General features: G+C 39.3%; 55 protein-coding genes and 1 pseudogene (2 of these 56 cut by a window edge). 18 read left to right on the top strand and 38 right to left on the bottom strand.

Features of this window, described 5'->3' with window-relative positions:
• The 8 genes from RGB74_RS02770 to RGB74_RS02735 form a co-directional block, all read right to left on the bottom strand.
• Positions 1-7, bottom strand: the 5' portion of a protein-coding gene (locus RGB74_RS02770; RefSeq protein WP_310761467.1) for a glycoside hydrolase family 38 N-terminal domain-containing protein. It extends 2,633 nt beyond the left edge of the window; the window shows 7 of its 2,640 coding nt (coding positions 1-7); the start codon lies at positions 5-7; its stop codon lies beyond the left edge, outside the window.
• A gap of 77 nt (positions 8-84) precedes the next feature.
• The gene (locus tag RGB74_RS02765; protein ID WP_310761466.1) at positions 85-1,104 is read right to left on the bottom strand and encodes a PTS fructose transporter subunit IIC; all 1,020 of its coding nucleotides are present in this window, start codon (positions 1,102-1,104) and stop codon (positions 85-87) included.
• A gap of 28 nt (positions 1,105-1,132) precedes the next feature.
• Complete coding sequence (locus RGB74_RS02760) at positions 1,133-1,444, bottom strand: PTS fructose transporter subunit IIB (RefSeq protein ID WP_310761465.1); 312 nt, start codon at positions 1,442-1,444, stop codon at positions 1,133-1,135.
• 30 nt (positions 1,445-1,474) lie between these two features.
• On the bottom strand, positions 1,475-1,936 hold the full coding sequence (locus RGB74_RS02755) for a PTS sugar transporter subunit IIA (RefSeq protein WP_310761464.1): 462 nt from the start codon (positions 1,934-1,936) through the stop codon (positions 1,475-1,477).
• Between the two features lie 548 nt (positions 1,937-2,484).
• Positions 2,485-3,624 (bottom strand): glycerate kinase, encoded by a 1,140-nt coding sequence (locus RGB74_RS02750; RefSeq protein ID WP_310761463.1) that lies wholly within the window; start codon positions 3,622-3,624, stop codon positions 2,485-2,487.
• A gap of 226 nt (positions 3,625-3,850) precedes the next feature.
• Positions 3,851-5,524, bottom strand: coding sequence for a sugar phosphorylase (locus RGB74_RS02745; RefSeq protein WP_310761462.1), 1,674 nt, complete (start codon positions 5,522-5,524; stop codon positions 3,851-3,853).
• Positions 5,525-8,188: a glycoside hydrolase family 38 N-terminal domain-containing protein gene (locus RGB74_RS02740; RefSeq protein ID WP_310761461.1), complete on the bottom strand. Its 2,664-nt coding sequence runs from the start codon at positions 8,186-8,188 to the stop codon at positions 5,525-5,527.
• A gap of 82 nt (positions 8,189-8,270) precedes the next feature.
• On the bottom strand, positions 8,271-10,229 hold the full coding sequence (locus RGB74_RS02735) for a fructose-specific PTS transporter subunit EIIC (protein ID WP_310761460.1): 1,959 nt from the start codon (positions 10,227-10,229) through the stop codon (positions 8,271-8,273).
• Positions 10,230-10,399: 170 nt separating this feature from the next.
• Between RGB74_RS02735 and RGB74_RS02730 the strand changes: the two genes are divergently transcribed.
• The 6 genes from RGB74_RS02730 to RGB74_RS02705 all read left to right on the top strand — a co-directional run bounded on the left by RGB74_RS02730 (position 10,400) and on the right by RGB74_RS02705 (position 17,366).
• Positions 10,400-11,143: a MurR/RpiR family transcriptional regulator gene (locus RGB74_RS02730; RefSeq protein WP_310761459.1), complete on the top strand. Its 744-nt coding sequence runs from the start codon at positions 10,400-10,402 to the stop codon at positions 11,141-11,143.
• A gap of 909 nt (positions 11,144-12,052) precedes the next feature.
• Positions 12,053-12,778 carry a CDP-diacylglycerol--serine O-phosphatidyltransferase gene (pssA, locus tag RGB74_RS02725; protein WP_310761458.1) on the top strand — a complete coding sequence of 242 codons (726 nt, stop codon included), beginning with the start codon at positions 12,053-12,055 and terminating at the stop codon, positions 12,776-12,778.
• A 280-nt stretch (positions 12,779-13,058) separates the two neighbouring features.
• Positions 13,059-13,388, top strand: a complete 330-nt coding sequence (locus RGB74_RS02720) for a hypothetical protein (RefSeq protein WP_310761457.1) — start codon at positions 13,059-13,061, stop codon at positions 13,386-13,388.
• A 408-nt stretch (positions 13,389-13,796) separates the two neighbouring features.
• Positions 13,797-15,179 carry a spore germination protein gene (locus RGB74_RS02715; RefSeq protein WP_310761456.1) on the top strand — a complete coding sequence of 461 codons (1,383 nt, stop codon included), beginning with the start codon at positions 13,797-13,799 and terminating at the stop codon, positions 15,177-15,179.
• 7 nt (positions 15,180-15,186) lie between these two features.
• On the top strand, positions 15,187-16,251 hold the full coding sequence (locus RGB74_RS02710; RefSeq protein WP_310761455.1) for a GerAB/ArcD/ProY family transporter: 1,065 nt from the start codon (positions 15,187-15,189) through the stop codon (positions 16,249-16,251).
• Positions 16,248-17,366, top strand: coding sequence for a Ger(x)C family spore germination protein (locus RGB74_RS02705; RefSeq protein ID WP_310761454.1), 1,119 nt, complete (start codon positions 16,248-16,250; stop codon positions 17,364-17,366). Before RGB74_RS02710 ends, RGB74_RS02705 begins: the two co-directional genes overlap by 4 nt.
• Positions 17,367-17,975: 609 nt before the next feature.
• Here the strand turns inward: RGB74_RS02705 and RGB74_RS02700 are convergent.
• The gene (locus RGB74_RS02700; RefSeq protein WP_310761453.1) at positions 17,976-18,479 is read right to left on the bottom strand and encodes a DinB family protein; all 504 of its coding nucleotides are present in this window, start codon (positions 18,477-18,479) and stop codon (positions 17,976-17,978) included.
• Positions 18,480-18,532: 53 nt separating this feature from the next.
• Positions 18,533-19,615, bottom strand: coding sequence for a glycerophosphodiester phosphodiesterase (locus RGB74_RS02695; protein ID WP_310761452.1), 1,083 nt, complete (start codon positions 19,613-19,615; stop codon positions 18,533-18,535).
• A gap of 522 nt (positions 19,616-20,137) precedes the next feature.
• Here RGB74_RS02695 and RGB74_RS02690 point away from each other — a divergent pair.
• The 3 genes from RGB74_RS02690 to RGB74_RS02680 all read left to right on the top strand — a co-directional run bounded on the left by RGB74_RS02690 (position 20,138) and on the right by RGB74_RS02680 (position 22,010).
• Positions 20,138-21,211 (top strand): response regulator aspartate phosphatase, encoded by a 1,074-nt coding sequence (locus RGB74_RS02690; RefSeq protein ID WP_310761451.1) that lies wholly within the window; start codon positions 20,138-20,140, stop codon positions 21,209-21,211.
• Positions 21,208-21,336, top strand: a complete 129-nt coding sequence (locus RGB74_RS02685) for a hypothetical protein (protein WP_310761450.1) — start codon at positions 21,208-21,210, stop codon at positions 21,334-21,336. Before RGB74_RS02690 ends, RGB74_RS02685 begins: the two co-directional genes overlap by 4 nt.
• Positions 21,337-21,557: 221 nt before the next feature.
• On the top strand, positions 21,558-22,010 hold the full coding sequence (locus RGB74_RS02680) for a GNAT family N-acetyltransferase (protein ID WP_310761449.1): 453 nt from the start codon (positions 21,558-21,560) through the stop codon (positions 22,008-22,010).
• Positions 22,011-22,124: 114 nt separating this feature from the next.
• On the opposite strand, the gene RGB74_RS02675 is transcribed toward RGB74_RS02680, so the two are convergent.
• The 12 genes and pseudogenes from RGB74_RS02675 to RGB74_RS02620 all read right to left on the bottom strand — a co-directional run bounded on the left by RGB74_RS02675 (position 22,125) and on the right by RGB74_RS02620 (position 34,432).
• Complete coding sequence (locus RGB74_RS02675; protein ID WP_310761448.1) at positions 22,125-22,496, bottom strand: iron chaperone; 372 nt, start codon at positions 22,494-22,496, stop codon at positions 22,125-22,127.
• Between the two features lie 203 nt (positions 22,497-22,699).
• Positions 22,700-22,951 carry a hypothetical protein gene (locus RGB74_RS02670; protein ID WP_310761447.1) on the bottom strand — a complete coding sequence of 84 codons (252 nt, stop codon included), beginning with the start codon at positions 22,949-22,951 and terminating at the stop codon, positions 22,700-22,702.
• Between the two features lie 477 nt (positions 22,952-23,428).
• On the bottom strand, positions 23,429-24,898 hold the full coding sequence (locus tag RGB74_RS02665; RefSeq protein WP_310761446.1) for a zf-HC2 domain-containing protein: 1,470 nt from the start codon (positions 24,896-24,898) through the stop codon (positions 23,429-23,431).
• Positions 24,895-25,380 (bottom strand): RNA polymerase sigma factor, encoded by a 486-nt coding sequence (locus tag RGB74_RS02660; protein WP_310761445.1) that lies wholly within the window; start codon positions 25,378-25,380, stop codon positions 24,895-24,897. Before RGB74_RS02660 ends, RGB74_RS02665 begins: the two co-directional genes overlap by 4 nt.
• A gap of 541 nt (positions 25,381-25,921) precedes the next feature.
• Positions 25,922-27,966 (bottom strand): annotated as a pseudogene (locus RGB74_RS02655) (molybdopterin-dependent oxidoreductase).
• A 280-nt stretch (positions 27,967-28,246) separates the two neighbouring features.
• On the bottom strand, positions 28,247-28,954 hold the full coding sequence (locus RGB74_RS02650; RefSeq protein WP_310761444.1) for a DNA alkylation repair protein: 708 nt from the start codon (positions 28,952-28,954) through the stop codon (positions 28,247-28,249).
• A gap of 173 nt (positions 28,955-29,127) precedes the next feature.
• Entirely contained in the window at positions 29,128-29,694 is a 567-nt protein-coding gene (locus RGB74_RS02645; protein WP_310761443.1) for a GNAT family N-acetyltransferase, read from the bottom strand.
• Positions 29,695-29,861: 167 nt separating this feature from the next.
• Positions 29,862-30,248: a VOC family protein gene (locus tag RGB74_RS02640; RefSeq protein WP_310761442.1), complete on the bottom strand. Its 387-nt coding sequence runs from the start codon at positions 30,246-30,248 to the stop codon at positions 29,862-29,864.
• A gap of 592 nt (positions 30,249-30,840) precedes the next feature.
• Entirely contained in the window at positions 30,841-31,278 is a 438-nt protein-coding gene (locus RGB74_RS02635) for a VOC family protein (RefSeq protein WP_310761441.1), read from the bottom strand.
• Positions 31,279-31,822: 544 nt separating this feature from the next.
• A complete protein-coding gene (locus tag RGB74_RS02630; RefSeq protein ID WP_310761440.1) occupies positions 31,823-33,088 on the bottom strand; it encodes an MFS transporter in 1,266 nt (421 codons plus the stop codon).
• Positions 33,089-33,320: 232 nt separating this feature from the next.
• Positions 33,321-33,788 carry a hypothetical protein gene (locus RGB74_RS02625; RefSeq protein WP_310761439.1) on the bottom strand — a complete coding sequence of 156 codons (468 nt, stop codon included), beginning with the start codon at positions 33,786-33,788 and terminating at the stop codon, positions 33,321-33,323.
• A gap of 80 nt (positions 33,789-33,868) precedes the next feature.
• Positions 33,869-34,432 carry a GNAT family N-acetyltransferase gene (locus RGB74_RS02620; RefSeq protein WP_310761438.1) on the bottom strand — a complete coding sequence of 188 codons (564 nt, stop codon included), beginning with the start codon at positions 34,430-34,432 and terminating at the stop codon, positions 33,869-33,871.
• Positions 34,433-34,710: 278 nt separating this feature from the next.
• On the opposite strand from RGB74_RS02620, the gene RGB74_RS02615 reads away from it, so the two are divergent.
• Positions 34,711-35,337 carry a CGNR zinc finger domain-containing protein gene (locus RGB74_RS02615; RefSeq protein ID WP_310761437.1) on the top strand — a complete coding sequence of 209 codons (627 nt, stop codon included), beginning with the start codon at positions 34,711-34,713 and terminating at the stop codon, positions 35,335-35,337.
• A 273-nt stretch (positions 35,338-35,610) separates the two neighbouring features.
• On the opposite strand, the gene RGB74_RS02610 is transcribed toward RGB74_RS02615, so the two are convergent.
• The 9 genes from RGB74_RS02610 to RGB74_RS02570 all read right to left on the bottom strand — a co-directional run bounded on the left by RGB74_RS02610 (position 35,611) and on the right by RGB74_RS02570 (position 41,527).
• Positions 35,611-35,940, bottom strand: coding sequence for a DUF4406 domain-containing protein (locus RGB74_RS02610; RefSeq protein ID WP_310761436.1), 330 nt, complete (start codon positions 35,938-35,940; stop codon positions 35,611-35,613).
• Positions 35,941-36,135: 195 nt separating this feature from the next.
• Positions 36,136-36,987, bottom strand: coding sequence for a DUF2785 domain-containing protein (locus RGB74_RS02605; protein WP_310761435.1), 852 nt, complete (start codon positions 36,985-36,987; stop codon positions 36,136-36,138).
• Between the two features lie 466 nt (positions 36,988-37,453).
• Positions 37,454-37,939, bottom strand: a complete 486-nt coding sequence (locus tag RGB74_RS02600; protein WP_310761434.1) for a DinB family protein — start codon at positions 37,937-37,939, stop codon at positions 37,454-37,456.
• Between the two features lie 255 nt (positions 37,940-38,194).
• The gene (locus RGB74_RS02595; RefSeq protein ID WP_310761433.1) at positions 38,195-38,344 is read right to left on the bottom strand and encodes a hypothetical protein; all 150 of its coding nucleotides are present in this window, start codon (positions 38,342-38,344) and stop codon (positions 38,195-38,197) included.
• A gap of 210 nt (positions 38,345-38,554) precedes the next feature.
• Positions 38,555-38,695, bottom strand: coding sequence for a DUF3953 domain-containing protein (locus RGB74_RS02590; RefSeq protein ID WP_310762777.1), 141 nt, complete (start codon positions 38,693-38,695; stop codon positions 38,555-38,557).
• A gap of 334 nt (positions 38,696-39,029) precedes the next feature.
• Positions 39,030-39,476, bottom strand: a complete 447-nt coding sequence (locus tag RGB74_RS02585) for a DUF2269 family protein (RefSeq protein ID WP_310761432.1) — start codon at positions 39,474-39,476, stop codon at positions 39,030-39,032.
• Between the two features lie 298 nt (positions 39,477-39,774).
• Positions 39,775-40,494 carry an NAD(P)-dependent oxidoreductase gene (locus RGB74_RS02580; protein WP_310761431.1) on the bottom strand — a complete coding sequence of 240 codons (720 nt, stop codon included), beginning with the start codon at positions 40,492-40,494 and terminating at the stop codon, positions 39,775-39,777.
• 300 nt (positions 40,495-40,794) lie between these two features.
• On the bottom strand, positions 40,795-41,127 hold the full coding sequence (locus RGB74_RS02575; protein ID WP_310761430.1) for a winged helix-turn-helix transcriptional regulator: 333 nt from the start codon (positions 41,125-41,127) through the stop codon (positions 40,795-40,797).
• Positions 41,128-41,368: 241 nt separating this feature from the next.
• Entirely contained in the window at positions 41,369-41,527 is a 159-nt protein-coding gene (locus tag RGB74_RS02570; RefSeq protein WP_310761429.1) for a hypothetical protein, read from the bottom strand.
• Between the two features lie 226 nt (positions 41,528-41,753).
• Here RGB74_RS02570 and RGB74_RS02565 point away from each other — a divergent pair, with 226 nt between their 5' ends.
• The 5 genes from RGB74_RS02565 (at position 41,754) to RGB74_RS02545 (ending at position 47,684) form a co-directional block, all read left to right on the top strand.
• Entirely contained in the window at positions 41,754-43,025 is a 1,272-nt protein-coding gene (locus RGB74_RS02565) for a helix-turn-helix domain-containing protein (RefSeq protein ID WP_310761428.1), read from the top strand.
• 6 nt (positions 43,026-43,031) lie between these two features.
• A complete protein-coding gene (locus tag RGB74_RS02560; RefSeq protein WP_310761427.1) occupies positions 43,032-44,309 on the top strand; it encodes a helix-turn-helix domain-containing protein in 1,278 nt (425 codons plus the stop codon).
• A 91-nt stretch (positions 44,310-44,400) separates the two neighbouring features.
• Entirely contained in the window at positions 44,401-45,681 is a 1,281-nt protein-coding gene (locus RGB74_RS02555; protein WP_310761426.1) for a helix-turn-helix domain-containing protein, read from the top strand.
• A gap of 78 nt (positions 45,682-45,759) precedes the next feature.
• Positions 45,760-47,037, top strand: coding sequence for a helix-turn-helix domain-containing protein (locus RGB74_RS02550; protein WP_310761425.1), 1,278 nt, complete (start codon positions 45,760-45,762; stop codon positions 47,035-47,037).
• A gap of 338 nt (positions 47,038-47,375) precedes the next feature.
• A complete protein-coding gene (locus RGB74_RS02545; RefSeq protein WP_310761424.1) occupies positions 47,376-47,684 on the top strand; it encodes a hypothetical protein in 309 nt (102 codons plus the stop codon).
• 51 nt (positions 47,685-47,735) lie between these two features.
• Here the strand turns inward: RGB74_RS02545 and RGB74_RS02540 are convergent, their stop codons facing one another.
• From RGB74_RS02540 to RGB74_RS02525, 4 genes are read right to left on the bottom strand one after another with little or no spacing between them, the layout of a single operon-like run.
• Positions 47,736-48,029 carry a ferredoxin family protein gene (locus tag RGB74_RS02540; RefSeq protein ID WP_066293375.1) on the bottom strand — a complete coding sequence of 98 codons (294 nt, stop codon included), beginning with the start codon at positions 48,027-48,029 and terminating at the stop codon, positions 47,736-47,738.
• Positions 48,030-49,325 (bottom strand): FAD-dependent oxidoreductase, encoded by a 1,296-nt coding sequence (locus RGB74_RS02535; RefSeq protein WP_310761423.1) that lies wholly within the window; start codon positions 49,323-49,325, stop codon positions 48,030-48,032.
• Positions 49,318-50,343, bottom strand: coding sequence for an electron transfer flavoprotein subunit alpha/FixB family protein (locus RGB74_RS02530; protein ID WP_310761422.1), 1,026 nt, complete (start codon positions 50,341-50,343; stop codon positions 49,318-49,320). Before RGB74_RS02530 ends, RGB74_RS02535 begins: the two co-directional genes overlap by 8 nt.
• A complete protein-coding gene (locus RGB74_RS02525; protein ID WP_310761421.1) occupies positions 50,340-51,173 on the bottom strand; it encodes an electron transfer flavoprotein subunit beta/FixA family protein in 834 nt (277 codons plus the stop codon). Before RGB74_RS02525 ends, RGB74_RS02530 begins: the two co-directional genes overlap by 4 nt.
• Positions 51,174-51,390: 217 nt before the next feature.
• On the opposite strand from RGB74_RS02525, the gene RGB74_RS02520 reads away from it, so the two are divergent.
• Both RGB74_RS02520 and deoD read left to right on the top strand, forming a co-directional pair.
• Entirely contained in the window at positions 51,391-52,560 is a 1,170-nt protein-coding gene (locus RGB74_RS02520; protein ID WP_310761420.1) for an MFS transporter, read from the top strand.
• A gap of 92 nt (positions 52,561-52,652) precedes the next feature.
• Positions 52,653-53,366: a purine-nucleoside phosphorylase gene (gene deoD / locus RGB74_RS02515; protein ID WP_310762776.1), complete on the top strand. Its 714-nt coding sequence runs from the start codon at positions 52,653-52,655 to the stop codon at positions 53,364-53,366.
• A gap of 235 nt (positions 53,367-53,601) precedes the next feature.
• Here the strand turns inward: deoD and RGB74_RS02510 are convergent, their stop codons facing one another.
• Both RGB74_RS02510 and RGB74_RS02505 read right to left on the bottom strand, forming a co-directional pair.
• Positions 53,602-54,360 (bottom strand): TrmB family transcriptional regulator, encoded by a 759-nt coding sequence (locus RGB74_RS02510; RefSeq protein ID WP_310761419.1) that lies wholly within the window; start codon positions 54,358-54,360, stop codon positions 53,602-53,604.
• A 391-nt stretch (positions 54,361-54,751) separates the two neighbouring features.
• Entirely contained in the window at positions 54,752-55,672 is a 921-nt protein-coding gene (locus RGB74_RS02505; protein WP_310761418.1) for an aldo/keto reductase, read from the bottom strand.
• 186 nt (positions 55,673-55,858) lie between these two features.
• Here RGB74_RS02505 and RGB74_RS02500 point away from each other — a divergent pair, with 186 nt between their 5' ends.
• Positions 55,859-56,791, top strand: a complete 933-nt coding sequence (locus RGB74_RS02500) for an acetamidase/formamidase family protein (protein WP_310761417.1) — start codon at positions 55,859-55,861, stop codon at positions 56,789-56,791.
• 440 nt (positions 56,792-57,231) lie between these two features.
• On the opposite strand, the gene RGB74_RS02495 is transcribed toward RGB74_RS02500, so the two are convergent.
• Positions 57,232-57,671, bottom strand: the 3' portion of a protein-coding gene (locus RGB74_RS02495; RefSeq protein WP_310761416.1) for a Gfo/Idh/MocA family protein. The gene runs 640 nt beyond the window's last position; 440 of the gene's 1,080 nt are visible here — the last part of the coding sequence; its start codon lies beyond the right edge, outside the window — the gene reads right to left on this strand; the stop codon is at positions 57,232-57,234.

Here is a 57,671-nt window from a genome sequence, read left to right as displayed (position 1 = left end):
ATTTCATTTAAAAAACCTCCATTACTACTTTGGCTGATATGGAATAGGAGGGAACTATAATTAGATCCCTCCACACTGATTTATTTATGCATCTTCAGAAATTGGCATTTCCTCTTCAACCTTTTTCTTTAAAGCCGCCGTTGTAACAGCGGTAACAATAATACCTGCTGCAAATGCGATCACAAACATCATTGGTTTAATGAAGAAAGGAACAACAAACACTCCGCCACTCGGTACAGGGGCTTGAGCACCTAGTCCTAATGCTAATGCGCCACCTACGGCTGATCCGATGACAATGGACGGAATAACCCGAAGTGGATCCGTTACGGCAAATGGTATAGCTCCCTCAGTAATCCCAGTTGCACCCATAAACGTTGTTGGCAGGGCACTCTGTCTTTCTGCAGCTGTAAATTTCTTAGGCGCAATTCTTGTAGCTAATGCTAATCCAATTGGCGGTGTCATGATTCCAATCCAACAAGCTGCCATCGGGGCATAAACTTCTTGATTCAACATTCCCACACAAAAGGCAAAGGCTACTTTATTAACAGGGCCACCCATATCAAATGCCATCATTGCACCAATAATCAGCCCAAGGACAATGAGGTTGCCTCCGCTTAACGATTTTAGCCAACCTTCTAACCCATGTGATAAGGCAGCTATAGGTTGTCCAATAATGTACATCAATAACGCAACAATTCCTGCTCCAAGCAATGGAATAACGATAATCGGTTTTAATTGAACCAAATATCTGTGCATCGGAATGGCCTTGATACCGTTTACAATATAACCTGCTAGAAAACCAGCAACAATTCCGCCTAAAAATCCTGCTCCAATCTCATTGGCAATGACACCGCCGATCATACCTGGTGCAATACCCGGCCTGTCTGCTATTGAGTAGGCCATATATCCAGCCATTACTGGAACCATTAATTTTAAAACAAGAACACCAGTGTCTACCGTCTTTTTCGCAAATCCTGCATGTTCTTCTCCGCCGCCTAGTAATAAACCAATTGTAAGCAGCAGACCTCCTGCTACTACGAATGGCAGCATATAAGAAACACCTGTCATCAGATGTGTTTTTACTTCTTCAAAAACTTTCTTCATAAGAGATCATCTCCTTGTTTTACGTTCTTTATTTCTTTGCAAGTTCAATCGCTTGATTGATTAACCCTTGAGAATTTTTAACGGCTTCTGCAACCGCAACTTTTACAGTTGGTATAACTTCGAAACGTTCCGCTTTTGCAATCGCTGTGTCAACTGCAAGAATTAGAGCATCTGCTTCAGCTACTTCTTTTTCCTTAATCTTGTTTTCAATCCCCATCGCACCTTGCTTTTCTACTTTAATCGTTACACCAAGTTTTTTAGCTGACGCTTCCAAAGCTGCCGCCGCCATATGCGTATGTGCAACACCTGCTGGACATGCTGTGATTGCTATAATTTTCATAACTTTATCTCTCCCTTTTCTTATCGTGTTTTATTCTGTAACACATTCCTCTAACAAATGAAGCACATCTTCTTTTTTCGTCGAATTTAGCAACGTTTCCCGAAAATCTTCATCCATTAATTTACCTGATAACTTGGCAAGAATTTGGAGATGTGTGGTTCCGGCTTCGGATTCCGGAATCGCGAGCATGATGACAAAATAGACATCATTTTCATCCATCGCCTTCCAATCCACACCGTTTTTCAATTTCCCTATAACCACACTAGCTTGCTTTACCGTTTCACTCTTACAGTGCGGAATAGCAATACCATTGCCAAAACCTGTTGTAAAATGTGCTTCTCTTTCTAGGACACCCTGAACAAAAACTTCTTTCGATTCGATTCGATCCTGTTTTATAAGTAAAGAAGCAAGTTCGTCAATGACTTTCTTTTGATCCACGGATACGACTTCAAGATCTATAAGATCTCTATTTATCAACGATGTTATTTCCAAAATGTCACCTTCTATCTTTTTTTAGTCTTACACGTTATCATCCGGATTATTTTTTCGAGCGAAGAAGTCTATCCGCTCTGTAGTTTTATTATAAAAGTGACTAGGATAGATTAAAAATTAACTCTTTTCCTAAAGCCTTAGGAAACGCTTACAAAGATAGTTTTTAAATTAAGCTTTTTTCGTAATCAATGATGCTTTTAGAAGGCGGTGATTTACGCTTCAGGTTACTCGCTTTCCGCGGGGCGTGTGGTGAGCCACTTTGGCGCTTTGCACCTATCGTGTCTCACCTAGCCCGCTGATCCCGCAGAACAAGGAAAGCAACGGCCGCGTTACATCGCACGAAGAAAATGTGATTTTCATTTTCGAGGAGTCTCGCACCTTCCACTCCAATCAACTTTTACAAAGAAGCACTTTCGCAAAACCTATTTTTAAAAACAACAATCTTTTAGACCTTCCAAGGATTATCAACACCAACACTATCAATTAACAGAACTTAAACAAAAAAAGCGACCTGTCTACTGACAGAACGCTTTTCTTTGGATTTAGATTTAGAACTTCATTTTCAACACCCGCGCGATATTTTGAGCGGTTTGTTCTACATTAACAGCCCCGTCCGCCAGTGCTTTTTCCAATGTGACAACACCATTAACGACACTAAACACAGCATCGATGCCATGTTCATAGACAGCTTCGTATCCTTCTCCGATACTTCCGGCAATCGCTATGACTGGAACACTCCTAACTACTGACTTCGCTCGTTTTGCAACGCCAACAGGAGCTTTCCCTTGAACGGTCTGTGAATCAATGCGCCCTTCACCTGTTATGACAAGATCAGCATCACGAACTGTTTTTTCAAAACCTACAACATCGAGTACTAAATCAATTCCGCTCTGCAGTTCTCCTTCTAAAAACGCGACAACACCCGCTCCAAGCCCGCCGGCAGCTCCTGCACCAGGTAACTGGTCAACATCTATTGCAAGATTTCGCTCGATCACTTCTGCGTATCTTGTTAAACAGTTGTTTAAAAGCACGACCATCTCAGGAGTTGCGCCTTTTTGCGGTCCGAACACGGCTGATGCGCCAAGTGGCCCTGTAAGCGGATTCGTCACATCACAGGCGACATCCACTTTTACCGATTTCAAACGAGGATCTAGACCCGAAACATCGATTGAAAGCAGTTCACCCAAAGCTTCACCACCGTAAGAAAGCTCTTTTCCGTTCACATCACTGAATTTTGCGCCAAGCGCCTGAGCCATGCCAGCTCCACCATCGTTTGTTGCTGACCCGCCTAATCCGAGAACAATTCGCTCTACCTTTTTATCAAGCGCATCCAAAATGAGCTCACCTGTTCCAAACGTAGTGGTGATCAATGGATTTCGGAGCTCCCAAGGCACAAGGTGCAAACCGGAAGCAGCAGCCATTTCGATCACCGCCGTCTTCCCGTCACCTGTTATTCCGTAAAATGCTTCAACTTTATTACCAAGCGGTCCTGTCGCTTCTACTGCAACAATTCGACCACCTGTTGCATCAACCACCGACTGCACCGTTCCTTCTCCACCGTCACCGATCGGCACATGGACGTATTCTGCGTCAGGCAGCACTTTTTGAAAACCAGATTCTATAGCAGAACATACTTCTGCCGCTGTCAGGCTTTCTTTAAACGAATCGGGTGCGATTACAATCTTCATCGCTTCCACATCCTTTATTTTTGGCTGTTTTCGCAATCTTTTGTTGCTCTTGGAAGTGGTTGATCTCCGTTACAGGATGCTCGCTTTCCGCGGGGCGTGCGGTGAGCCAACATGGCGCTTTGCACCAACAATGTCTCACCTGTCCCGCTCCTCCCGCAGGAGTCTCGCACCTTGCACTCCAATCAACTTTTCATGAGCTAAAAGCAACAATCTTTAAAAAAGAGCCTTATTTTTTTATCCACATAAATTGATACGGCGCAAGCTCCACATTTCCTTCAACAGATTTCTCACTCCAAAGGTCGAACCCGCTAACAGGAAGTTTTACATTCACAGCAGCATTTGCCGCATTTACAACAAACAATACAGACTCATCTGTTTTTTCGTTTTTTCTCTCGACTGCAAAAACCTGCTCGCCAAGCTCCAAAATCTTTTGATCTGCAAAAGGAGAAAATGCAGATTCCTTCTGGCGCGTACGGATTAGCTTCTTGATTCCGGCAAAAACGTTCTGTCTTCTCGTTGAAGTTTCGAGCCCGCTAACTAACTCATCAAACTTAAATTTCTCCCGGTTGATTCGGCGGTTAATCCCAGAAGATTCAAGCCCATCGTAATCATTCCCTGATCCGAGGAGTGAGTGATAATACACAGCTGGGACACCCATAACGGAAAATAGAACCGAATGAGCCGCAAGCATTTTCTGAACCTGAACATCTTCACCAAAGTCTTCATTTTTGTTAATGAGCGCATCCATGTAATTAATGTTCAGCTCATAAGGTGATTCGGTACCATCCGGATTGCTTTTATATGAAACGCGGCCGCCGTTCTCCAGCACTTTTTCCGCCAATGCGAAACGCTCTTCTTCTGTTAAAATACCTTCTGTCGGACGCATGCCGATTCCATCATGGCTCGCTAAAAAGTTGAAATACGTCGCTTTGTCAGACACTTTTTCGATCGTTTTCGCCCAATTTGTTAGTTTTACAGCATTATGAGTAGTCAACGTATGCAGCACGAGTGGCGGTAATGAGAATTGATACACCATGTGTGCTTCGTTTTCACCATCGCCAAAATAGCTGATATTCTCTTTATGCGGAACGTTCGTCTCAGTGATAAGCAGAGTATTCAGTTCCAACTCCTCTAAAATCTCGCGCCACAGCTGAATGATCGCGTGTGTTTTAGGCAAGTGAATGCACGTTGTTCCTGATTCCTTCCACATAAAACCAATCGCATCTAACCGGATGCTTGTCCCGCCGCGATACGCATATTCCAGCAAAATATCCGTCATCTCAAGCAAAGCAGGAAAATGCTTAAAGTTTACGTCAACTTGATCTTCACTGAACGTGGTCCAAGCCGTCTTTCCGCCTTCGTACTCATGAAAAAGCGAAGACGTACGGGGGCGAACCACTTGTGATGCATCAAAATCGTCTTCTTTCGGAATAAAAAATTCTTTGAATTCCGGTTCATCCTTTAAATAGCCTTGAAACCATTTACTCGATTTTGACATATGATTCGCCACAAAATCGAACATAAGGCGGTAATCTTTTGAAAAGTGCTCGATGTCAGTCCAGTCACCAAGCTCTGGGTGAATCTCGCGGTAATCAACAACGGAAAAACCATCATCAGACGTGTAAGGAAACATCGGTAGAAGATGGACATCCGTAATCTCATTCTTAGCGTACTCGTCTATAAACTTGTTCAGCGTTTTTAAAGCTGGCTGGCCTTCTTCTTTAATGATGTCGCCATACGTGATGAGGTACACGTTTTTTTCTGTTACCGGTTCCGTCATCTTCCACTTCTTTTGCTTCCATTCATCTACCGATTCTAAAATCTGTTCGTTATAAACCGTATCGAAATCTTCACCATAAATCGTCTTTAACAGCTGTTCTATTTTTTCCGGAAAACTCATTTACATATTCTCCTTTACTGAAAGCTTCAATGTGACATATCCTTTTGCGCGAATTGTCACATCCTCTTTCACGTCGATCACGCTTTTTTCGTTCAGTTTTGTTTGAGCGATTGACTGGATAAAATCGCTTGTTAAAGTAACACGCTGCTCTTCACTGCTCGGATTGAACAATCGTAAAATGACTGAACGATCATCATGCGCTTTTTTCATCGAACTATAAAATACGTCAGCATCTGAAATCTCAAGCAAACCAAAACGTGATGGCAGTTTTTCTACCGGATAAGGAATCTCGAAACGGTCGAGTCGTTCTTCAAATGTGTTCAGCGATTGCTTTTGATAACTCACATTGTGACCGCGATATAAATCAACCAATTTAAACAGTTGTTTAACATCATGACCTGATCCTACATGAATCACGTACTCAAAAGTCATCTTCCCTTGCATTTGAGCGTCTGGCGTGTAAACGACTTTGTTATTGATTCCGGAAGCCCTGCCCGGACGCCAAGCCAGATTATCACGGCCAAGCAAGCCGACACTGCGGAACAATGTTAATGCAAGTTCACCGGTTTCTTTAATCAGCTGATATTCTTTTATTCCTTTTGTTACTACAGCCATCGTCAACTCGCCGTTTGTTGCGCCGGCTAAATTTTCAAGCGGATAGATCGGAACGGGTGCTTCAGCATACTTTTCTTTTTTCCAGTTCTCCATGAACGGATTTACCGTCGGACGCTGAATGAAGCTGAATCCTTGATCACCAAAGGAATGTTCAGGTGCTTCAACGGATGTTTGCAGCAACACACGAACGCGGTGGTCTTTTACATCATTGTCGATGTCATGTGTGACCCGGATAAAATTTTCACCTTCACGAAGTTCAAAACGAGTTGTGATCACAAGCTCTTTAGAGACTGAACCCGCTTTTCTTTCTTCCAGATCAGCAGGCACTTCTAACACATGTTTCACTTCCATCAACTGAACGCCGCTGCTTGCTTCCACGCCAACTGACTGCACTTTTTTCACGATTAACGGTGCATCTCCTTCTAATGGAGAAAAATCATAAGAGTCACCGGCGTCAGCGACATTTTCAAATCGGATAAAATCAGATATCGTATTTCCAGATGATTTCACTTTCAAATGCATGACTTCATTTTCTTCAAAAATACGGAAATTTTCGTTTTCAATTAAACGTTTGTTTAATTTTCGGAGTGATTCAACCCCAGTTACATCACCATCAATGACCTCAAATGTTTCATAACCCATCGCTGGAAGCTTAATATCACGAAGCAGCACTTCATGGCGGTAATAGCCTGGTGCGTCTACTTCCTTCTCCCCTTCTGCCGTTACAACGATTGTCTTTCCGCCGCTGATATAGTCTTGCTGCAGCACATCGGTTACAACAACCTTTCCATCCAAATCGCATACTGAAAATTCTTTTTCACGAGTAAAAAGAACGACTTTTTGTGAGCCGATAAATGGTTTTGGAAGCAGATGGAACAAAGTGAAAATAGAGTTCTTGCCAAGCTTTCGGCTCACCGCTTCTGTCATTTGCTTTTTCAAGAGATTCAAACAGCCGTCCGCGATTCGGATCACTTTCGTCAAGCGGTTTACAATCTCCTGATTCGTATCATCCGAATTGCACCCTCCGATACTGTCATGTGCGTGAACATCGAAAAGCATCTTCCACATATCATCAAGCCATGCTTGCGGATATTTAAAACCGAGTGTGCTCGCTATACTAGCTAATGGCTCCAGCTCATTAATCACTTTATCTTCTGCGATGTCGTTCATTTTTTTGATGTCATACCGCTGTGAACGAATCGTATTATGGATACGGGACTTTTGTGTGGCGATCAATTCGCCTTCGATCACATTTTCGAATCGGCCGTGTTCCCATGTATCTTTCATAAATGTTTCATAATCTGAAAGCACATACTCATGCTTTTCGTCTTTTTCGTTTAACTTTTTTACGGTTTCAGGAAAATGCTCACGGATAAGCACTTGGTCACCGCCAGCAGGCAGCAGCAAATGATCTGTACTGGCATTCATGTCTGCTATTTTTTCTAAAATCGGCAGCAAACGTTCTTCCATATAATCTGGATCTGCTGATAAAAACTTCCCTGGTCCATACCCAAAATAAATATTGTTCGCTTTAACACTCTCACCGTCTGGAGATTTCCACGTGAAATTCAAATCGCCATTCAACTGATCAGTGTAAATGCCGCGCTGCAGCACACTATAGTCGATATCAAACTCTTTGAACATCGAAGGGAGATATGTGTTTTGCCCAAAAATATCAGGCAAGTAGCCAACATTCATGGAATGACCCATCTTTTCAGCGATCCGTGTGCCGTATAGCAAATTGCGAATCAAAGACTCCTTGTTTACGAGAAGTGAATCAGCCTGTGTGTACCATGGTCCAATAAAGATTCGTTTTTCGCCGATTAATTTAGCTAACCGCTCTTTTTCCTCTGGACGGATTTTCAAATATTCATCGATGATCGAGCTTTGTGCATCGAATACATACCCGGTATATTCCGGATTGTTTTCCATCACATCCATCAAACGGTCCATGTTCTCTACGAGTAAAAGGTTCGAATCTTCAATTGTAAAATACCACTCACGATCCCAATGGGAATGCGGTACGACGTATACTTTTTTCTGTTTCATGCTGATTTCCCTCCCAAGGTGTCTATCTATCTAATAGAAAGAGGGGTCATCTTCTTCAAGATGCGCCCCTTTTTTCTTTTATTTATGCCTGACGTTCTTTTTTCTTTAAAATCGCAAATCGGATAAAGATGTTCGCAAATGCGATGAATGCTGCACCAACAACAAGGCCAAGAAGATAAGCCCATAAGTTTTCAACTAAAGGCCAGCCCCAGATTGCCGGAAGCGGCAGCCATTGAACAGCACCTAACAAGACTGCTGTACTTGCACCAAGAATCGCACCGATAATATTGATTGGAATCGTGATTATCGGATTGCGGAGCATGAACGGAATCGCACCCTCACTGATCGCAAGAAATCCTAATAATAGTGAAGTGTTACCCGCTATGCGAAGATCTGCCGGGAAAACACGGCGTCCTACTACATATTTATCAATGATTACAGCTAGTCCAAGTCCGATCGGCGGAATTACGATTGCAAGTACACGAGCCGTTAACGGATATACTTGGTCAGCCGCAAGTCCGATCGCAATCGCTCCTGCCGCTTTGTTGATTGGTCCGCCTAAGTCAAAAGCAGTCGCCGCAGCGATAATGGACGCTAACACAACATCTCCAGTCCCTTGTGCTGATTCAATCCAGTTGCGAAGAACAACATTCAATCCGCCAAACACAGGGTCTACAATGTAAAAGTTTAAAAAGAAAATCGATAGTACAGAGATTGCTGGAATAATAAACATCGGCTTCATTGCCGCAAAATTTCTGCTCAATTGAATTTTTCGGTTTAAGAAACGAGCGATGTAACCTGCCGAAAGACCGAGAATCAATGCACCTAAAAATCCAGAGGGAATACCGTCTGTGATGCCCCAGAATGTGTAATGAAGTCCGCCTGCAAAAGCGCCTCCGATAAATCCGGCTACAAGACCTACTCTGTCAGCCAGTGAATATGCGACAAACGCTGCAAATATCGGATACATGAATTTAAAGATCAGTCCGCCAAATGCGTCTAAGAAATGGAGAATCACAAACAGTTCGTTTGGGTGAGTCGCATATTTCGGATCACCAAGTTCGTTCACAAGACCAAACGGCATCGCACCAAGCTTCGCGATCCCCATCATCAATCCACCTGCAACGATTACGGGAATCATGTACGAGATTCCGGTCATTACCGCTTGTACCATGTCTTTGAAGAATCCACCGCCATTTGTTGACGTTGTAGATGATTCGTCTGCTTCGCCATGTTCAACAACACCATCAGGATGGTTAAGCGCTTTTTGGATCATTTCTTTTCCTTTTCGAAGAGGTTCAGCCACACGTGTCTGAACGAAAGCTTTCCCTGCAAAACGTTCTTTTTGTTTCGGTGCGATGTCTGTTGCGAAAATAACCGCGTCCGCTTTTTCGATCACTTCTGCTGATAACTCGTCCTCGATGCCGTTCGCGCCTTGTTTTTCAACAAGTACGTTCACACCAAGCTCACGTCCCGCTTTTTCTAAAGCTTCAGCGGCCATGTACGTATGCGCGATTCCTGTCGCACATGCTGTAATCGCTACAACTGTTTTTGAGAACATTTTTTGCGTTTCCAATTCTTCTTTTTCAGTATCTAAGCGATTTAAAAATTGTTCCTTTGTTTCAGCAGCCATCAAACCTTCTAAGTAGCCGTCCTTCATTAAGTTTGTGCTCAATGTAGACAATACTTTGAGGTGTGTTGTGCCTGCTTCGCTTTCTGGAATGGCGATCAGGAATACGAGCTGCACCTTGTTGTTAGGATCGATGCTTTCCCAATCAGTAAGTGGCGTTTTAAGACGTGCCACAGCGAAAACTGCTTTTTTCACAGTTTCTGATTTTCCGTGCGGTATTGCGAGACCTTTTTCCATACCCGTCGGAGAAACTTCCTCACGTTTTAAAACCGCTTCCAAAAATGTTTGTTCAGAATCGATATAACCTTCTTGTTTTATGTTAGAAATTAGCTGCCTGATGACTTGCTCTTTATTTTGAGCATCGACATCGAACACGACTAAATTCGGATGTGTCATGTTTCGTAGTTGCATGACATTCACTCCAATCTGCACTTAGTATGAAAGCACTTTCACTTTTCTATACTTTAGTTGTAACACAAAAGAAACCGCTGTCTTTGTACAGAGTCTGTATATTTGTACAGAATGAAAAATGGACATGCTATACTTAATGAAAGAATTGTGCGGAAATGAGGAAGCAGCAGATGGGGAAATTCCTGGATCAGTTCGGCAATAGCTTGTCCAACTGTACACCGACCGAAAAACAAGTGCTATATTACATCGATCAGCATTTAGACAAGGCTAAAAAGCTTTCGCTGACCGAGATCGCAAAGGTAAACAACGTGAGCACCACAACGATTGTGCGTATGTCACATAAGCTCGGATTAGAAGGCTTTTCGGAGCTAAAATACATTTTGAAAACGATCGAGAACCAGACGTTAATGAACGATAATCCCGTTGACCGGTATAAAGATGAGTTCATATCAGCGTTCGAGACGATTAACTTAAATGATCTGGAAAAACTGAGTGAAAAAATCAAAAATGCAAAGCGTGTCATGGTTGTAGGAGTCGGTCTGTCCAAAATGATGGCGGAATACTTTTCGAAGCTGCTCATGCAGACGAATAAACAAACCCATTATACATACGAGTCCCACATGATCGACCTGCTCCCAAACATGGTTGAGCCTGACGACCTCATCTTCTTCATCTCATCCAGCGGGGAAACGAAAACACTCGTACAAGCCGCAGAAAAGCTGACTTATAAGGTTGTCGACACAGCCGCAATCACGAATTCCTCCGACTCCACGTTAGGAAAAATGGTAAAAACGAACTTGAGCATGACCGTCGACCGCGTTAAATTTGCAGGATACGATATCACGGCGAGATCAACACTAATGCTGCTGATCGACCTGCTGTTTGAAAGGTATTTGAAGAAAAGCGTGAAGTAAAATCTATTTAGGATGCCAAAACAAGTTTTTGGCTCCTTTTGTTATTTTGGAAAGGTCAAGATAGTATGAAAGAGGCATTTATGTGGTTTCACGTGGTATTTATGAGAATTCAATGAATCTTAATGTGGACTCACCGTACTTTTATGTGGTTTCATTAGAGGTTTATGTGCCTTCATCGGGCTTTTATGAGGATTCAGCGTAACCACTTTTTTAGAGACTCTTTTCTAAAAGATTTTTGTTTTTAGATTTGAGTTTTTTAGCGAAGACTCTTAATTGATAAGTTGATTGTAGCAGAAGGTGCGAGACTCCTCGAAAATGAAAATCACATTTTCTTCGTGCGATTTAACGCGGCCGTTGCTTTCCTTGTCCTGCGGGATCAGCGGGACAGGTGAGACCATTCAATGTCGCAAGGCGACGAGTGGGCTCACCGCACGCCCTGCGGAAAGCGAGCAACCTGGAACGGAAATCAACCACTTCCAATAGCAACAAAGTTTACTAAAACAGCATTTTTAAAAAAGCTCTTTTCTAAAAGATTGTTGCTTCTAAGGCATTTTGTCATTTGACCCCAATGACAGGTTGATTGGAATGTAAGGTGTGAGACTCCTGCGGGACAGGTGGGCAGGTGAGACACTTATACTTGAAATGTACGAATGTGGCTCACCGCCTGCCCCGCGGAAAGCGAGCATCCTGGAGTGGAAATCACCCACTTCCAATAGCAACAAAGTTTACGAAACTCACTTCACGCAGTTCAGCATGATTTTAGCGCTATAGGTTAAAGTAAGAGTTATGTGCACAGCCTTTATAGCATTCAACATTTCTGTTAAGCTTGTCGATAACTAAAAAAGTATAACCTTTTGACCTTTGAATCATTTATTATAAAAGGAAGAGTATTTTTTAAGGACGTGAACAATGAAAAAACATATACCAAATTTATTAACATTAGGTAACTTGTTCTCTGGTTTTCTTTCTATCGGATATGCCGCTCATGGCGATTTCCGAAATGCAGCCATACTCATTTTTATCGCGATGATGCTGGATGCTGTTGATGGAAGAGCAGCAAGAATTCTAGGTGTTTCAGGCACACTTGGCAAGGAATTGGATTCCCTCGCAGACGTCGTTTCATTTGGGGTAGCACCTGCCTTTATTACTGCCCATTCCTATTTTGCTAATTTAGGCATGTGGGGTTTTGTTCTTGCAGGACTGTTTCCGCTTTTCGGCGCATACCGCCTAGCTCGTTTTAATATTACAGACTCTGAAGAATCCATGAAATACTTTAAAGGTATTCCGATCCCTCCCGCTGGCGGTATCGTGGTCTTTTTAGTCTTTTTTGTAAAAATGATTCCGTTATGGGTGTTCGTTTTGATCTTTTACGGATTGGCGCTCTTAATGGTCAGTACTATTAGAATTCCAAGCTTAAAAGACATCCCGCTCCCAAGGTACGGGACGATAATTACGCTGTTTTTATTCTATATGTTTTATTTGGTTGCCAAAAATCAGTTCGAAAGTGTACCGGTTTTCTTTTATGTCGCACTCTTAACCTACTTCTTATTCATTGGCGTGAGGTTCATTAAAGTCAAAGAGATTAAAATCATAAGAAGAAGACGAAAGCCCCGCAACAAGAGACGACGGTTTTAAAAATTTTCTATGCCAGATGCTGACTTATTCAGTGTCTGGTTTTTTAGTGAGTTAAACACTTGTTTAAAATTACGTAAAAACCCTCCCAGCGTTCTTGTTTCGGAACGCTTTTTCCAATCACACGATACGGCTCCATACGATTGACACACAGTCTCTACAGAGGAACAGGTCTGTCATCTTTTTAAAGTTCGTACATATAATGATGTAATAAACAAAACATGATTTTCATTGATAATGAAAAGAATCGGACAAATCATGTTGTTTTGAAAGGAGAGATCGTATGAGCGATTATCCGAATCTTAGGGAGTTTTATCAAAAGGGGCTAATTCTTATCGGAGAGAATGATCGAGCATCCCTTCTAGAAAGAACAAAGGAAAATGCATCGTTTGAAGGTTCCACCCACTGGCTGATCGCGATGGAAGGAACCGAGAAACAGCCGGATGTTTTCCATTGGAAGGTTCGCATCTACCCTTCCGAAAACAACTGCGTCATCTGCTACAAAACACCTTATTATTCATCACAGCATTTTTCATCCATCCATGACGCCATGAACTTCTCCAACGAGCTGAGTCAAAAAGCACGTGCTGATCAGCTAAATACCCTCGAATAAAAATACAAATAGAGAGATTACCAGATTCACCCTCGCGTTTCTTTTTACCCTTGTATGTGAAATAGTGTACAATCGCCTTCAGAATACATAGAACACCCCGGACAATGAAGTGGTTTAGCCAGTTCATTTTTATTATGCGTTTTTGGGATTAGTGAGGTAGGTGTGCTGGCGACTTTTGTTTGTCGATTGATGTCGTCTCGTGTTTATAAATTTATATTTGTGAGATTCATAAGAAAAAGTGTGAGATTCACCAGAAAAAGTGTGGGAATTCGATTCGTTTCTCTGCAATTATCTACTCTATGTTTGTTTTTCAAATCTCAATATTTCTACCTGCTAAAAGAATATCCATCGAAGCAGAGGTACATAATGCATACTATCAACTTTTTAAAGAAAGTAGATTGATGCGATATGGCAAAATCACAAAATGAACTTCTTACAAAAGATTTAAACCAAAACTTATTTAATATAGAAGAAAAAATGTTTCATACAGAAGATTTAAAACGAAGACAGGTGATTTTTCACAATAAAACCATCATCCTTCTGTATCTTGATACGATCATTGATAAGGAATCCATTGAAATCCATATTATCAATCCGTTAAACAAGCAGGAAACTGAAAGAATTGAAGAATCAATTAGCGCCACACAATTTACAACCCTGACAACATATAAGGATATAAGTTATTCATTGGCACAGGGTAATACCATTTTATTTCTGGAAGATTGTAATTTTGTCTATTCGATTGCGACCTTAACCGATGAGAAGCGCGCAATCAATGAATCCTTAAACGAAAAAGTAACGCTCGGCGCCCATGATAGTTTTGTTGAAAATGCGAGTACAAACATTTCTATGCTTAGAAAAAGGCTACGGACTCCAGAATTCAAAGTGGAGTATAAACAATATGGGACTTTAACAAATGCAGAAATCGCTATCTGTTATATCGAATCTAAAGTCGAATCAGACATCATCAATTCAATCAAAAATAGATTAGATCAAATAAAAGAACCGGAACTTATACAATCCAGGCAGCTGCAGGAAGTTCTAGAAGATTATCCATTTTCGCCCTTTCCGCAAACGTTAAGAACGGAAAGGCCAGACAGGACGGCAAATAATCTCTTGAAAGGCAGTGTCGTGATTTTTCTTGAGCATGAACCTTCTGCTTTAGTGACTCCTGTTACCTTTTACGCCTTTTTAAGAAGCCCAGAAGATGTTAATTCACGATGGTTTGTTAATCTTTTTTATTTCACGTTACGAATGCTCGCATTTATCTTGTCAGTTACTCTTCCGGCTTTTTATATTGCCGTGAATGCCTTTCATTCTGCAATTTTACCGGTAAGCACCTTTTATACGCTAAAACTCTCGGTGATGAATGTTCCCTTTCATCCTTTAATCGAAGCGGTCATTATGCAGATTGTATTGGAATTATTGAAAGAAGCATCTGTAAGACTACCTTCTGCTGTTGCCCAAACAATCGGTACGGTTGGGGCTATTGTGATTGGTTCAGCCATCGTTCAAACCAATTTTATATCGAATACGATGGTTGTTGTTATCGCTATTACTGCCGTTTCATCATTCGTTATCCCAATTGGTGAGATGAGTACTTCGATCCGGTTAATGAGTTTTCCTTTAATTTTCCTGGCAGCTATATTTGGTTTTATTGGAATTGCCTTCGGATTAATGGTGTATTTGACTCACCTTGTCAAGCTGACCTCTTCAGGAAAAGCGTATGTGGATTCACCTAAAATTCTTCAATCAATCGTGAAATCTAAACCAAAAAAGCGAGAGGGTTAAGATAAATATGCTTACAAATAAGAATTTATTTTTCTTGATTATACAAGCCCAGATCGGTATTGGAATCCTTGGTTTGCCCTATATCCTCTACAATGATGTACACCAGGACAGCTGGATTTCTTTGTTGATCGCTGGAGTCCTCGCGCAAGGTGTGATTATTGTTCTTGTTGCTTTAAGTAAGGTCTCTCCTAAAAATACTTTGTATGAACTAAATCTTAAACTGTTGGGAAATTTTTTCGGGAAAACCTTAAATTTTATGTATATTTTGTATTTCATAGCGGTTTCGATGTTATTGATCCTATTAGTTACGGATGTTATCAATACTTGGATTTTGCATCAAACACCTCGCTGGGCAATCATCTTGTTGTTACTTCTGGCTTCATCCTATATTGCCAAAGAACATCTGCTGACCATTTCGAAAACATTTCTCTTTTTTTCTATTTTGTTTATCGTTTTGATCTTTTTGCTCATTCTCGTTTACTCAAAAGCTGATATTAACGTTGGAAGACTGTTGCCTATCGGTGCAAGTGGATTTATACCGATCTTGAAAGCAAGTCCTGATGCTTTCGTCTCCCTCATCGGATTCGAGTTCATTCTTTTCATCATGCCGTTTTTGAAGGAGCCTAATAAAAGCTTGAAAGTGATCTCATTGTCAAATTTATTCACGGTATCTCTCTATTTGTTTTTAATTATCACGTGTATTATTTACTTCAGTGGCGCACAATTCAGTCTCGTGCAGCAGCCGTTATTATATCTTTTCCGAGGGCTTTCATTTGAATTTGTCGAAAGAATTGATATTATCTTTCTTTCCTTTTGGCTTGTCCCGATCTCTACGACTCTTGTTATCCAGCTTTTTAATGCAAGCCTTGGCGTTCAAAACCTTTTTTCCATCCAAAGAAAGACTTCCGTGTACTTGATAGCGTTTTTATTATTCGGTATAGGTTTATTTCCTGTCAGCCCTTCCTTGAAAGAATCACTATCAAGTTTAATGACCTATTTAAATATTATCTTTGTATTTTTCATTCCGATTTTGTTATTAATCATTTCAAAAATAAGGGTGAAAAGAACATGATGAAAATGTACATAAAATTGATTGCCATCTTATTCGTTTTTCCTTTGCTAACAGGCTGTTGGGACCAGAAATTAATTATAGATTCTGAAGTCATTAATGGAATCAGTTTCGATTTAAAAGATAACAAGATCAAATCAACGATTGTTGTCCTTCAAATCATACCAAAAGGTTCTGGATATTTTGATTTTAACAACCAGCAATCATCAGCAACCGGTGATTCCATAGATGACACTTTTACTGAGTTACGAATGTATCATAGAGGTCCATTATCCGCTTCAAAATCACGAATCATATTATTGGGGGAAAGCTTTGCAAAGAAAAATTTAAATTCCTATCTTGATCTGTTTTATCGAAATCCAGACCCCTATTTAGGGAGTAAGGTAGCCATTGTGAAAGGTTTGAAAGCGAGCGAGCTTTTTTCTTTCAAAGAGATCGGCACGGACCCGATTGCATTTGGATTGTATGAGATCATCGATGCAGCTGAAGAGAATTCTACGATTCCTGAAGGGAACCTAAACACATTGTTTTCTTTATTTAATGAAGCAGGAAAAGATTTCATTCTCCCTGTTTTAGAACAAAGGGGGGACGGTATATTAGTCTCTGGTGCAGGATTGATAAGCCAAAACGCTTTTTCTGGGAAAATGATTCAACTAAGAGATTGTTCTCTTCTACTGCTGCTAATGAATAATTACGAAAAAAAGGTTGATTTACTGACTTATATGAGTGAAGAGAAAAAATTAAATAATCAAGTCTCCTATCGGATTACAAAGGCAAAACGTAAAATAAATATTCAAAAGGATGCCTCTCATAAACCGGTTGTTAACCTTAAGTTAGATCTTTCGGTAGGACTTAAACAGTATCCTAAGACGTCAAATATAACTCCTAAGCAGTTGAAAAAATTACAAACTACTATATCAAATGATTTGACTAAACGGGCAAATCATATTATGAAAACGACTCAGAAAGCGAATAGTGATGTATTAGGAATTGGCCAGAGAATAAAAGAAACAGATCCAGGGACTTGGCAATCTCTTGATTGGAAAGAAACGTATCCTTCCATCAAAATTAACACGCATGTTAAAGTGGAGATCGTAAAAACAGGAATTATAAAGTAGCTGATGAAATAAAATAAAAATCCAGCAGTAATGCATATTTTTAAGACCATACGTTTTCATCTGGTCATCCACTCCGACATATAGATGAGGAATATCGGATTGTTGTCGAATGATGTCGGTTCGTGGTTATTCAGAAATTAACGTGGGTATATCACCGTTTAACGTGGAATTATGGCTGTTGACCGTGGAATTATGGCTGTTGACCGTGAATATATGGTTGGTAGAGCCTTATTAAGGCAGAAAAAGTTCTTATTTATTAGGTTTTGAAGACGGAATGGTCCACCTTCTGCAGTATTGGTCTTATTTTTGATCGTTTTTTCACCTTTTTGACCGAAATCTTGCTTTTAATTCCTAAATTAGTACGGTAAATACCGTATGGCCATATCGTTCTAAACAAACTATCCACAGATCTAGTTTTTATCATTTCCTAAACAACGAAAAATGAGGCTGACCAAAAAGTATTAATTACTTTTCATCCAGCCTCTTCCCTATTTATTTAAACACCTGTCATATTTCTATAAGAGACCTCGTGTTACCATCAAAAACGTCTAATTTTAAAGAACGGTAAAATCCTAGAACATCTTGTTACAGAAAAAAATAAATAACAATCTATTTTGATTTGGGCATTAAAGGTTCCTGTGTCTCTCCTTTCAAGGCATTTAATAGACTTTTAATCACACCGATATGTTCACTTTCGTGGAATGCTGCAAACGATAGCAGGTCGCCAATCGTTTCTAATGTTAATGGTCCCGCGATTAGAGGCTCTGTAAGTTTTTCATCCAGTCTGCCATAGAATGTTTCTTTTACTCGTTTCAACTGTTCAGACAGTAAACGTACAATTTCTTCAATCGCCGGAGGATTTGTTTTCCATTCAGATGGCCGTGTTCCTTGATTAAACAGTTCTCCATATTTTTCAGGCGAATTTATCGTTTCGTTGCTGCTCTTAAAAACGATTTCCTCAACTGAAGTAAAAATGTGGCCAAACTGCCAGCGGAGAGAATTTGGAAACCCTTTAAAAATCACATCCGCATTTTCTTCGGTCGTTTCTTTGGCTACGAGCAGCGTAAGGTTTCGTGCAAATTCAAACTGCTCAAAGATGATTCTTTCCTTCACAAGAACACGCTCCTTACTCAGAAAAAAAGCTTGTTCAATCCTATCTAAATCTCTCATTCTACTGGTGCAGGATAACGCTTCGGCAATTCGAGATTACGCTGTTCCATAACCTCACGCAAACGGTCAGGATAATCCGTGATAAGACCATCAACTCCATCGTCCATAAGCTTGTTCATCGTTGGCTTGTCGTCCACTGTCCAAGGAATAATCTTCATTCCTTTTTTATGTGCTTCCTGTACCATTTTTTTTGTCACGTATGGCTCATAGTTATCATCAGTAATTTTTCCGTTTTGCGGAAATCCATGAACTGGAGAAAGAGCATCTGCACCGAACGAGTGAGCAGCAGCTACTGGATCACCGTTAAAATCATCGATGTCAATTCCGCCCAACCATGGCGAACCTCCTGGCTGGCCTGGTTCCAAAAATTGTGGTCCATTTGTCAGCGCGACTAATGGTAAGCTCGGTTCCACCTCTTGCATACGCATTAATGAACCCCAGTCAAAGCTTTGGATGGAAACACGTTTGAGCATTCCAGCTTCTCGAACTTGGCGAGCGACAATTTGCACGAATTCTTCACGGGGAGCCGTCTCTTCTGGTGCACCAGCTTCTACTTTCGTCTCTATATTCATCCATACATTGTTCGCTTGATAACGTTTGACCAGATCGAACACCTCAGTAAGCAATGGCATTCTAGCACCGGGACTTAAGCGCTGATCTGGAAACTGCGCCAATCTTTTCGAACCGCAGTCCAATGTACGAACCTGTGCAAGAGTAAGATCTTTGATGTATTTCCCCACATAAGGATATGCAGGGTCTCCTTCATACACTGGCTTTGTATCCTGACATTTGTCACCCGAAATTTTTCTGTCATGTGTGACAACAGCTTCATGATCCTTCGTAATTTGCACATCAAGCTCCAGCGTATTCACTCCAAGTTCAAGTGCACGGGAGAAAGACGCAATTGTAGACTCCACGGTAAGTCCGATTCCTCCGCGGTGAGCTTGAAGATCGAACGTTTCAGGCCCGTATCCATCTGATCCCTCAGCAGCCGAGACACGATTTGCTGAATCAAAACCGGTTGTCGAAAAAATCATAAGAGCAGTAATTGTGGTTAATAAAACCTTTTTCTTTTTCATTAGTCCATCTCCTTCTAAAATCGATTACGTATATAAGTGTAGAGAGCTAATGTGAAGCTACTTTTACGTAAATGATAAGAATCAATGAAGGATAGTTAAAAGATTTGCTTTTTCGGAAAATAGTTTAGTAGAAAAACAAAAAAGCACAGTTTCGTGGAATTATCGAGGATTACCGTGGAATTAAGTAAAAATGAGAGCTTCAAAAGAGTAGATACAACAAGAATTTTTGGATAAGAGAGCCTGTCTAACGTTCTTGTACAAGTTTTTCAATAAAATAGTGAACAAAAGTAGAAAAACAGGTTTAAAAAAAACGACTCAAAGAGGTTATCTTCTCTTATTAGTCGTTTATGACACTTACTTTTATCCCATTTTATATAGGTGGTCAGTCCTTAAGACATACATGTTGGGAAAATGAAGGAAAATATGTTGGTTTATTACATCAAAAATGTATGAATTTTCCCAATTTTTTAATTTTCCATTTTATGCTAGATTTATAGTAAGAGTTTTTTGGAGAGGAGTTTCATGATGAACATAACAAGCGAGCCTATTCTACAAACCCTTGAACGTTGGCACACAGCTCTTCGTACAAACCGCTTGCAAGAATCAGAGCAAATACATAAAGAGATTAAAACAGAATTAAAAGAGATCCAGAATTCCACAACCCAACTCTACTACCAGTTGTTAAACAGCCGTTATCTTATCTTACAAAGAGATTTTACTGCAGCACATGCGATTTTGGATAACCTTTCTGACATCCATCTTAACAGAGCAGATATTTATGGGTACTACATAAACTTGATCTCTGGGATACTATTGACCTTGGAAGAAGATTATGAACTAGCAGAGACGAGGTTCATCCGTGCGTATCAACTGTTGAATAACGTTACAGATGAAACGATCAGAGCCGATTTTTATTATAGAGCCTCTCTGATGTATTATCATATCCGTCAGCCATTAACAGTATTAAACTATGCTAACGAAGCACTGAGATTACTATCTGAAACGGAAGGATATGAGCTGTTTCGGTCTGGGTGTGAGAACATTCAAGGTCTCGCTTCCCTTTCACTCAAACAATACGGAAAAGCAGAAGAACATTTCCTAAGTGCGCTCGATTTGGCAAAAAAAGTCGGTGAAGATAAATACAATATATTAATCAAATATAATATCGGGTTTCTCTACGCCGAACAGAACATGTCGGAACTTGCAATCCGTTACCTATTAGAAGTGTACAATGAAGAAGATCCTTATTTTAGGACACATTTCCTTCTAACACGTGAATATTATCGAATCAACGATAGAGAAAACGCGGAGTTCTTCTACAATAAAGGAATTGAGATTGGAAGTGAAGAATATAAACATCACTTCGAAATCCTAAGAGTACTAAACAACCACGTATCAGAAGAAGAATTCGAAAAGATTTTTAAGGATGGAGTCCACTACTTCACACAACATGAACTCCATGGGTTCATTGAAGATTATTCTGGAGAATTTGCACAATACTTCCATAACAAGGAAGACCATCAAAAAGCAAGTCAGTACTTTAACATGGCATACGAAGCTAAAAAAGCTTTACAAAAAAAGGAGGCACTACGATGAAAAAAATCACTGCAGGCATTATCCTCTCATTGGTACTAACCGCATTACTTATTGGATCATTATCCACAGGATCAGTAGAGAATGCTGAACACGGCAGAGTATTTACAGCAGTTCAAAATTTATAAAATCAAAAAGGACCTCTAAACGAGGTTCTTTTTTCATAAGAAGGATTTTTCTCTTTAGTGATGCGCCTGATTTACGGATAAAGATGCTATATGTATGACAACTATCATCCAACCATTATAATAAAAACTGGGAAATTCGTTGTACGAGTTAGAAATTTCTTTAATTACCCATTAACAAAAAGCAAAATAATTCAAATAGCTAACGAGGAAGTGAACAACTTATGGGACAGCAGTATTCTTCAGTAGTAGGAGAAGCAGATCAGGAGTTGGACCAGCGTCTCTCTGATGAATTAGATAAGGTGAACGCTGCAGCCACGACTGGGATTACAGCAGCTCGGGAATTAACCGTAAAAATACTAAACGACTCAGGTCAGCTTTGTGCAGGCATGAGCGGATGGAGCTGGGGTGTGGCAGCTGGGATTGGAATGACCTGGGTGCATAACGATCTGCGGGGCGATGGGCTCGGTGCCAAATTGCTGGAGGAGTTTGAAGCGGAGGCGTTCGCTCGAGGCTGTACCCACGTGTTTACAACCTCCTTCACATTCCAAGCACCAGGCTTTTACGAACGGCACGGGTACAAAGAAATTTTCCGTTGGAAAGGCGTTCCTACTCCGAACAGTGACGACGTACATTTCCGTAAAGAGTTGGCGCCGCCCCGTATTTTGGAGCGATGATGGACTAGAATACATAACAAAAGGAGCTTCTCGTTGAAGGGAAAGAAGCTCCTCTGCCCGTAAAGGTGAGTTCAGTTTTGTTTCGTGTCATTCATTTTTGATTAGCGCAATGTTTTATTTCCGCCAAAAACTCGTATATTCTGCTTTATCCTGGATATTAAATTCAATCATTTTCTCAAGCAATTCGTAATTTACCTGCTCATTCCAAGGAATTCGAAATAAGCCTTTGGTAGCGCTATAGCCAGCTTGTGCAATGTCATCGGCAAAATGTGCAATGCCTACTTCTTCGGGTGCAACGCTCAAATGATGCTTCGCTGTGGAAAAGCCGATGATAAATGTGCCGTGATCGGAAAACATTGGCGTATTCCACTTGATTTGCGGTTCCAAACTTGGAAATTTATTTGCAACCCACGCTAAAATTTCTTCTGTTCGGTCGCGGTTATCGGGGTTATCGATACCTGCTAAATATTTTTCAAAAACTTCCATGTTTTCCTCCTTAGGAAATATGCTTTTGTTACCAAAAATCAGAATTCCTAGCTTTATTTTTAATAGTAAATTTAGTTATATGCTCTAGCAATTTTCGCATTATGGATGATTTTTAAGATAATCAATCAACTTATTGTAATCACTTGTTTTATACAATACCTGTGAATGATCAAAGACAACATAGGTAGGTGATCTCTTTAATTTTAGAAATCCATACTTTTTTGAGCACTTTTTAAAGAGGTTCCAGACTGTATTTTGTGTACATTTATAATTCCTTGATTTCTTAAACTTTCAGATGTAATTGTATCTAGTTTCTTATCTAATACAAAAAGGGAGAACTCCCCCTCCATTTCTGACATTAATGGGTGTTGAGATAAATCGGTATCTTTCTTCCCTAAACATCCCGCTAAAAAAATAACTAAGAGAACAACAGTAATACCATTTTTTATTTTCATAGATTCTCCTCAATAATCATACCAACACTATTAATATTCTTTTTCTTATTCCAAATAACCTTTTCCACAATCCTGTTACTATGGTTCAAATAAAAGCGCACTTCTCCTTCTTGAAGAAATGCAACCATTGAGTAATAAAACATTAAAGAAATGCCGCCTTTAGTTTTTATAAATTTTCTAAAAGATTGTTTGTTTTAGGTCATTTTCGAAAAGTCTTCATTGGCAATGTGATTGAAGTGCAAGGTGCGAGACTCCTCGAAAATGAAAATCACATTTTCTTCGTGCGATGTAACGCGGCCGTTGCTTTCCTTGTCCTGCGGGAGCAGTGTGACAGGTGAGACCCGCAGGTGCAAAGCGCCGAGGAGGCTCACCGCACACCCCGAGGAAAGCGAGCAACCTGGAACGGAAATCAACCACTTCTAAGAGCAACAATGTTCCCGATAGAGTCTTATAAAATAATCGGTTGTTGAATTTGGTTTAAAGGGCAGGGATATAAGGTTTTTCAACTACTCCAGTCTCTGCATTAATATAAATCCAATTATCCTTCCCTTCAAAAATATAAACAAGAACATAATCGGAAGACACTGTGGAGTAAATAATACCTTTTTCGACGGCTTTACCTTTTTTACCTGATATCTTGGCTGCCTTCGCTTCCATTACTTCTTGAGAAAGTTCATCATTATAATTTTTTGAGAAGAATTCATTTGAAAGTGTCGGTATCTTTGCCCACAGCGTGTTAAATTCCCCTGTTTCACCGTCAAATTCAATGAAATACGGTTCAGAGCCTTGAAAAAGCATTTTATGTTCTCCTGCAATAGGTGTGTACCTCAATCTGTATATGTTGGTTTTATCAGCAATATCACTATTTGTATCATAATAAATCTCAAACTTTGCGTTATTGCCATAAATTTTCTTAAGTATCTTTTTTGCCTTTTCCATGACTTCTTTTTTGCTCTTTATTTTTTTATCAGTTAATTGCTGTGAATTATTCACTGCCCAAAAAATAATCCCCGTATATCCGTTTATTTTACCGCTGATTTCTGGTTTAGCACCGTGTGTATCAAATTGATAAACACCCGGATCTTCATTTAATGATCTGTCTAAGCTAACCTTGCCGTCCTTAACATTAAATGCACTTCGTATTTTTTCCTTCAAGCCATTCTCATTCATTAACTTCATCTCAGACGGCAGTTTGTGATATCGGTTATAAAAATAGGCCAGTTCTTCTATTTTACTAATGGGTTTGCTAATTCCTTCAACATTTAAAATCTCAAAATAGGAACTATAGCCATGATGAAAGTTATTGTATTCCTTTTGAACGTGCATAAAAAGTGAATTTGTTTGTTTTTGTAAAAGTTCAATCGTCTGTAAGTCTACTTCATCTTCCAGTCCCTGTTTCTTTCGTTCGCTCAGACCTTTAACCATTTCATCAAGCTCTTGGGTGTTTACAAAAAAATGATAGGAAGTATTTTTTAATGGATTACGCTCCAACCAATTTAATTCGTTATCTAGTTCGATAATATCATCCACCGAGTAAGATAGCAGTTGACTGTTCGAATCCATCTCATAAGGATTTTTGGCTAGTATACTTAGTGATTCACTATATAGATACATCCCATCCATCAGGGTAGCTACTTTCTCCCGATTAGCTGCATAACGGTTAATACTAGTAACAATAAGAACTACTAAAAGAAAGGCAGTAATTACTTTCATTCGTCTCAATCGAAATCTTAGCCGGATACGATCATCCAATTCCTTCGACAATTTTTCTTCCTTATTTTCAACGAAGAAAGGCAATTCGGAAAATCCGTTCCCCTTTTTGTACAACTCACTGCATTTACTACAGAATTTCAGATGTTCCTCTACTGCAAGCCGGTTATTTTCCTTTAATTCATTTTCCTCATACAATGGATACAAATCCTCTACTAGACTGCAATCAAGCTTCATAATTCCCCCTCCTCCCCTTCGAGATAATATTTCTTGAATCTCTTTTTAGCACGATGAATTCCAACCTTTATGTTACCTTCAGTCTGTTGAAGGATATCTGCAATCTCGCTTAACGAAAATCCCTGTTCCCTAAAAATCAATAAAGATCTTTCTTTTTCTGTAAGCTTTTGAAGGGTTTGCCTTACCATCATTTCTGTATCGATATTTCGAGTTTCACCTGCTTGAATTTCCAGCTCTGCAATGGGAAGTTCATTCCTCTGTGAAACTTTCACTGTTTCATTCAGGTAGGTATTCCTCGCAATTTTAAATAGCCACGTTTTAAGGGAAGAATCACCACGAAAACGTCCATATCCCTTGAAAGCCTTAATGAATGTATCATGAGTTAGTTCCTCAGCAATTGTACGACTTCGGCACATATTACGAAGATAACGGAATATCGGATCTTTATAAATCTGATACATCTCTTCAAGCGGATCATCCATGTTTCTCCCCTCCTCCCTAATATTGACAAGTAAAAAAAGAAAAGGTTACAAAAATAACTACAACCTTTCTCTTTTATTTCGGATTCCAAACAGGATAGGTTAAATGATTCTATTGAATACGCAGTACCAAAATATAAATGCAATAAAAAAGGACCACACATTGTGTGGCCCTCATTGGTTTATTGAACAATAAAACAGTTTCTGGAGATGGAGGTTATTTTAAAACTTTATTTGACTGAATTATTTGAAAATTAATGAAATTCATGGTATAATAAACAGATAAATTTTCACTTACTAATAATAAAAAGGAGGAATTATTGTGAATATCAAAAGAATATTTCGAATATTTGTTGGCTCAAATGCCCTTATCTTATTAACCATAGTACTTCTTCCTGCTTTATTAATCGATTCGGATATTAGCTTGATACAATCAGTCATTGACTATATAAATTTTGATTAATTTTTCTGTCTGAAACAAGAAAAGAAGACGTCGACCATAATGTATGTTATGTTGTCGAGGTCTTCTACTATTTTAACGGAATCAAGCACCGGTTAATTTTTCAACGCTAACTCTACCTGAAAAAAAGGTAGCACCGCCACCCATGTCTGCGATACGGTCAGGGGTTAGCGAGTTGACCAGATGTTTCGTTCCTTCCACTGCTGCCCAAAGGCCTTGAGTCACGGCTACACCTGGAAGAACGCTGTCACCGACACTTGCTTTAAGGATACATTCCCCTTGTTCGTTCCAAACCCGGACCTGTTCTCCACTTTTCACGCCCAATTTTTCGGCATCGTCACGATTTAAAACCACTTCAGGCTCTTTTTCCAACCCAACATGTTTTGACTGATTCGCAAATGTTGAATTTAAAAAGTTATGGTTAGGCGCTGCTATAAATTGAAAGTGGTGATCAGATTCATTTTTTAAAGGTATATAGGTTGGTAATGGAGGATATCCGTCTTGTTCATCTTTTCAGAATAGAGTTCGATTTTTCCGCTCGGTGTTGGAAGACTGTCAGGAAATTTCGCCTTTGCCTTAAGATACTGATATTTGGTTAAGTCTTCGTATGTTATTTCTTGTATATGTGGATTCTCGGGATTAGCTAGTGATTGGCTAATCAATTCTGCCTCTGTCTCATCAAAAGCCGTTTCAGTAAATCCCATTCCTTTAGCCAATAACCGGAACACTTCAACATTTGACTTTGCTTCCTCGAATGGTTCGATGACAGGCTGTTGAAGCTGAATATAGTGATGCCAATACGACGTATAAAAATCCGTGTTTTCAAAGGAAGATGTAGCTGGTAAAACAATATCTGCGTATTTTGCCGTTTCTGTTAAAAATAAATCATGGACGACTGTAAATAGATCTTCTCGTTTCAATCCACTTTGAACCTTATTGCTAGCTGGTGCAACAACGGCTGGGTTACTACCATATACAAAGAGCGATTTTACTGGGGGAACAAAAGTGAGCAACGCTTCTCCGAGCAGATTCATATTGATGACCCGCGTTTTTTTATTTTTTAACAAATCCGGGCGCTGCAAATTAGCAGTATTATGTGCCAGGTAAGCAGAGTTTCCTTTGATCGCCCCTCCTCCTTTTACTAACCACTGACCTGTTAAGGCAGGGAGACAGGAAACCGTTCTGACGAACATCCCGCCATTGTCATGGTGCTGCGGACCATTTCCAATCCGAATAAAGGCAGGGGAAGTCTGTCCATACATTCTTGCAAGTTGAACAATATCCTCCACTGGTATTCCTGTAATGTCCGATACGGTAGCAGGGTCATACTGCTCAACATGTTCACGCAGTTCTTCATGACCGACTGTAAATTGCTCCATAAATGAAGAATTCACCATGTTCTCGGCAAATAAAACATGCATCAGCCCTAAAGCCAGAGCAGTGTCAGTCCCTGGTAAAATAGGAATAAACCAGTCTGCTAATCTAGCCGTTTTGTTTTGATGGACATCAATCACAATGATTTTAGCGCCATTTTGTTTCCGGGCTTGCTGGGCAAGGGTTGCTTGGTGCATGTTGGTGCTTACAGCATTAATCCCCCAAAAAATAAACAGCTTAGTGTGTATGGTATCCTCAGGATCGGTTCCATAACTGCCACCCATTGTATATTTATAACCAACTGAACCAGCCGAGTTGCAGATACTCCTGTCGAGCTGAGAGGCTCCCAAACGATTGAAGAAGCGGCGGTCCATGCCTTCCGCACTAAGGTTTCCCATATTTCCATAAAAGCTGTAGGGAAGAATACTTTCCGCACCATCGCTTTGCAACAGTTCCTTCCAGCGTGTGGTAATCGTTTCAATCGCTTCATCCCAGCTTATACGGACAAATTTCCCTTCTCCTTTTTCACCAACGCGCTTCATAGGATATTTCAGCCGTTTTTCATCATAGATTCGCTCGTTCATATTTCGAACCTTGTTGCAAATAAAACCTTTAGTGACTGGATGATCGGGGTCACCCTCGACCTTGATAATTTTTCCGTTCTTTTTATGAAGAAGCAACCCGCATTGATCAGGGCAGTCTAGTGAACAAACTGAAGGGAAAATACCATTTGGGCTATCCACATAAGAGGGCATAGACGGTCTCCTTTCCATTGGTGTCAGGCACCATCTGGTTTTTAATTAATTCTAATAGCATAACATAAGATAGAATTAATGGTCTCGCAAGTGGTGCTGGTATTTACCTCATAAAAAATGTTGTTTCCATTTTCTTACAGCTTTACTTTTGGCATACAAAATTTAATAAATTTCATCATGAATCGCACCAAAATTAGCAAGAAAAATAGCACTTCTCCTTCTTGAAGAAATGCACATAATTTGTGGAATATCCCACTACTCGGTAAGGTGAGGATCTTGTTTAACACCTTACATATTTGCGTTTGAAGCCAAGCTGACCTCTATCCATTGCTTTTTGAATAGTTTCGGAAGCGTGTAGGAACTTGCTTTTTTTCTTATCCTGATTGAATTCAACTGGACCAACTGCCTTTGCGGTATCAACAGCCTTATCATGGAGGGGCAAATAGGACACCCCCACTGTGTAAATAAAACTATTCATAGCGTATTTCGTTCTTTCGGGAGATTCGCGAATCGTTTTTTCCACATTTTCAAGCATATTGGCGATCTTGCTTTCGGAAAATTCGCTATCTGGCCGATTGCCTAAAAGCCAGCAGTAACAACTCCAGCCCGCAGACATTCTCAACTCTTCACCGCTTGCGATCCATTTATCGGCAACTTCTTGTGCAATATCTGTTTCAGCTAAAGTTACTGCTACCACATAATCGGAAATCATATAAAAATACGCCGTATCTATCCAACGCTCAAAATCCGCCTCAGTCATTGCTTTTGGTTCTGCTATTATGCCGGCAAAGTACATGGCGTCGTAGTTCCCTGTACTGTAGAGCTCCTCAGCTAAAGATTGATTTTTTTTAATCTTTTTGACGATGGGCTTCATAGCGCCAGTAGCCACGCCAAAAAGCGGTTCGTGCGCACCGTTGGATATATATATTTTCTTAGTCCGTTCCTTGCCCAGGGCTTCAAGTTCTTCCATAACCATTTCTAAATTCATTGTTTATCCCTTCCTTCTTTTCTTAGATTTTGTAAAAATTGCACCCGATTGCGGTATAAGAAAAATTAAACTTTATCATCTCTGTGCCACTTCCCTTTAGCAACAATAGCACCTTTTTCTTGAAGACTTGAATTTGAGATCATTCTTTTTAGCTTCCTTTAATTTAAGCCATGTTAATTTATTTTAGAATAAATACAAGTGTCCGTCAGCTTGCTGCCATCTGCGTTTAGATCCTCATTCCTTAAAATACCTTCAAGTATAAAACCTAGCTTTTCCGGTATAAAGCGACTTTTAAAGTTTCTTGAGTCACATCTTATTTCAATTCTCTTAAATGCGAAATGATTTAATCCGAAGTTAGCTAACTCCTTTACCGCTTCCGTCATATATCCATTACCGCTATATTTTGTATTAATCCAGTATCCCATTTCACATTTTGGAATGTCCCAGTTAATCCTATGGAGGCTTGTAGTTCCAATAAAGTCCTTGCCGCCACATTTATCAAAGATAAGAAAACGCAAACTTTCTCTTTTTAAAAAATTGATATGCGCATTCCTTAATAGGATTTCTGTTTCTTCAACAGTAGGAAGTTCTTGGAAAAGCGACAACCACGCTTTTAATTCATCAAAGGAATCTTTAATTGCTTCGTATACAATTTCTCCGTCTCCAGATTGAAGTGGTGCTCGAAGAATTAGCCTTTCAGTTTCTAATTGTAAAGGAATATCTAATAACAAAGGGTTCATTTGATTTTCCCTCTCCTTGATAATTTTAGATTAATAATGAAAAGCAGTATGAGCATCTCTCCTACTTGAAGAAATGCACTCGATTCCTGAGATTATAAATTCACTTGAAGAGGTATCCTCGCATGGAGTACCTCCTTCATTTTGTTATCAGAAACGAAAGTGCATCGTCAGAGATTTTGCACAATCTGAATTGGATTCCCGTCCGGATCTGTAACCCGAGCAATGAGTAGTCGGCCGAGCCATTCGTAAGGTGAGACCAGGTCTTTGGCACCCTTCGAGATGATGGCTTTAAAAGCTGCGGCAGTGTCATCGGTCCACAAAATTACTGCAGCACGCTGCCCATGTGACAAGGGGTCGAGGCCGTGATCATCCCGCGTAGAGGAAACAGATGCAATGCCGATTCTGTAGTCATCGAGAACCAAATCAATATGAATCGGTTCGCCATCTTTTGGTACTCGAAAGGTCTCGGTAAAACCCAGACCCTGATAGAACGCAGCCGCTCTAACTACATCCGAACTGAACAGAACAACTTGAGGATTACGAAAAATCGACACTTTGATACACCTCCTTTACAAGTTGAACGTGAGCCATTAATCATTGGTTCAATGTTTCGTGAAAAATCCTTTTTCATTTAATTAGTTGGCCATTTTATGGATTAAATATAGGAACCTCTTATTACACAGTTCAATAGATTCAATAAAAAAGCGCAGATCTCCTTCTTGAAGAAATGCACCCGATTGTTGAAGAGAGCCTCACACCTCTACATTTTGTTCATGTCCTTACGCTGCATACATGTTTCTCCTGGTATTCTATCAGGGATTTTCCGCTTACCATTTTTTCTATCAATTATAAGACCAATGATTAATGAAATAAGAATTATTCCAAAAAACACGACCAATAATGTCAAACGAACACCTCCAAAGCATTATTAAACAATCCTGCCCGATTGCTTAATACCAATTTTTTCAAAATGATGATATTCACCTCATACTTTATTCAATAATAAAAGACGCATTCCTTGTCTTGGATAGCGCCCTTACCTTACTCAAGAATTACATAGACATGAGATTTTTTAATCTGATGTTCAGGAATGGCACAGGATCTTTAAAGGTGGAGTTCTAAATCATTTAAAGTCCCATTCAATATTTAACTGATTTTCTCCGCCAGTTCTAAAATAATTCCCTCTGGACCACGAACGTAGCATAACTTATAACTTTCTTCATATTGCTGTATCTCACTAAAGATTTCCGTGCCCTTCTTTTTCAATTTTGCAACAATAGCTTCAATATCTTCAACCGCAAAGCAAATATGTCGGATACCCAGTGTATTTGCAAAAGGTTGCTGAATATCGATTTCATCTGATGGCGTATAAAATTTGACTAGTTCTATCCATGCTTGACCATCTGGCATCCCTAATCCTACACATGACGTTTTAACATCATTAAGACCAACAATTCTGTCCAACTGTTCTCCATCCAACTCCCATTCCGCTTGCACTTCAAGTCCTAAATCAAGAAAAAACGCTTTAGCGCGTGAAAGATCGTTTACGTTTATACTCACATGATCTATTCTATTAATCTTCATAGCTCATACCTCCTATGTTCCTGTTATTTTCAATCCTCTATTCGTGTAAGGTTTGTTTGAAATTCAAATATGCTTGAAAACAAAAAATATCCTTATTCAATAAATCTGACGCACCCAAGGTTTTTTTGTTTCTTTTAAAGAAAAACCCTAGGATTTGTATGTGATTTCTCCTTTTTCTCTTTGCCTCTTTTTAATTCAATTGTCCATTATCTCTGATTGAATACACCAACCAATAAAAGAATCCCATAAATATAACGAAACGGATAACTCTATACTCAAGAAAACTGGCAATAATATGGTCGAACCACCATGCAAAAATAAAACCAATGGTTATAATAATATTTATTATGATGTCAGAATTATTGCGGTTTTTTTGTATCTTAAATGTTCTCCCTAATCATAGATTTGTTCCATATTGAGTGATTCAATATCTGAATACACTTTACCTTCTCAAACAATTCTTCCTTTTTGTTAATAAAAAGTGCAGAGAATCTTAAGTGCTTCATCACCTTTAAATTTATTATGTCAGATTGCCCGTTCTTAATTAGTTAGCAGCTTCTAGCTTTTCCGCTCCCTCTTTCCTTACTAATCTCTCATCGAGAGACTTGGCAATCCTGATAAAAATAATAACTCCGCAAAGTCCACTGACTGTTATAAAAAATGTTGTTGCTAAATTGGACATGAAAGCACTGACCGTAACCGTTATAGAACATATAAGCTGAGTTAAATTATTTTTCATACCGCTAACCGCAAAATAGGAGCTTCGGGCGTTTTCAGGAGGAAGGCTTGCAAGATAGTTTTGTTCCACTGGAACACGAACGACCTCTGCAATCGTAGCAATAAACATGGCGCTTAATAAGAGCCATAAATTATTAGAATAGGAGATGATAGAGTACCCAGCGATAAAAATGAGCCAACTGTATATAAGTATTTGACGGTCTTTCAGTGTAGAAAGCATTCTTGTTCCAAACAGAGCTAAGACAACAACGAGAATTGTATTCTCTGTTCGAAGCATTCCTGTTAATTCGATTCCTCCAAATGTCCAACCCATAAAATGCTGTTCTGTAAATTCACTTGCCAGCCTTATTCCAATGTAATTTCCTAAATGGAACTCCATTGATAAGACCAAAACACCCGCTAACACAAACCAAATAAATACCTTATCTTTAAAGACTGCATGATAGTTATTTAATATCTGTTGAATGTGACTAGTTGAAAGCTTTCTTTTCTTATTTGGAATATAACTCTCTTGAATAAAAAAAGTGATTAAGAGAAAAGTGATCAAAGATGTTATTACCAAGGCAACAAATAATTCAAATAAATGGTGTTTGAACATAATCCCACCAACGATGCTTCCGATAGCGATTGACAGATTAGTTATCCAAAACATGATTGAAAAGATCGACTTTCTTTCTTCCGGTTTACTCACATCGATAAGCATCGCCTGGTTAGTCGGTCCTGAGAGTGCTGTGCAAATCGTATTTACTATCATCATCAAAAAAGTGATAATAGCAGAATGAAACCATGGTGAATTACAAAGCATCATGATAAAAAAAGCTAAAAATCGGAACATTTCAGAATACATGAGCAATTTTTTTCTCCCGTAACTGTCTGAAAGATAACCACTCAAAAGATTGATTATCATCCCAATGAACACATTTAGCAGCAAAAGTAACCCGACCCTTTCAATCCCAAATGATGCTGTAAGATAGATTGCCATGAATGGGAAAATCATCTCTCCAATAGTAATACTTAAAAATGATTCAATCATCCGGACTTTAATATTACGATGAAACTGAAAAAAACCCATTCTGCTTCCCTCCATACTTAAGTTAAGTCAAAAGCTGCTCCAATACCGGCCTTTACGAATTCGATAGACTCGTTCATTCCCTCAATACAAATACTTGTAAAGGGTTCCTTTATTCCTGCAAATCTGTAGAGGGAAAGCAATCGCTCCACATCATACCATCACTATGGCGTCAACGGATGGATGTCAAATTTCATTTCCGATACTCGGTTAATGATTAAACTTTATGTCAAAGCTACACCTTTACTACTTTTAAGATTTGTCGAATTGCTCCAAGATGATATGCTGAATGAGCCAAAGAAGATAACACTTCATTGGCTAGTTGTTCATTCCATTCAATAGCGTCAATCGATTTCAAAAACTTTAAGTATTCATTTCGCAGTCCTTCCTGAATTCGGTTCCATTGCTGTTGATCTACAGAATGAATATCCCAACTCTTTCTCCAATCCATTTCCGGCTGTTTCCCTTTTTTAATGATTTCATTTGTTCCCCACATGTGATAGCAGACGTGATCAGTATGTGCAGCCAATGTTGTTCCATGCACTGACATTGAGGCTTTGTCGCAAGATAATTCCTCTAGTACTCCGAAAATTCCAGAATTCGGTTTAGAATTTGTGAACCAACTTCCTTTTACAGGAACTGGGGGTCCTTCGAATGTTTCCTTTACCATCGTTTTAACCGAGTTTCTTAATGTTTCACTCATGTTTATACCCTCCAATAAATTTTTATTTTGAATTAAATTTTCAATTTGATGATGATTTATGAAAAAACCTCCTCAAGAATTTAGGTGATTTCATATCTCATGATGGGTCGTTTTGGGTGATGGCGATGAACTTCAACAAAATTAAATTCTTGATATAAATCGATTGTTCCCATGTAAACTGCTGCATCAGAAGTTCTGTCAGCATTGTCCTTTGGGAAGGCTTCCAATGTTTTGGCACCCTGTGTCTTTGCGAATTCAATGGCATGCCTCAACAATTGCCTTGCAATCCCTCGATTTCGGAAATCTTTGTGTACGAAAAAGCAAAGAATGGACCAAACCGGTTTATTATCTACCGATTTAAAGACATGAGAATGATTGATTCGTTCACTGAATTCCTCACGGGGTGCAATCGAACACCAACCGACTGGCTGATCCTCTACATATGCTAATAACCCCGGTTTCCGTCCTTCTTCAACAATGTCCTTAAAATCAGCTTGATTTATTGCGTTACTTCTTTTTTTAAAATCCTTATTTCTTACTCGCCAGTACATACACCAACACCCTTCACAAGCTCCATTTTTACCAAACAATCGCTCCACATCATGCCATCGCTCTGGCGTCAACGGATGGATATCAAATTTCATTTTCAACCGCTCCCTTAAAAAATTCATAATAATTGATTTGCCCGTAGTGGTCGACATCCTTTGCGAACCGATTTCAAAGATACCTTTGCAAAACGTTTTCTTAGTGCAATCAGTACCTTGTTCCCAGATGTATATAACCTTCTATAATTATTTTGATGGTTATATTATGAAGTGGTTGATTCTAACTGTCAATACCTTTTATAATGGTTATAAGAAAAGATTGAAAGTTATATTGCCTGGACTGTCAAAGTAATTACGGTGAGATAAGGAGGAGTCACATGTCTGATATAAATAAAGATGTACACAAGCATGACTTGCTCGGCGGACGTTTGTGTTTGGATTTTGCCAATACAGTAAGTTGGCACGATAGTAGTGAGGAATCACAGGAATTGCTGACGAGTTACGAGAAGCTGGTAAACTGGAGTTTGCATGCCAATATTCTTAAGAAACAACAATCGCTTTCATTACTAAAAAAAGCAGAAAATCAACCTTCTAAAGCAAAAAAGGTTCTCCAACAAGCTATTGAACTACGGGAATCGATTTACCAAATTTTTAGTTTAGTATTAAACAATGGAACACCAGCCTATAATGATCTTTATATTTTGAATAAAGCCTTAGGCAATGCTTACGGGATGATGCGAATAGTGCCTGGTGAACATAAATTTTCATTGGAATTTTTGAATTGTGAAGAAACATTAGACGGAATGCTTCCACCGATTGTTCAATCTACTATTGACATTCTTATTTCTGAAAAAGAACTAAGTAGGGTAAAAAAGTGTGAAGGGGATCCATGTGGTTGGCTGTTTTTGGATACAAGCCGCAATCGTAGTAGACGTTGGTGTTCGATGGCAGACTGCGGGAATCGTGCAAAAGCAAAGAGATTTTATCATAATAAAAAATACTAGCTCGGGAATTGACATTTGGCTCCAGAATGACTTAGGCTGAACTCGTCTTTCCTAGTTTTCCCTGCGATTTCCGCAATAATTTTTCCATTATAGTAAACCACTTTGCGGGTTAACCGACATTCGCTGGTTCGGCCCCAAAATAAACTTTTCCTGATATTCATATTTCAGCTAGTAAAAACTTCGATTTATATACGATTAAATACTTTTGTTCTTCAACAAAAATCGCCCTTTTCATAAAGAAAGGTGCATTTCTTATAACAGAAATGCACCCGATTATGGAGTAACAATTTGTCTATTTATATCAATTCCTTTTGAATAATAACGAACAGGTTTGTTTGTTTTTTTAGCATATTGAATTTCCTTACTGGTACTACTTCCTATATAACCATCAACATCGATAACAAATATTTCATCAGCCATATCAATTTTTTTAAAATGCAATTCTTTAAATATGAGTTCTTGCTCTTCTGTAATTTTTATTCCTTCACTTTGTTCAAAAAAACCAAGACTCATTACAATGTGTCCTTGTAGAGTTAAAGATGCCTCTGCTTCTCTAAACTGTTTCTTAAACTTCGTTGAGCCACATAAGGTTATTACTCTCATAGAATCACCTTTCACTTACTTAGAATGTTATTTTAATCCTTAAAACTGCACGTTTGCTCAATAAGTTCAATAAAAAAGTGCAGATCTCCTTCTTGAAGAAATGCACCCGATCGTAATATAAGGTTAGCCAGAATTTCTGGTTGACCTTTTGTTGAATTAATAATACTTGTTTAACTCAGCTTCCAATAAGTTACCTTAAATTTTTAAAAGACATTGATCGATACTATTCTGAAGGGATTCTAACTTAGAGTCCTTATTTAATTTCATATAAAAACTTTTTAAAAATGTTTTCATGTTAAATACTAAGAACCAATACTTTTCAGGTTCAAGTTGTTCCTTTTGAGTTTTTAATTTATGAGGTAGATTATCTAACAAATTTTCAATTTCCTTTGCTTCTAATCCGCTATTTAACATTACAATTACAGGAGTTACTACCCTCTCCTCTTCTTGATGTACATAGACACTATTAGAAACAAACATCTTATTCCATAGTGCTGCTAAAATTTCTGGATAATCCGATTGACTTATCTTCGGACTTTTTACAAGTTCATCGAATGTATCAGCTACATGCGCAATACTATGTGCCCATCCTCTGTTAGGAACATATCCCCTTAAATCTTCCTCGTCGTTTATGTACTGAATTAATCTTTCTTTTATTTGATACACCTTGCTCTGTGATAAAAAATTATCCTTATTATCTCTGTATAAAATAAGTGCTACTAAAAGTGAAGTAAAAGCCCTAGTAAAAACAGTGTCAGTTCCATTTTCACCAATTCCTTTAAACAACAGATCCTTTAAACTAGTCTCTAACAGTTCTTTCAAAACTTCTTGTTCAAGTTGGTTACTTTCAATTATTAATCGATAAAAACAGGTGTAAATTAACTGATCTCGGAGCTCACTATCTGTTGATCCAATATGATTAATCATTGATTTCACTATTAGTACCTTATTGACCTCAGCCCAGTGCTTATTTCCATTTTTTATTTCAGTTAATATTTTTTTAAGGTCACATTCTTTCATAGTGACGATATCTACTGGTAAATTCATATATTTTCTCCTTTATACATCTTAAAATTATTTAATTACCCCTTTACTTCAATATAAAAATGCACTTCTCCTTCTTTAAGTAACGCACCCTAATGCTGAAGATGCTTATTAAAGAAAGGCTCTTTTCTAAAAGATTGTTGCTACAGAGAGATTTTTAAAAGTTCTTCATTGAATAGTTAATTGGAGTGGAAGGGTGAGACTCCTGCGGGACGAGTGGGACAGGTGAGACACTTAAAAGTGAAACGTACGAATGTGGCTCACCGCCCGCCCCGCGGAAAGCGAGCCACTGCAACGGAAATTAACCTCTTTCAAAAGCAACAAAGTTTACGAAAACAGTCTAAAGAAAAGCACCTGTTACTACTTTAAGTACAAATCTTGAACATGCAGCAGAACCTGGAAAAGGTGATTGGTTATTAAAGTATCACACACATTAAACAGAAACCGAGTAAATTAATATCTCTTTAAATTATTTATTTAAATGAGAGGAAAGACCCCGACCTATAAGGTTTGCAGAAACTGGCTTTTTTCCTAATTCCCTTGCCCAGATTGATAATTGTCCTATATGGTGAATTTCGTGAGCAATGGTATGTCGCATGATTTCACCCCAAGTATCTGTCACAATTCTTCCATCCGGTAAAGTATCGTAAAATAATAGATTTTCCATGCTAGCATCCCAATTGTTTACAAAGTTTTCTACCTCAAAATGAAATTCAGCGTCCAATTTCCGAACCTTGTTCAAGCTTTTATAACTATTGAAACTCTCCTTAAATTCAGTTTTACCTTGTAAGACACGTATCCAGCTCCATTCGACATCAACAATATGGAAAAGTGTATGCAATATACTTCCCATTCCACCCGTTCGTTCCTGCAGAAGTTCTTCATCACTTAACTCTTCACACCAACGATACCAGTCTTCTCTTACCATCCAGTTATACCTAAAAAAAATTTGCAAAAGTGCCCCTCCCCATTTAGAAAAAAATTAACTGTTAAAATACTAAATTATAATATAAGAGCAATACCAAACATTGTTAATATTACTATTTCTATAAAAATTGGTTGATTTCCTTGTTCAACTATCTGCTCGTTTATTCAATAAAAAAGTGCAGATCTCCTTCTTAGAGAAATGCACCCTATTGCAGAAGATAATGAAAAAACTTCAAATAAAAAAACATAGTGAGAATTTAATCTTCCTATGTTTTCATTCATATTATTTATCTGTTTGTTTTAGCTTCTTTTTCAAATACTCCGCACGTATTTTTTCAAGTTGCTTCTTTTTATCAAATTTGGCAGGCGTGTTTTTTTCATGAAACTTTGTCACAGCTACCTGACCTTTGTAATCCAATTGATATTTCCCCACTTTTATTCACCTACTTTTCTTATCTTTAAAGAGAATCTATTCAACAAATATAATATACCTTATTTTACTGAAGTAAACCCTATTACTTTATTAGTGTACTGCTAACTTTTCATATATCAGTAAGGTTATTATTCCTCCTAATATAAGAGATTTTACTACGCCTCATATTCAAAAAAAAGTACACTTCTCCTTCTAGAAGAAATGCACCCTTTACTTCAATAAGAAACCTTTGATTGATACAAATAAGAGAAATATAGATACAACTATACTTAGCCAGACGTAACCTTTTTGTCCCTTTTGAAATTCCCTTAATCCCATTACCAACATCGTAAAACTTAAAAACAATATCATATATGGTTGAAATTTAAAGTCCTCAGTAACCAATCCATACCCTCCAAGTGAAATGACTGTTATTGATAAAATCATCTGCAAATTCTTTAACAATTTATCCCCCCCTTTTTAACCAAGTTACTACATACTCCTAATTGATTGTTCAACTATCCTGCTACTTTTGTTGAATAAGATCAATAAAAAAGTGCATTTCTCCTTCTTCAAGAAATACACCCGTTCGTAATATAAGGTTAGCCAGATTTTCTGATTAACCTTATTTTATTTGGTCTTATTATGGAAACACTTGAACCTTCCCTTTCATTTTAAATTCTCCCCAGATTTCCCTAGCCAGACATTAAAAAGGCTTGAACACCATCAACAGAATAGAGGTCACAACACAGAAATTCGCAGTTATCTCTAGTCGTAAGGAACGTCTGCGGCTTCGAAGGTATACTTCCGGCAAGTTTTCGCCTTGAGTATGCTGAAGAAATGCCAGTTGTTGCTTCATGCCGGATGGGAGTAATACAGCCAGGATAACTAAAATAATAAAGAAGATGGCCACAGCGAGCCAATACCATAACTCTCCGAACAGATATGTTTCTAGGTATCCGAACGAGAGACCGGTAAGTAGCAGTAGGATACCCCCGATTTTTGGCAAGATCGCCAACTTTTCTAACAGTCTTAATCCGAATTTTGCCTGGTCCACCGTCCGAACGCAGCTCATGATCACCGGATAGCCAGTGACGGCGACAATCGCCGTAACGGCAGAGATAATATGGATGAACAACAAGTAATTATACATGGATAAGCCCTCCCGTCTTGGTAGATTTACGAAATTTACGGTAAGATCTGCTGTTTCTTACGTATGTCTTCCGCCTTCTTTCACTATTCTCCTTATCGCCTGTCCAAACCCTCTCGACACCAGATTGTGCTAGCGTAGCCCGCCACTTTGATGAAATACTCCGGTCCCACTTAGCAAATCAACGGTTCCTTTTCCCTTAATGTATAGATACACAAAACGATGAGTAACTTGCTGTCGATGTTGCACTGAATACTAGAATGTAACGAGGGGTGGTTGGTAGCACCTGTTCCATGCGAGACTACATCTCTCTTCGGTATGCAATCCCCACCCGTTTACCTTTAAAAGGGCCAGAAACCTCGAGATTATTCAACATGCAATTCGCCACGTCTTCATAAGCCACATCAAGCTCCTGAATACGGCTGAACATATGGCCGGCCAATTCGTCTTCTGATAGCTCCCGTACGGTTTCCGGAAACGGCAAGGGTAAAATGTCTGCGTTAATATACAGATGATTGAGGTGGGATTCCTCCGTAGCATCAACCATTGTTCCGGGACACATAATGGACCAATCTAACTTGGTCTGTTGAACCCGTTTCAGATTCTGATTATGATATTGGAACATAGGAGGGAAGCCGGGCAGATCGTTACCAATGATATTGGTATGTGGAATCACGAGTAATCCCGCACCTCCCATTAACCATACACGTCCGGAGAACAAGGGATGATCTTCGCACTGGGAAACAATATTATCGACGATTTGAATAAACTCTTCTCCATTGCTGACATTACCGGCCGCAATCACCGCGGCATCTTGGTAACTAAGCGCCTCGTAGACGCTCTGAGGGTCCATGATGTTATGGTTTACAACCTTTACTTGCCTAGCTATTTGCTCACCTTGCTGTTCGTAAAGTTTTTCCGGATTTCGCACGAAAGCGGTCATTTCATGTCCCTTTTTTACACCCGATGCAAGCACTCTCTTTCCTGTATTTCCCGTTGCGCCGAAAACAATAATTTTCATTGTCTATTTCCTTCTTCCCTTAGCAAATTGTTTTATTACTTTCAATTGACTTAAGAATAACATCGGTCATTCAATACTGTTAAGAACCCACTTTAAAGTAGGGTACTAACTTGAAAGTAAGTATGGTTTGAAGGGCTTAAATGGAAGTCAGAAAAGAGGTTGCATCAGAAAGGAAATACCCTAAAGAATCCGTTATTCCCTGTCACCATAGAACGTCTAACAGGTCCAATTCTTAAAATTTAACCGTACAGAGGGAGGAATGTTTTGCCTTATCATTTGCCTCTAATAAAAAAACCAGCTTTAAGAAGCTGGTTCTTCACGTTTTCGCTCATTATGACTTTTTCCCCAAGCACACATTACTTCGGCTACAGGGATCAATGTTTTGCCATATTCACTTAATGAATATTCTACTTTTGGAGGGACGATGGGGTATACCGTTCTTTCAATCACACCTTCTTGTTCCAAGTCTCGTAGATGTTGCGTAAGCATTTTTTGGGAAACATCAGGGATGAGCTTTTCTAAATCGTTGAAACGTTGCGTTGATTCCATCAAATGCCATAAAATAATCGGCTTCCATTTGCCCCCTAATACATGAATGACTGTCTCGACTGGACATTCGCGTTGATGAATCATTTATAAATCAGTCCCTTACTATTTAGTAAGTGCATTACTTTAAAGTAGATAATTAACAAAACTTTACAACCAGTATACAATGAAGTCAAATAAATTGATTGAAAAAAATGAGTAAATCTTAATATAACTCTATAACTACGCTTTATTCCGCAATCTTGCCCGTTTTTTGAATATCAAGGCATACAAAAAGAACCCACTAACAGTGAGTTCTAAAAAAACTGATCGACCTAAAAACAGTTTATTACAAATTAGCTGTCACTTCTGATTGGTGCACTAAAATAACACGCGGCACATAATCTTCATCTACTTTTCTTATTTCCAGATAGTCAGACGTATAAACGTGCAGTACGATATGAAGTTCATCTTGGTATGTAACGTAATTTCCTCTTTTGATAGTCATGCCCTCACCCTAGCTGTTCGTTTATACAGTTAATTATACCTAGGATATAAAGAGAAAAACATTGGGAAACATAGTGGTTTACAAGGGGTTAATCACCAAAATGTGAGCCTTGTTGCCCAACATCCATACACGCCAATTTTCGCATTAAATCACTAATATTCTATTAAGGTACTTTTTCGATAGTATTAAATGTTAAAATCAAAAGAAGAAAGGCGGGATAAAAGAAATGAATCTAGGAGAAAAGATTCGATACTTCCGAAGAGTCAAAAACTTATCCCAGCAAGAACTGGCCGCCGGGATCTGCTCCATTCCCTATCTAAGCAAAATTGAGAACGGAGTAACTGAACCTTCAGAAGAGATACAGCAGCATTTAGCAGAGCGATTAGAAATCCGGTTAGATTCCTTAAACGAGAACGAGATCCTACAGAATTACGTTGATCTTTTTTATTCGATTTATCAGAGAGATTACCAATCAGCTAATGAGAAGTTTCAAGCTTTAACTGCTTCACATTCTCAATCCGTAGATGAAGAAATCCTGCACAAAATATTTAAGAGTATCTATCTCGTGTTGGTAAAACATGAAATAAAAGAGGTTCAAGTTTTACTAAAAGAAGTTTCATACATAGATAATGTAATGAATGGGGAAAAAGCATTTTATTACTTTATCGCTAAAGGGCAGCTAAGTTTTTTTGTAAAAGATCATGAGGATGCTTTGTCCTATTTTTTAAAGGCCGAAAAACAGTTGGAGGAAAATCGTTTTCAGGAATGGGAAAAAGGCTTTTTGATGTACATGATCGCTCTCACAGCAAATCATCTGTATAAAAACATACTTGCGTTGGAATACACGAAACAAGCTTTAGCGATATTTGAGAAAAACTACTTCTTTTTGAGATGTGCCGATTGCAGAATTATACTGGCTATTACCCATCTTCGAATCAAAAATTTTGATGAATCTACAAAACAATTATTACTTGCTGAAACCATTGCAAACTCCTTTGACGACGAGCCGCTAAAGGGAATAATCTACCATAACATAGGCTATATCGCCACTCATAAAGGGGAAAATGAAAAAGCCATAGAACTCTTTTCTCGAAGCTTGAAAGCAAAAGAAAAAGTGCCCCTATCAGCAAAAATTATGACGATCTATGCGCTGGTGAAAGAATATCAAAAAAATAATTATCATGAAAAAGGGCTGGACCTCATCGAAACCTGGCTGGATCAAGTTCAAATTGACCCGCTTAACCGTGGATATGAACTTCACTTCCTTTATCACAAACAATTATTTACATATGGAGAATATAACGAATCAATCATTCATTTTATGGTCAATGAGCTGCTTCCTTATTTCGAACAAAGAAACGAATGGGTTCATTTGGCTGAGTATTATCCGATAGTCGGAAAATATTTTGAAAACAATCAGAAGTATAAACAAGCGAGTATGTATTACTCTTCAGCCATTGAGGCTTTGAGAAAAATACATGAATTAGGAATGGGGTAAAAGATTATGAATCTAGGAGAAAAGATTCGGTACTTCCGAAGAGTCAAAAACTTATCCCAGCAAGAACTCGCCGCCGGGATCTGTTCCATTCCCTATCTAAGCAAGATCGAAAACGGAGTAACCGAGCCATCAGAGGAAATACAGCAGCATTTAGCCGCACGATTGGAAATCAGATTGGATTCCATGGACGAAAATGAGATCATTCAAAAGTACATTGATCTTTTCTATTCGCTTTATCAAAAAGATTACCAATCAGCTGATCAGAAGTTTCAAACGTTAACAACTTCCCATTCACAATCGGTAGATGAAGAAATATTGCACAAAATATTCAAGAGTATCTATCTCTTGTTGGCAAAGGATGAAATAAATGAGGTTCAAGTTTTACTAAAAGAAGTGTCATACATAGACAGTGTGATGAACAGTGAGAAAGCATTTTATTACAACATCGCAAGAGGGCAGCTTAGCTTTTTTTTAAATGAATATGAGGAAGCTTTACATTATTTTCTGCGAGCTGAAAAGAAAATGGAGGAATACCGTTTCCAGGAATGGGAAAAGGGCTATCTCCTTTACGTGATCGGTGTCACAGCAAATCACCTCTATAAAAATATAATCGCTTTAGAATACACCAAGCAAGCATTAGCCATATTTGAGAAAAGCTACTTTTTTAATAGATGCGCCGAATGCAGAATTATACTGGCTATTATTCATCTTCGGATCAAAAACTTTGATGAATCCACTAAACAATTATTGCTTGCTGAAACCATTGCAGACTCTTTTCATGATGATAGTTTACGAGGAATTATCTATCACAACTTAGGCAGTATCGCGACCCATAAAGGAGATTCAAAAAAAGCGATCGAGCTTCTATCCCGAAGCCTGGTGGCAAAAGAAAAAGACACACTATCAGCGAAAGTAATGACGATCTATACGCTGGTGAAAGAATATCAAAAGGACAACCGCCCCGAAAAGGGAATGGAAATTATCGACACTTGGCTAGAACAAATCCAAGCTGATCCTCTGCACCGTGGTTATGAGCTTCATATACTCTATTACAAGCATTTGTTTACTTATGGTGGGCATAATGAAATAACGATACATTTTATGGTTAACGAGCTGCTTCCTTATTTCGAACAAAGAAATGAATGGATTCATTTGGCCGATTATTATCCCATTATCGGAAAATACTTTGAAAAAAAACAAAAGTACAAACAAGCGAGTATGTATTATTCTTCTGCCATTGAAGCATTGAAGAAATTGCATGAAATAGGTGTTACGTACGTGTGATGAATATTTATTTAAGCACAGCCAGTCCAGATGGCTGTGTTTATTATTTTAACTATATGAAAGAATAAGAATAGAAATGGGGTAAAAGATTATGAATCTAGGAGAAAAGATAAGGTACTTCCGAAGAATCAAAAACTTATCCCAGCAAGAACTGGCGGCCGGGATTTGTTCCATTCCCTATCTAAGCAAGATTGAAAACGGAGTAACCCAGCCGTCAGAAGAAATCAAGCAGAATCTAGCCGCTCGTTTGGAGATCAAATTGGATTCTATCAATGAGACCGAAGTCCTTTCAAACTACGTTGATCTTTTCTATTCTCTTTATCAGAGAGATTTCCCATCTGCCGACGAAAAGCTCAAGACTTTAACAGCTTCTCATTCACAATCGTTTGATGAAGAAATTTTACATAAAATATTTAAGAGTCTCTACCTCCTTTTTGTCAGAGGAGATATCCGGATCGTAAAAGGTTTATTAAAAGAAGTTTCATATATAGACAGTGTGATGAACGGAGAGAAAGCCTTTTATTACTTTATTGCCAAAGGACTGCTGAGCTTATTTCTAAATCATTTAGAGGAAGCTCTTCAACACTTTTTAACTGCCGAAAAACAATTAAAGAAAAATCGGTTTCAAGAATGGGAACAGGCTTATTTGTTATACGTAATTGGTGTCACAGCAAATGAGCTGTATAAAAACATCCTGGCTTTAGATTATATCAAACAACAAGCTCTGGCTATATTTGAGAAAAACTACTTTTTCAAGAGATGTGCCGATTGCAGGATTGTACTTGCTATTAGTAATCTGAGGGTTAAAAATTTCGATGAATCTACAAAACAATTATTACTTGCTGAGGCCATTGCAAATACATTTAATGACATGCCATTAAAAGGGATTATTTATCATAACTTAGGTAGAATCGCCACATATAAAGGAGAGCATGAAAAAGCCATTGAACTCTTTTCCCAAAGCCTTCAGGCAAAAGAGAAAGTGCCTTTAGCTGCAAAAATAGTGACGATTCATACATTGATAAGAGAATACCAGGAGACAAATAAGCCTAAAATGGGTTTGGAACTCATTGAAACCTGGCTGGATCCAGTTTCTGCTGACCCAATTTACCGAGGATATAAACTTCACTTTCTCTATCATAAACAGTTATTTACATATGGAGAGCATAACGAATCCACTATTCATTTTATGGTGAATGAGCTTATCCCTTACTTCGAGCAAAGGAACGAGTGGATTTTTTTGGCGGAGTATTATCCTGTACTTGGAAAATATTTTGAAGACAATCAGAAATACAAACAAGCAAGTATGTATTACTCCTTAGCTATTAAAGCCATTAGAAAGATGCATGAATTGGGCGTTACGTATGTGTGATGAATATTTACAAACAGCTACATGGGGCTGTTTGTATAATTTTTACTATATAAAAGAAAAGGAATGGGGTAAAAGAATATGAATCTAGGAGAAAAGATTCGATACTTCCGAAGAATCAAAAACTTATCCCAGCAAGAGTTGGCCGCCGGGATCTGTTCCATTCCCTATCTAAGCAAAATTGAAAACAGCGTAACCGAGCCATCAGAAAAAATCAAGCAGCATCTAGCCGAGCGATTGGAAATCAAACTTGATTCTATCAATGAAAACGAAGTCCTTTCAAAGTATGTTGATCTTTTCTATTTGCTTTATCAGAGAGATTATCAAGCTGCCGACCTGAAGTTTCATACATTTTTAGAAACACCCTCAGAATCCGTAGAGGAAGAAATATTGACTAAAATTTTTAAAAGTATTTATATCCTGATGACTTCTCAAGAAACTTTGACGGTTCAAGTTTTATTAAATGAAGCAGCTTACATAGATCATATGATTAAAGGCGAAAAAGCATTCTATTATTTGCTTGCCAGAGGATTGCATAGCTATTATTTAAAGGAGTTTGAAGAGTCCTTCAATTATTTCTTGAAGGCTGAACAGCGGCTAGATAACAATCGTTTTCTGGAATGGGAAAAAGGGTATTTGTTTTATCTGATCGCTTTATCAGCCAATCAGTTATATAAAAATATCGTCGCATTGGAGTATACAAAACGGGCTTTAGAGATTTTTGAGAAAACTTATTCTTTTAAAAGATGTGCTGATTGTAGGATTATACTTGCCATTATCCATCTGCGAATAAAAAATTTTGACGAATCGACTAAACATTTATTGCTTGCTGAAACTATCGCGAACACTTTTAACGATGATGTGCTCAGAGGGGCAATCTATCAAAATTTAGGGAGTATCGCCACACATAAAGGTGAATCAGATAAAGCAATTGAATTCTATTTTCAGAGTCTTAAAGCAAAGAAAAAACAGCCGGTGTCTTTTCAATTAACAACCATGTATACATTAATGAAAGAATATGAAAAAATTGATCGCCCTAATGAAGGTTTAGCACTGGTAAATACAGCCTTGGAACTGGTTAAAGGAAATCCTGTCTTCCAAGGATTTGAACTTCACTTTATGTATTTCAAGCATGTATTTACTTACCGCGATCTCCACGAGGTAAAAATCAAATTTATGATAAATGAGCTGATTCCTTACTTCGAACAAAGAAACGAATGGCTATTTTTAGCTCAGTATTATCCTATAATCGGAAAATATTTTGAGAACAATCAAAAATATAAGCAAGCGAGTTTATACTACAGCGCAACGTATGAAGCCCTAAAGAAAATGTATGAATTGGGCGTTACGTATGTTTAATAAAAAGCATATAAAAAATGCACGGTTGCTTAAAAGTGGACCGTGCTTTTTTGTTCCGCGAATTTTGCCAAAAGAAAGCGTTCGTGGCTATTTAGTCCATTTCTCTGGGAATCCATTTAAAAAGTGTGGAATAAGTCAAAATAACTGTGAGATTAACAAACAAAATTTTGGAATTATGTATGATGAGACTTAAAAACCTCTTTCAAAGGACCAGTTTTGTTCAAAACTGCTTATAATATTCCTAAAAATAAGCTGCCTCGAGCGTTACGAGCCTCCTACTGTTTGCTTTTCTCCATAAAACGGGTAACAATTATAAAAGTGTATGTGGAGGGATCAAGTTGAGGCTTAAACTAAAACATCTTTTAATTGTTGCTATTGTACTATGTCTCATCACCATTCCACTATTTCCTCTCACTGAATGGCTCTTATTTTCTTTTCTTTTTATCACTTTTTTTCTCATCGTCAGTTTTATTAAAACTAAAGTAAAATTATTTTGGCTTGCCTTTCCTATTTCTTTCCTAGCTGTACTTCAATTGACGTATTTAATAAACATGTATACTTCTGCACAAATCTCCTATCCGTTCATGATCGGAATGGGATGCTTTCAATTTATCTATGGAGCGATTGTTACTCTAAATAAGAAATGAATATAAAAGAAGGCCCGATCATTTCGAGCCCTCTTTTTATATTTTCCACGCTTACCCCAACCTGAAGACGATTCCGTGACCGCCTTTTGGGTATTCCCACTTGATGTTCTGGTGTGGGCAGCCGATTCGGCAACTTCCGCATTCGTGGCAGCCCTCGTACCCGACATGCATCCGGATTTCTTCCCATTTATACACTTCTGCCGGGCAGAAAATCGTACAGATTTTATCTGGACAGTGATTCAAACAAACGTCGGCATCCATCACGGTGAGATGTGATTTCGTGTCTGCGTTAAAACGAACGAGGTACTGCTTCTCTTCGATGGTTTGACACTTCTTTTCGCTCATTTACTTCATCACCTTCCAAGCCCGGTATGCATCACGAGCCAATTTAAATTTCTCCCCTGCTGAGCCAACATCGCGCCAAATCTTTTTCTGCTTTTCCCATTTGGACGTGCCATCTACCGTAAACATCTGGCTCATCGCTTTGTTCATCATCGGAATATATTGCTCGAAGTACTGAGGAAACTTATCAAAATGATGAGTGGAATCTTTATATTTTTTCATGTCCTGACCGACAAAACTGCTCATCAATCGTGATCTGTAATGATTGAGTGTACGTTCGGAATAATCATCCCGCTCTTTTGCAAGCAATACCGTTTCAGCAGCTAATTGGCCAGAAGTCATCGCCAAGTTTGAGCCTTCCCGGTGAATCGCGTTCACAAGCTGAGCCGCATCTCCGACTACCAGAACTCCGTTGCCGGCAACCTTTGGCATCGATTTATAGCCGCCTTCCGGAATCATGTGCGCCAAATATTCTACCGGTTCGCCGCCTGCAAGATAAGGACGGATCATCGGATGGTTCTTCACATACTCCAACAGCTCATACGGTTTTATTTTATGCTTAATCAATCCGGATAGAAGTGACCCTACCCCGATGCTTAGCGTATCTTTGTTCGTGTAAAGGAATCCGGTGCCGAGAATCCCTTTCGTCGCATCACCAAAAAGCTCAATTGTCGTGCCCTGATTTTCTTCTAGATTAAAGCGGTCTTCAATGGTCTTTTTATCGAGTTTAATAATTTCCATTGTTGCGAGTGCCACTTCATCAGGACGAAACTCTTTATGGAAGCCAAGCGATTTTGCGAGTAAAGAGTTTACCCCGTCAGCCAGAACAACAACATCCGCATAAAGATCGCCATCAGGACGGTCCGTTCTGACACCGACCACTTTTCCGTTTTCCATGATACATTCGAGCACAACGGTTTCGTTTACCAGTAACGCGCCTTGTTCAACGGCCTTATTCGCAAACCATTGATCAAACTTCGCCCGCAGCACGGTAAAATTGTTATACGGTTCTTGTCCCCATTCCATCCCTTTGTAGCCAAAGGTGACGGCTGATTCCTTATCCATCATCATGAAGCGCTGTTCGACGATCGGCCGCTCGAGAGGTGCTTCCTTCCAAAAGTCCGGAATGACATCCTCCATCATTTTACGGTAAAGCACCCCGCCCATCACGTTTTTTGATCCAGGATATTCTCCGCGTTCCAATAGCAACACTTTTACGCCTGCTTTTGCGAGTTCATACGCACAGGAAATACCGGCAGGACCTGCCCCGACGACGATACAATCAAATTTTTCAGACATGGTCGACCACCTCACTGTTAAACACTTGTTTAAATTGTTCAATCAATAATGGCACAATTTCAAACGCATCCCCTACGATTCCATAATGACTGGATTGAAAGATCGGTGCTTCTGGGTCGTTGTTGATCGCGATAATAAGCCCGGAGTTCTGCATCCCTACAATGTGCTGAATGGCACCTGAAATTCCGATCGCAAAATATATTTTTGGCGTAACTGTCACACCTGTCTGTCCGACTTGATGATGGTGTTCGATCCATCCTGCTTCCACGACATCCCGGCTCGCGCCAACTGCCCCTCCAAGTGTATCTGCCAATTGATGAACGAGCTGAAAACCAGCCGGACTTCCTAACCCTTTTCCGCCAGCCACGATAATATCCGCTTCATCGATCTTCACCTTTTTCGTTGTATGCTGGACGATTTCGAGTACTTTTGTGCGGATGTCTTCTTCCTTTAGATCAGCTTTTTCTTCAATTAATCTACCTGTCCGTCCCGGTTCCGGAGTGATAGCTTTCATCACTTTCGGTCGGACCGTCGCCATCTGCGGCCTGTATTTTTTACATAAAATCGTCGCCATAATGTTCCCGCCGAACGCTGGACGGCTCGCGAGCAAGAGTCCCGTATCCACTTCAATATCCAAAATGGTCGAATCAGCCGTAAGACCCGTCGGAAGGTCCGTCGCAACTGCACTCGCCAGATCTTTTCCAGTCGAAGTCGCGCCATATAGAATCACTTCCGGCTTGTATTTTTGACAGCATTCCAAAAGTGCCTTCATATACGATTCGGTCCGGTAGTTTTTGAAGACCTCGTCGTCATATACGTAAACAGTATCCGCTCCATATTCGAAAAGTGAGTCTGCTAGATGTATCACGTTTTTTCCGATCAAAACGCCAGCTAGTTCTGTGCCCCGTTTGTCAGCAAGCTCTTTTCCTGCTCCTAGCAATTCAAGGGAAACCGGCACGACCGCACCATCCTTCACCTCGATAAAAACCCATATCCCCTTGTAGTCCTCGAAATTCAACTTTTGTCCCCTCCCTTAGCAGTAAAAAGTTCTTTTTTCTCAAGCAAAATATTCAGCAGCTGCTCTGCTTGTTTAGCCGAATCGCCTTCCAGCATCGTTCCTCCACTCGGTTTCGTTGGTGCCCACACTTTGGAAACAATCGTTGGCGATCCTTTCAGCCCCAACTGCGGACGATCTACGTCTTCCAAATCAGCAACTGCCCAAATAATCGGCTGATACCTTGCCGCCTTCAGCATATTTGCCATCGATGAATACGGCACTTCGTTGATCTCTTTTTCCACCGACATCAAGCATGGCATCGTCGATTGGATCACTTCATAACCGTCTTCGAGCTTCCGGTGGACGATAGCGTATCCTTCTTCTTTATTAATCTCTTTTACTTTGTTGACGGATGTTAAGGGCGGCATATCTAACCGGCGTGCGATTCCGGGACCAACTTGTCCGGTATCACCGTCAATTGTCATCTTTCCACATATGATCAGGTCAACCGGCTTTATTTTCGAAATCTTTTCAATCGCTTTTGTGAGCGCATAACTCGTAGCAAGCGTGTCCGCTCCGGCAAAAGCCCGGTCTGAAATCATGTATCCCTCGTCTGCTCCGATCTCGATGCATTTTTTAATCGCTTTTACAGCTGGCGGCGGCCCCATCGTTAAAACCGAGACCATCCCTCCGTATCGATTTTTCAAACGCACCGCTTCTTCTACAGCATGTGCGTCATAAGGATTCAAAATAGCAGGCGCACTCGCACGGTCCATCGTATTCGTCTTCGGGTTCATCTTGATGATTTTCGTGTCTGGCACCTGCTTAATACAAGCCACAATGTGAAGCATCCAACCCCTCCTCTAATCACAAGCTCGAGCTGTAATCAATGTTGTTGAGCCCACTAGTATGATGATTACTACTACTATATGGGGGGCTTATCCGATACATGACGGTTTTTCATGTAATTGTCCGCAAAAATTGGTTGGAATTAATCATTGATATACGCTTCTTCATAAGTTACCATTACAGTGGTTACTTTTTTACAACGAAAGAAGGTAGATAGATGTGAACAAACGTGTGTATTTATTGACAATCGTTTCGTTTGTTGTCGGAATGGTTGAATTAATCATAGGTGGGATTCTGGATCTTATTGCAGAGGATCTTGACGTTAGTCTTGGAAAAGCAGGATTTCTCATTACAGTATTCTCACTCGTGTTCGCCATTGCGGCTCCCATTTTGCTGACCGTTACATCACGAATTGAACGAAAACGCTTAACCCTTCTTGCTTTATTCGTATTTTTAATAGGAAACGCGTTGGTTATCGTGAGTCCAACTTATTCGATGTTATTGATCGCTCGGATCTTATCAGCAGCAAGCGGATCGTTGCTCGTTGTTTTGTGTGTGACAATCGCGTCAAATATTGTAGATGAAAAATATCGTGCCCGTGCAATCGGCGTGGTATTTATGGGAATCAGTGCTTCACTCGTGCTCGGAATTCCGATCGGATTGATGCTTGGAAATGCTTTCGGCTGGCGCGCTCCATTCATTTTAATCACGGTATTAACCGTTTTCTCGATACTCGGCGTTTATTTATTTATGGGACAGCTTGATCCAAAGCCTTCAATCCCCATCTTCCAGCAACTTCGCACGCTAAAAAAACGAAAAGTATTATTTGCTCAACTGACTTCTTTTCTTTTCCTTGCTGGTCATCTTACTTTATATGGCTACTTAACGCCATTTTTAAAAATGACGCTTGGACTTAACGGGACATGGGTCAGTATCGTATACTTAATATTCGGCGCTGCGGCCGTATTTGGCGGTGGATTCGGTGGAATGCTGGCTGATCGATTCGGCACGAAGCCTACCATTATTTCGATCATTATCGTTTTTGGCTTTTCAATCTTTATGATTCCATATACAACTTTTGCTTTTCCGCTATTTTTAGTGGTTATGATCATTTGGAGCATGCTTAGCTGGGCGATCACACCTGCTATGCAGAGCTATCTCATCGAGTCTGCTCCTGAAACTTCCGATATACAGCAAAGCTTGAACAATTCTGCGCTCCACTTCGGCATTGCTTTCGGCTCCATGATCGGAGGAATCGTGATTGAAAATGCATCTGTAGAAATGAATGCAACTGTAGGTGGTATGCTAATCATACTTGCTCTAGGCACAGCTGTACTTTCAATGGGCAAAAAAGAGGATTCATCGCATCGTGCATATACCATTAGCTAGGTTGCGAAAACTATGTCATGATGAATGTAGAGAAAAATTCTAAGGAGGTGAAGCCATTACAAGCCAGATTACAAGGCAGTAATGGTGAACAAATGAGTATTCATATTGGTGCAAAACAAGGTGAAATTGCAGAAAGTATCCTATTACCAGGTGACCCGCTTCGTGCAAAGTATATCGCTGAAACGTTTTTAGAAGACGTAACATGCTATAACGAAGTTCGCGGAATGCTTGGATTCACTGGTACGTACAAAGGAAAACGCGTATCCGTTCAAGGGACAGGCATGGGTATCCCTTCAATCGGTATCTATGTGAACGAACTGATCCGTGAATATGGTGTAAAAAACTTGATCCGTGTTGGGACATGCGGCGCGATTCAGCAAGACGTAAAAGTTCGCGACGTAATCCTGGCGATGACAGCTTCTACAGATTCTAGAATGAACCACTTAGCCTTCCCTGGCATCGACTTTGCTCCTTGCGCCAACTTCGATCTATTGAAAAAAGCGTATGAAGCAGGAACGGAAAAAGGGTTAAAAATAAAAGCTGGTAACGTCTTGACTGCTGACCTGTTCTATCGCGAAAGCATGGATATCGTGAAAAAATTAGCGGAAAACGGCGTACTTGCGGTAGAAATGGAAACAACAGCATTGTACACCATCGCAGCAAAATACGGTGTGAACGCACTATCCATCCTTACAGTAAGTGATCACATCTTTACAGGTGAGGAAACAACTTCAGAAGAACGCCAAACAACATTCAATGACATGATTGAAATGGCGCTGGAAGTAGTAAGTTCAGAGGAAAAATAATCATTATTTGAAGCAGGAGGCTAAAACTTGGGTTTTAGCTTCTTTTTTATGGTTTGAATTGAGCTATTTTCGTGCTAAAAGAGCTTTATGTAATGTCACGAGTGATTTGTGTGGATTCGTTGGGTTGGGTTTTGTGGATTCGTGTAACAGCTAAAAGAAGACGTACCGTAACAACAAAGAAAGAAGCTATCCTAGATTCGCCTTAACGGCATTTTAGAACAGCCTCTTCCCCTCTTTAATACCTTAATTTCATTAGAACACTTCTGATCTCTTCATCATTCATCAATAGTTCTGAATGTTTTTCATTAATTTTGGCAAGAGCCACATCATGATAAAAGAACTCGATGAACACTTTGATAAACGGCCGGGATTTTGTTTTTAAAGCTTGCCAGCTTTCGTTTTCCACACCTGCAAAAATGACTTCTTCCTCATCAACGACGACTAACCGAAATCGCTCTAAGGAATGATGCTCTTGTGCTGGAATAAGTGTGTGTACATTCGAAAGTTTTGATCCTAGCTCCCCTACAACCAAAACTTCTACGTCTACTCCCTGATCTTCTTTTTCTTGTAGAAGAGGCAAAATTTCATTGATATCGTTTTTCCATGCTGAAATACGAATCGATTCCTTCGCGCCTTCCAGAAGTTGCTTTGTTTGTGCACGAATCGATGAATCTACTTTTAGGCTCCAGACGTGTTCATCATAGAACTTCCTTTTGTTTGTGTTCGTTTTTAACTGTTGGACGTTTTCTTGAAATTCGGACGTAAGCTTTTCGATCACAATCGATAATGGCAGTGCAGTATACAGCTTTTTCTTTTCCGAAACTGAATCAAGAACCATACCTTTTTCAATCATGCGGGAGAGAACCTCGTAAATTTTTGATTTCGGGACACCCGAATATTTTACAATGTTCGTAGCATCCATTGGTTCCTCACTTGATGCAAGGACTTCAAAAACCTGACTCTCATATTGTGAAAATCCGAATTTTTGTAACATGGTCCCTCCTAAAATAACGATCTATTAAATGAAAGAGTAGTGAATTGCATATATCGGCTAGCGATATAAGGTCTTGTTATTCCATCTCGCATTCTTTCTCGTTTAACCAGCGCAGCTCTTCTCTCCGATTTTGTATGTATATAGCTATCTTAAAACAATTACGGTCTTTTCGCAAAAAGGTGGAGCAATCTTTGGTGAACAAACATAATAATTGCTTTTTCTCCATAGTAAGACACTATTCCCTAGGAAATAGTGTCTTATTATGTACTTCCCACGTATACAAACTCATGATTTGTCCATTTATGGGGTCTGTCCCCCTCTATACGTTACAGCATTAAACCCCCTCTTTTCGCTAGTGAAAAGAAGGGGTTTAATATCTGATCGCTTTTTCTTATGGCAGTGTATTTCCCGCTGAACGGTATAGCTCATACCATTCTTCTCTTGTTATTTCAACGTGAGATGCTTGCGCAATATCACTCAATCGACCAGGATTCATCGTTCCGACAACCGGCTGGAACTTTGCAGGGTGGCGCAAAATCCAAGCGATTGCAATCGCAGAATCCGTGACACCTTTCTTTTCTGCCATTTCCTGAAGCTTCGCGTTCACTTCTGGGAATTTCTCATTGTTGCCAATAAACGGGCCATTGATCATTCCATATTGGAAAGGAGACCAAGCCTGGATCGTCATATCATTTAAGCGGCTATATTCGAGTACACTGCTGTCTCGAACAATCGACGGATCGTGCTGCATATTCACATTGAGACCAGCATCAACCAATGGCGTGTGCATAAGACTGAATTGCAGCTGATTGATGATCAAATCTTCCTTCATATACTTCTTTAGTAGTTCAATTTGCATCGGGTTTTGGTTACTTACACCAAAATAGCGGACCTTCCCGTTTTCCTTCAACCTTGTGAAAGCTTCTGCCACTTCTTCAGGATTCATCAAAGTATCTGGACGGTGAAGAAGGAAAATATCAATGTAATCGGTTTTTAGTCGTTCGAGACTCTCATCAACCGAACTAAGAATATGCTCTTTTGAAAAATCAAAGAAACCTTTACGAATTCCGCATTTTGTTTGAATCAGCATTTTTTCACGAACAGAAGGATTCATATCGATCGCGTCTGCAAAAACTTCCTCTGATTTTCCGCCGCCATAAATGTCAGCGTGATCGAACAAGTTTACTCCAAGTTCCATAGCATTTTCAATTACGTGTCTTGCATCTTGTTTAGAAAGATCAGCCATACGCATGCAGCCGAGTGAAATTTCACCTGCTTGCAAATCACTTGTACCTAATCTGATTTTTTTCAAAGGAACACCACCTAATAGAATAATAAACCTATTCTAACACTTTGTTTAGAAGAGGTCTTATATAAGGTCTTTTATAACCTTCTACTTGAATGGAAATGTTTTCAAAACATTCATACTCCCGAAATTATGCTTCCACTTTTTTCAATTATACTAGTGAAGAAGGTGTAATTTTTAGGAGGTTGTGCGATGACTATATATGATATCCACCCTGAGAGAAGAAGCTTACATGGATCTTTCTCCCGTGAATTTGAACCTGTATTCTCAATTGACTCTGGGGACACTGTCCGTTTCAGTACACTTGATGCCGGATGGGGTCTAGAGGCTTTTTCAATTAATAAGACCCGGAAAAAGTTTGAACCAAGAGATCGCTCCCGTGATAGCGGACATGCATTATGTGGACCTATCGAAATTCGAGGAGCAAAACCTGGTATGACACTAGAGATAACAATCAACGAGATCAAAACAGGGACTTGGGGCTGGAACAGTGCAGGCGGTTTCCCTCATGCCGTCAATAAGAACCTTGGGATTGCAGAAGGCGAAGAGTATCATCTCAATTGGAAATTAGATAGAGAGAAGATGATTGGAACCAGTGACAAAGGGCATAAAGTGGCATTAAGTCCGTTCATGGGGATCATGGGCATGCCTCCTGACGAACCTGGTATACATCCTACATATCCCCCGCGTTTCTGTGGAGGAAACATAGATTGTAAAGAGTTAACTGTGGGGAGTACACTGTATCTTCCTATTCCAGTAGCTGGTGGACTTTTTTCAGTTGGAGATGGACATGCTGTACAAGGTGATGGAGAAGTAGGGTGCCCAGCTTTAGAATGCCCCATGGACTTGGTGGACCTTACATTATCCGTTCGAGAAGATCTTCATCTCAAGATGCCGCGGGCAAAAACACCAACAGCTTGGATCACCATGGGTTTTCATGAAGATTTGAACGAAGCAACGGTTATCGCATTAGAAGGTATGTTAGACCTTATGAAGGAATTGTACGGATATGAACGCAAAGAAGCTCTTGCTCTAGCTAGTCTGGTAGTAGATTTAAGGATTACCCAGATTGTAAACGGTGTGCAAGGCGTTCATGCAATGCTTCCACATGGGGCTATAAGTTAACATTTTGTCTGATTTACAGTATTGATCTTTTAATTTTTACACGATTGCTCATATAAATGTCTTTTTGCTCTTAGAAATTTTGTTTTTACTCAAAGATTTTTAACTTTGCTCATAAATTTTTTAATTTTGCCCATAGAATACATGTTTTGCTCATAGAACCAAAACCAGTGTTTTTCACATAAGAAATCACACAGTTTTTAATATACTCCTTTGATATCAAGTTAGATTTAAGATATAAACCGCATATTTTTTCAGAAAAATTGATGAAACAACTTTTATTCGCTTAATTTTATAAAAAGTAAATACAAATAAGCAATGGAGCTTTCGATCTCGCACTATTGTGAGATCGAAAGCTCCTTTTTTTGTTTTTGTATGGATGTGATGTGTGACGGTCGTAATTAATGATACCCACCTTCATAAATTAATCCTCCTGAAGAATATTAAAAATACACAGCTTTCCCTGTTCTGGAAGATTCATAGATGGCTTCAAGGATTTGCGTAACAACCAGTGCTTCCTCTGGTTTCACTACTGGCTCGGTGTCGTTCAATATGCATTCAATCCATAGTCTTGCTTCCAAATCTGAATCATTTTCCGCTTTTCCTTCATAAAACGCAACGCCTGTTGAAGATAAATCCACATGCTGAGTATGCAGTTTTCCAAATTTTTCACCGTTCAGTCTAAGGCCATCTTCCATATCTGCTCCGCCTTCTGTCCCTGATAGCACACATCTTGCTTCACCGATTTGGAGGGTGTTCAACGCCCAGCTGGATTCTAGAATAATGGTTGCTCCATTTTCCATGGTGATAAATCCGAATGCAGAGTCTTCCACTGTGAATTCCTCTGGATTCCATGAACCCCATGCGTTTGCAGCATCTTTTT

Origin of the sequence: Bacillus sp. NEB1478, assembly GCF_031582965.1 — a bacterium.
Classification (GTDB): domain Bacteria; phylum Bacillota; class Bacilli; order Bacillales; family Fictibacillaceae; genus Fictibacillus.
The sequence above is the reverse complement of the archived record's forward strand: the minus strand, read 5'-3'. Positions and strand labels throughout refer to the sequence as shown.

Excerpts from the sequence above, each read along its gene's own strand:
- RGB74_RS02685 (WP_310761450.1), top strand. The coding sequence starts at position 21,208 with ATGAAAAAAATCACTGCAGGCATTATCCTCTCATTGGTACTAACCGCA.
- RGB74_RS02670 (WP_310761447.1), bottom strand. The coding sequence starts at position 22,951 with ATGAAAATAAAAAATGGTATTACTGTTGTTCTCTTAGTTATTTTTTTA.
- RGB74_RS02585 (WP_310761432.1), bottom strand. The coding sequence starts at position 39,476 with ATGTATAATTACTTGTTGTTCATCCATATTATCTCTGCCGTTACGGCG.
- RGB74_RS02765 (WP_310761466.1), bottom strand. The coding sequence starts at position 1,104 with ATGAAGAAAGTTTTTGAAGAAGTAAAAACACATCTGATGACAGGTGTT.
- RGB74_RS02535 (WP_310761423.1), bottom strand. The coding sequence starts at position 49,325 with ATGTCTGAAAAATTTGATTGTATCGTCGTCGGGGCAGGTCCTGCCGGT.
- RGB74_RS02675 (WP_310761448.1), bottom strand. The coding sequence starts at position 22,496 with ATGGAAGTTTTTGAAAAATATTTAGCAGGTATCGATAACCCCGATAAC.
- RGB74_RS02680 (WP_310761449.1), top strand. The coding sequence starts at position 21,558 with ATGGGACAGCAGTATTCTTCAGTAGTAGGAGAAGCAGATCAGGAGTTG.
- RGB74_RS02735 (WP_310761460.1), bottom strand. The coding sequence starts at position 10,229 with ATGCAACTACGAAACATGACACATCCGAATTTAGTCGTGTTCGATGTC.
- RGB74_RS02695 (WP_310761452.1), bottom strand. The coding sequence starts at position 19,615 with ATGAAAAAGAAAAAGGTTTTATTAACCACAATTACTGCTCTTATGATT.
- RGB74_RS02650 (WP_310761444.1), bottom strand. The coding sequence starts at position 28,954 with ATGAATTTAGAAATGGTTATGGAAGAACTTGAAGCCCTGGGCAAGGAA.
- RGB74_RS02715 (WP_310761456.1), top strand. The coding sequence starts at position 13,797 with ATGGCAAAATCACAAAATGAACTTCTTACAAAAGATTTAAACCAAAAC.
- RGB74_RS02720 (WP_310761457.1), top strand. The coding sequence starts at position 13,059 with ATGAGCGATTATCCGAATCTTAGGGAGTTTTATCAAAAGGGGCTAATT.
- RGB74_RS02760 (WP_310761465.1), bottom strand. The coding sequence starts at position 1,444 with ATGAAAATTATAGCAATCACAGCATGTCCAGCAGGTGTTGCACATACG.
- RGB74_RS02705 (WP_310761454.1), top strand. The coding sequence starts at position 16,248 with ATGATGAAAATGTACATAAAATTGATTGCCATCTTATTCGTTTTTCCT.
- RGB74_RS02745 (WP_310761462.1), bottom strand. The coding sequence starts at position 5,524 with ATGAGTTTTCCGGAAAAAATAGAACAGCTGTTAAAGACGATTTATGGT.
- RGB74_RS02665 (WP_310761446.1), bottom strand. The coding sequence starts at position 24,898 with ATGAAGCTTGATTGCAGTCTAGTAGAGGATTTGTATCCATTGTATGAG.
- RGB74_RS02710 (WP_310761455.1), top strand. The coding sequence starts at position 15,187 with ATGCTTACAAATAAGAATTTATTTTTCTTGATTATACAAGCCCAGATC.
- RGB74_RS02615 (WP_310761437.1), top strand. The coding sequence starts at position 34,711 with ATGTCTGATATAAATAAAGATGTACACAAGCATGACTTGCTCGGCGGA.
- RGB74_RS02575 (WP_310761430.1), bottom strand. The coding sequence starts at position 41,127 with ATGATTCATCAACGCGAATGTCCAGTCGAGACAGTCATTCATGTATTA.
- RGB74_RS02605 (WP_310761435.1), bottom strand. The coding sequence starts at position 36,987 with ATGAATTTACCAGTAGATATCGTCACTATGAAAGAATGTGACCTTAAA.
- RGB74_RS02525 (WP_310761421.1), bottom strand. The coding sequence starts at position 51,173 with ATGCTTCACATTGTGGCTTGTATTAAGCAGGTGCCAGACACGAAAATC.
- RGB74_RS02570 (WP_310761429.1), bottom strand. The coding sequence starts at position 41,527 with ATGACTATCAAAAGAGGAAATTACGTTACATACCAAGATGAACTTCAT.
- RGB74_RS02565 (WP_310761428.1), top strand. The coding sequence starts at position 41,754 with ATGAATCTAGGAGAAAAGATTCGATACTTCCGAAGAGTCAAAAACTTA.
- RGB74_RS02740 (WP_310761461.1), bottom strand. The coding sequence starts at position 8,188 with ATGAAACAGAAAAAAGTATACGTCGTACCGCATTCCCATTGGGATCGT.
- RGB74_RS02690 (WP_310761451.1), top strand. The coding sequence starts at position 20,138 with ATGATGAACATAACAAGCGAGCCTATTCTACAAACCCTTGAACGTTGG.
- RGB74_RS02555 (WP_310761426.1), top strand. The coding sequence starts at position 44,401 with ATGAATCTAGGAGAAAAGATAAGGTACTTCCGAAGAATCAAAAACTTA.
- RGB74_RS02730 (WP_310761459.1), top strand. The coding sequence starts at position 10,400 with ATGGGGAAATTCCTGGATCAGTTCGGCAATAGCTTGTCCAACTGTACA.
- deoD (WP_310762776.1), top strand. The coding sequence starts at position 52,653 with ATGAGTATTCATATTGGTGCAAAACAAGGTGAAATTGCAGAAAGTATC.
- RGB74_RS02610 (WP_310761436.1), bottom strand. The coding sequence starts at position 35,940 with ATGAGAGTAATAACCTTATGTGGCTCAACGAAGTTTAAGAAACAGTTT.
- RGB74_RS02625 (WP_310761439.1), bottom strand. The coding sequence starts at position 33,788 with ATGAGTGAAACATTAAGAAACTCGGTTAAAACGATGGTAAAGGAAACA.
- pssA (WP_310761458.1), top strand. The coding sequence starts at position 12,053 with ATGAAAAAACATATACCAAATTTATTAACATTAGGTAACTTGTTCTCT.
- RGB74_RS02620 (WP_310761438.1), bottom strand. The coding sequence starts at position 34,432 with ATGAAATTTGATATCCATCCGTTGACGCCAGAGCGATGGCATGATGTG.
- RGB74_RS02630 (WP_310761440.1), bottom strand. The coding sequence starts at position 33,088 with ATGGGTTTTTTTCAGTTTCATCGTAATATTAAAGTCCGGATGATTGAA.
- RGB74_RS02500 (WP_310761417.1), top strand. The coding sequence starts at position 55,859 with ATGACTATATATGATATCCACCCTGAGAGAAGAAGCTTACATGGATCT.
- RGB74_RS02635 (WP_310761441.1), bottom strand. The coding sequence starts at position 31,278 with ATGAAGATTAATAGAATAGATCATGTGAGTATAAACGTAAACGATCTT.
- RGB74_RS02660 (WP_310761445.1), bottom strand. The coding sequence starts at position 25,380 with ATGGATGATCCGCTTGAAGAGATGTATCAGATTTATAAAGATCCGATA.
- RGB74_RS02645 (WP_310761443.1), bottom strand. The coding sequence starts at position 29,694 with ATGAACCCTTTGTTATTAGATATTCCTTTACAATTAGAAACTGAAAGG.
- RGB74_RS02510 (WP_310761419.1), bottom strand. The coding sequence starts at position 54,360 with ATGTTACAAAAATTCGGATTTTCACAATATGAGAGTCAGGTTTTTGAA.
- RGB74_RS02540 (WP_066293375.1), bottom strand. The coding sequence starts at position 48,029 with ATGAGCGAAAAGAAGTGTCAAACCATCGAAGAGAAGCAGTACCTCGTT.
- RGB74_RS02560 (WP_310761427.1), top strand. The coding sequence starts at position 43,032 with ATGAATCTAGGAGAAAAGATTCGGTACTTCCGAAGAGTCAAAAACTTA.
- RGB74_RS02580 (WP_310761431.1), bottom strand. The coding sequence starts at position 40,494 with ATGAAAATTATTGTTTTCGGCGCAACGGGAAATACAGGAAAGAGAGTG.
- RGB74_RS02750 (WP_310761463.1), bottom strand. The coding sequence starts at position 3,624 with ATGAAGATTGTAATCGCACCCGATTCGTTTAAAGAAAGCCTGACAGCG.
- RGB74_RS02550 (WP_310761425.1), top strand. The coding sequence starts at position 45,760 with ATGAATCTAGGAGAAAAGATTCGATACTTCCGAAGAATCAAAAACTTA.
- RGB74_RS02590 (WP_310762777.1), bottom strand. The coding sequence starts at position 38,695 with ATGATATTGTTTTTAAGTTTTACGATGTTGGTAATGGGATTAAGGGAA.